Consider the following 45,994-nt stretch of genomic DNA (forward strand, 5'->3'; position numbering starts at 1 on the left):
CAATTAATACGCGAGGCTCAATGCCCTCCAGCATCGGATATTCATTTTCGTCCCGAATCAGCTTGCTCTTGCCAGCTAGGGTGCCGAAGAAGTAATACAAGCCGGGGATAATAATTACCCCGAACACGGTGCCGAACAGCATGCCGCCCAGGGCGGAGCTGCCGATGGTGCGGTTGCCAATAGCGCCGGCACCCGTGGCTACCACCAGCGGGATAAGGCCGGCGATGAAAGCAAAGGAGGTCATCAGAATGGGGCGGAAACGTACCCTGGCCCCTTCAATGGCCGCGTCGCGCACCGACATGCCTTCTTCGTGTTTTGAGGCCGCAAATTCGACGATCAGTACGGCGTTCTTACCCAGCAAACCTACCAGCATCACGAGGCCTACCTGCGCATAAATGTCGTTGGCCAAGCCAAAGATTTTGATGAACAGAAACGACCCGAACACTCCGGCTACCAGGGAGAATATCACCGCCAAGGGCAGCAGAAAGCTTTCGTACTGCGCGGCGAGTACCAGGTAAACGAACACCAGCACCACCAGGAAAATAACGGTCGATTCATTGCCGCGGCCCACCTCATCCTTCGACAGGCCGCCCCAGTCAATGTCGTAGCCGTGGGGCAGGTCTTTCGCTACTTCCTGCACGGCTTTGATGGCCTCGCCGCTGCTGAAGCCCTCGGCGGCACCCCCACGGATAGAGGCGGTAGTGTACATGTTGTAGCGGTTGATTTCGTTGGCGCCCTGCGTCTTCACGATTTTCATGAAGGCCGAGAACGGCACCATTTCGCCCTTGTCGTTTTTGGCCCACATGTTCAGGATGTCTTCGGGCAGCTTCCGGTACTCCGGCGAGGCCTGCACGAACACCTTGAAGAAGCGCTGATATTTGATGAAGCCCAGCTCGTAGGTAGAGCCCACCATAATGGAGAGCGTGTTCATGGCGTTGCCGATGCTCACGCCTTTCTGCATGGCCAGCTCGTTGTCAATCTTGAGCTCGTACTGCGGATAGTTAGCCGAGAAGAAGGTAAACAGGCCCGCCAGCTCCTTGCGCTTTTTCAGCTTGGCCATGAATTCCTCGTTTACCTTTTCCAGCGCTTTATAATCGCCGGAGTTGGTCTTGTCTAGCAATTGCAGCTGGAAGCCGCCCGCCGCGCCGTAGCCCGGTACTGCCGGCGGCTCAAAGAATTCGATGGTCGCGCCGGGAATTTCGTGTGCTTTTTTCTCCAGGTTGCCAATAATGTCAGCAATGGATTCTTTGCGCTCTGACCACGGCTTCAAGTCAATCAAACAAGTGCCGGCGTTGGAGCCGCGGCCTTCAGTGAGCACCTCGTAGCCCGCCAAAGTCGAAATGTTGGCGATGCCGGGCACGTCCTTGGCCAGACTGGCGAGGCGCTGTGATACAGCATTTGTCTGCTCGAGCGTGGTACCGGGTGGCGTCTGCACGATGGCGTAGATCAGGCCTTGGTCTTCGCTCGGAATAAAGCCGGCCGGTAGCTTGGCCGTGATGGCCCAGATGCCCAGTCCAAAGGCGATGAGCATGGCGAAGGTGATAATCCGGTTAGCCACAATACGCTCCAGCAGGCCGGTGTAGGCATTGGTCAGCTTCTCAAACCCGCGGTTGAACCAGTCAAAGAAGCGCTGTATGGGCGTTTTCTTCTTGGGCCGGCCGTGGTGGTTCTTCAGAATCATGGCGCAGAGCACCGGCGTCAGCGTGAGGGCCACGATGCCGGAAATCACAATGGCCGTGGCCATGGTAATGGAGAACTGGCGGTAGAAAATGCCCACCGGGCCACTCATGAACGAAACGGGGATGAACACTGCCGTCATCATGATGGTGATGGCGATAATTGCCCCGCTGATTTCGCCCACCACCTTGCGCACCGCGTTGTAGGGCGAGAGGTGTTCCTCTTCCATCTTGGCGTGCACGGCCTCAATCACCACAATGGCGTTATCGACCACAATACCAATGGAGAGCACCAGTGCAAACAGCGTAATCATGTTGATGGTCAGCCCAAAGGCCTGCATGGCCATGAACGAACCCACCAGCGACACCGGCACGGCCAGCGCGGGAATCAGCGTCGAGCGCCAGTCGCCCAGAAACAGGAACACCACTAAGGCCACCAGTATAAAGGCGTCGCGCAGGGTGTGAATCACGTTCTCAATCGAGGCGTCGAGGAAGTTCGACACGTCGTAGGTGATTTTGTAGTCCATGCCGGGCGGGAAGCTGATTTTCTTCAGCTCTTCCAGCTTGGCCTTCACTTCCTTAATGACGTCGCTGGCGTTCGAGCCGTAGGTCTGCTTCAGCACGATGGCCGCCGAAGGGTACTGGTTCAGGTTGGAGTAGATGTCGTAGTACTCGCTGCCCAGCTCCACGTTGGCCACGTCGCGCAGGTGCAGGCTTTCGCCGTTGGCGTTGGCCTTGAGAATGACGTTCTTGTACTGCTCCACGTCATTGAAGCGGCCTTGGTAGCTTAGTACATACTCCAGCGCCTGCGTCTGCTTGCCGTCGCTACGCCCGATGCGGCCCGGCGAGCCGATAACGCTCTGCTCGTCCAGCGCCTTCATCACGTCATCGACTGAGATGTTATAGGCTCGCATCCGGTCGGGCTTCAGCCAGACGCGCATGGCGTACTGCCGGCTGCCCAGGATGCTGGCGCGGCCAATGCCGTTTAGGCGCTGCAGCTCGGGCAGCATGTTCACCCCGGCGAAGTTGAACAGGTACTTCATGTCGGTGTTCTTGTCCTTGCTGTACAAGTTCACGTACATCAGCATGTTGGGCACCACGCGGTTCACAATCACGCCCTCGCGCTGCACCAGTAGGGGCAGGCGGTTCAGCACCTGCGCAATGCGGGTGTTCACGTTCACCACGGCCTGGTCGGGGTTGGTACCCAGATTGAAGACAATCTGGATGTTGGCTTCGCCGGCGCTCACAGCGTCGGAGGTCATGTATTTCATGCCCGGCACGCCGTTCACGGCCTGCTCCAGGGGAATGAGCACCGACTCGGTGAGCACCTTGGCACTAGCGCCGGGGTACGACGCGCTGACCATAACCAGGGGGGGCGAAATCTCGGGAAACTGCGAGGTGGGCAGCTGCATGATGGCCAGCCCGCCCATGAGCAGGATGACAATGGAAATAACAATGGCAAATACTGGCCTACGAATGAATTTACTAAACATATTCTGACTGGTTATTTATAGAAAGGGGACGGAAAAGGCCGTCATGCAGAGCGCAGCAAAGCATCTCGCTCGCTTCGTTTGATTAGTAATCCCACTAAACACGCGAGATACTTCGCTGCGCTCTGCATGACGGTCTTGCAGTCGTTTACCTTCTAAGTCCTACTCGCTGTACACTTTCAGGTGAGCGATGACGGCCTTCGGGTCTTTGTAGTCGAAGCTGATTTTGTCGCCATCCTTCACTTTCCGCAGGCCTTCCAGCAGAATCTTATCGTTGGCAGCTAAGCCGCTCTTGATGACGTACAGGTCCGGCATTTCAGACCCGATAGTGACCTCCTGCTGGTGCACCACGTTACTTTTATCGACCACGAAAACGTATTTCTTTTCCAGGTTCTCGAACGTGGCTTTCTGCGGGATCAGCAAGGCATTATTAAGCGGCACCGTCATGAGGACGCTGCCGGTTTCGCCGTTGCGCAAGAGCCCCTCAGGATTAGGGAAAGTGGCCCGGAAGGCGATGTTGCCGGTCTCGTTATTGAAGTCAGCTTCAATGGTCTGCACCAGGCCGGGCTGCTGAAACACCTCATTGTTGGCCATCCGCAACTTCACTTTCTCGGCCTTGTCGCTGGCTTTGGCATGCTGCTTATAATTCAGGTACTCCGCTTCCGGTACGTTATAGTAGACCCATATTTTGCTGTTGTCAGACAAGGTCGTCAGCAAATCCCCCTCATCAACCAAACTCCCCAGCCGGCCCTGGAAGTGGTCCATGTAACCACTAAAAGGGGCTTTGATGGTAGTGAATTGCAGATGCGTCTGGGCTAAGGCTACTTCCGCTTTGGCCTTGTCGAATTTGGCCTGAGCTAGCGCCAGTTCATTTTTTGATACAATATTGGTATCAGCCAATTTCTTGGTGTTCTGGTATTCCAGACCCACGTAATTAGCTTCTGCCTGCGACTTTTTCAGCTCAGCCTGGTAGATCAGGGGCATAATCTGAAACATGAGCTGCCCTTCTTTCACGAATTGGCCCTCGTCTACATAAATCTTTTGCAGGTAGCCTTTTTCTAAAGCCCGTAGCTCAATGTGTTGTACGGAATGGATCTGGGCTACATATTCTTTAGTTATCGTTGTGTCTTTAGCCAATGGACTGGTAACCAAAAGCTTGATCTGCTCTTCCTTTGCCTCTTTTGCTTCCGAGCAGCCCGCACAGTAGTACAAGGTGCACCAGCTCATGAGCATCAATATTCTTTTCATATGTATTTTAAGTAACCCGACGGGCGTTTTAGTAGTCCTAGCCAATAGTGGTTGGGAGAGTGGGCTGAGCGTAGAGACTTCCCCTGGTGGTGCGTTGGGGGCCTGCGCCAAACGGTATATTAGCCTGTCTAGCTGTTGATTGGCGCGTTGGTATTCCGACAGTGGGTGGCGCCAGACGACAAAACTCCTTAAGTAAGCGGAGTTGCCTAGCTTGTACTCGTTCATGCTTCGCGGTCAGCTTTACTTGTGAAGCAGGGGGGCAGCGAAAGTGCCAGCTTCGACCCGAATCTGGAGGGCAAAATCGCGGAAAAATGCAGACGCTGCATAGCTTGTTTCGTGTATTAAAGACACAAAGAAACTAGGGCAACATGAAGCTAAGGTGAATAAACAGGCGGAACCCTGCCTGATTTACGGCATCCAGAGGTGCTTTTTTGAACACCGCTCGTATTTATTGTATCAATTGTGCTTCTGTGAGCACTCAGAACAAACGAGCTTTTTTGATGCGCTTAGTTTGTCATTATATCCGGAATGTACTAGCCTGTGGTGCTAAATGCACGGCTTCGCGCGTCAATAGTGACTATAAGGATTCCGACAACTGTGGCCGCTTCGCTGCGTCAAAATCTGGTTCCGTTGCTGCTTAGCTGCGGGTTGGAGCTATGATAGATGCAGCATACTCCCCACTGGACGGCAGTTCTACAAAGAAATACTGCTGCAACCGGAAAATGGCCTGTGCGGTGTGAGTTCAACAGCTTAACCTACCTATGTGAACAAGCCTATACCTGGAAAACCGGGAAAGTAGCGTATCCACACCGTACCAAGCTCTGCTTTGAGACAGAAAAAAACGAAGCTGGCTGGTCGAGCTAATAAGCTTACGCTGGCCGCACCGCCCGCTTCTCCAGAATCAGCTGCATGCGGAAGTTGTTCAGGCTCTCTTCCAGCCCCACCGGGTACACATGCGGGTTGAGGAAGCGCCGAATGCTGGGGTCGAGGGCGGCTACTTCCTGTTGGGCTTTGGTGCGGCTTTCTTCCAGCGTTGGCAACTCGGCTACCAGCTTGCCGGCTCGAAAAACCGGCTCCAGCAGCTCCCGGAACTGGGTGGAGCGGATGGGGCGGCGGCGCGTGGGGTCCAGCGGGTCCACGATGGTGAGCTGCTCGGGCAGGGGCTCGGCCGTGTTGTAGAGCATATCGGCGCGGGGCTGGCCCTTTTCGGTTTCGTAGCGACGCACCTGCAGGATGCCGGGAATGCTGGTTTTGGCGAGCTGCTCGGAAAGCTTAATCGTGTAGTCCCAGTCGCTATCGGCGGATGGGCGCAGGGCGGCGAGCTTATAAACGCCCCCCAGCGCCGGCTGATCGTGGGCCGTGACGAGCTTAGTGCCAATGCCCCAGGTATCGATGCGGGCGCCTTGCTGCTTGAGACTGGTGATAAGGTGCTCGTCGAGGTCGTTGCTGGCCACGATGCGGGTTTTCTGGAAGCCAGCTTCGTTGAGCAGGGCGCGGGCCTCGCGGCTGAGGTAGGCCAGGTCGCCGGAATCAAGGCGAATGCCCCCCAGCTCATAGCCGTTGGCCCGCATCTGCCGGGCCACACTGATAGCGTGGCGCACGCCTTCCAGCGTGTCATAAGTATCAACCAGAAAGACAGAATCGTCGGGAAAAGCGTCGCCGTAGGCGGCGAAGGCTTGCTCCTCCTCCCCAAACGACTGTACCCAGCTGTGGGCGTGGGTGCCACGCACCGGAATACCAAAGCGTTGGCCAGCCATTAGATTGGATGTGCCATCGACCCCGCCCAAGTACGCGGCCCAGCTGGCGCTCAGACCCCCATCGAAGCCCTGAGCCCGGCGCAGGCCAAACTCAAATACCTGGTCAGAGCCAGCGGCCTCGCGGATGCGGGCGGCTTTGGTGGCAATCAGGGTTTGGAAGTTGATTAGCGTCAGCAAAGCCGTTTCCAGCAACTGTGCTTGCAGCAGGGGGCCTTTTATGCGCAGCAGCGGCTCGTTGGCAAACACTACCGTACCCTCTGGAATGGCATCCACATCGCAGGTGAGGCGCAGGGTGCGTAGATATTCCAAGAAAGCCGGCTCAAACAAAGCAGTGTCGCGGGTGCCGCGCAGACTGCCCAGGTAGGTTAAGTCATCCTCCGAGAAATGAAAACTCTCGATCCAATCGATGGCGTAAGCAAGGCCCGCGGCTACGGCGTAGCCACCATTGAAAGGCGGTTTGCGAAAGTACAGGTGAAAAACAGCTTCCTGGTTTTGCTTGCCCTGCTTCCAGTAGCCGTAGGCCATCGTGAGCTGATACAGATCGGTGAGCAGGCTGAGCGAGGGGCCATACAGGCCGGAGAGGGGCGCGGAGTTCATGGGCCCAAAGTACGAGGAACCCGGCAGTGAGTTGTGAACGGCAGGGCTTCCGAGCTACCATAAAAAAAGCCCCCCAGTGAGTTTTGCATAACAACTCACTGGGGACCTCAAGAATAGTATCCAACTATGGCAATACCGTATCATCTACGGCACACGCTCACACTCTATGACAGAGCAACACCCCAGCCAGCGGTGGTGGTGGAAGGCGATGGGCTGGTGGATTGGTGAGCGGCGTGACAATACAGCTCCGCATCGAGCAACGTAGGAACAATGGGAGGACAAGCTGCCTCCGGTGTATCTTTTAAACTGTCCTGCACTTCTTCGGCGAGGTGGCAGAGCACGAGTTGGGTGTTGCGCCGGCGTAGGCGCTGGCAATAGCTGGTCAGCAAAGCCAGCGCGCGACCAGAAATATGCCGCAACGAACTACAATCGACCCAAATGCTGGGCTTGCCGCTACGAGCAGCTTGTTGCAAGGCTCTGGCTAATCCGTATTCCTCGGGATGGGTGTGGTCTTCCGCTAAAATAAGCAGGTAGCTTTCGGGTAGGATCTCGCGATGAATCTCCATAAGGAGTAAACAGAATCATTCGTTTTCAGGTCGTGGCACGTCGTCCACGGTAGGCAGGGAGCAGGGAAGGGCCACAACACGATGCGGCAACTGGGAGCGAAAGGAGCCAGACTAGTTAGTGTGACACCACTTACTTACCTAATATAGTCCGCCAGCTTAGGTTAATGCATCTTCCCGTGGCCACTGAGGGGGGAGAATTGCACGGGGCGGAGAAAGAAAGAGCTTTGAGCCAAGGAGGCTGTTGGCCAATGACACACGATCAGCGGGGACAGCTGCGTATTCTTACAAAATTAAGAGTAGCAATTAACTTTATGTTCAGCCAATATACTGATTTTCAGTGTAGTTATCTATACCAAGTTCTAGGTATTTATAACGCTTGGTAAGTATGGTTATGTCTGATTTGAAAGTAGAAAAAGCGTGGCAGCATTCCTGCGCCACGCTTTGTACTACCGCTAGCCTCAAGTGGAAGCCAGGTCCTGATTGGCCGGACCAATAAGCAGCTTGCCCAGCGCATCAAACCGGGAGCCGTGGCAGGGACAATCCCAGCTGCTTTCCAGGCCATTCCAATGCACCACGCAACCCAGATGCGGGCAGATGGCGGAACACTCATGCGTTTGGCCTTTGGGGTCGCGGTACACGGCTACTTTCGTGAGGCCGCGCCGCAGTACGGCCCCGGAGCCAGGCTCAATTTCGTCGATGCTCGATACGTCGCCGCCGGTGAGTAGCTCGGTGTACTCAGTGACTACGTTCAGGTTTTCTTTGACAAACTCATAAGCCGAGGCTGGCCGCAGGGTCACGCGGCCGGGGTCGTAGAGGTCGGCCCACGGGTTGAAGCGGCCTTGGATAAGATCGGTGACCAAAATGCCCCCCAGCGTGCTGTGGGTCATGCCGTGACCCGAGTCGCCGGTGATAATGTACACGTTGTCCTTATCTAGGGGGTTGCGGCCGGCGTAGCCCAGGCTGTCGCTGGGCTCCTGCACCTGCCCCGACCAAGCGTAGTCGATCTGCTGCACCATGGGGAACCGCTGGCGGGTCCAGTCTTCGAGGCGCTGCAGGCTGAGCTCGGGGTCGCCCTGGCCTACTTTATGGTCTTCGCCACCCACCAGCAGCAGGTCGTAGCGCGGAGTGCCGCCGCTGGGGCCTTCGGTTACCTCCTGCAAGCGGATGTAGTGGTAAGGGTCGGGCGTATCCCAGTATAAAGCCTGTGTTACAGATCCCTTCGGAATGCGCGCCGCAATGGCGTAGGTGCGGTAAGATGACTGCTTGGTGTGCATCACCACCCGGTCGTTTACGGGCGTATTAGTCGCCATCACCACGGCTTTGGCGCGCACCGTATGGCCGTCGGCTGTTGTCACGCTGGCCTCGGAGCCGCTCTGCACCTCAGCTACGTGGGTATTGGTGAAAATTTGCCCCCCAGAGCCTTTAAAACGGCCAATAGCTTCGGCCAGGCCATAGAGGTATTTGAGAATGTGAAACTGCCCTTGATTAGGAAACACGAGGCACTCGCCGGTACGAAAGCCCTGGGTGGGCGAGTCAGAAAGGCGCTCGACGCCGGTAAGGCCGGCGCGGTGGGCGGCTTTCAACTCTTTGTCCAGCTCGCTGGGGTTGCCGTCTTCGGGCAGAAACAGATAGCCGTTGAGGCGTGTGAAGTCACAGTCGATCTTTTCTTCCCGCACAATCTGCTCAATCCGGTCGATGGCGGTGCCGTGACTTTCGGCGGCCAGCCGGGCTCCTTTCTCCCCAAACAACTGCTCCAGCCGGGTGTAGCGGTCATCGAGGGCGTTGGAGAGGTGGGCCGTGGTGCGGCCCGATTCGCCGCTGGCTAGCTGCCCGCTTTCCAGCACGATTACTTTCTTGCCCTCGCGCAGCAACAGGTAAGCGGTAGTAAGGCCGGCAATGCCCGCGCCCACTACTACCACATCGGCGGTCAGGTCCTGGGTGAGCGAAGGAAACTCGGGGGTGGGGGCGATGGTGCCAAACCACGAGGGTTGGGTAGCGGCAGAAGTTTGTTTCATAGTAGAGAGTGGGCGTGGAATACAGTGTTCATGTTGTACGCCAAGCTACTAGGTCGAGTTCAGGAAGGGTACGTCTCCAAAAACAATTGCCAAATAGCCGCGTGTTAGCGGGCTATAAATGCAACTCCGGTGGAATGGGTAACTGGTAGTTTTCTCCAGCACTCAGAAAATGCAGGCGCAGGTCGCGGATGGTGAAGGGCGTATCGGGGTTGATCTCGTAAATATTGTTTCTGGTGCATTCATCCGCTTCCAGAATGGTAACCAAACCACTGCCAATTACCTCCACATCATAGCCATTCCGCACCAGTATGGCTGTATCTTCTTCTAGGCCCAACCCTAGGCAACTTGGATTGGTAGCAATAATCTGCGCCATGCGGGCGATGCGGCCCCGCGCAATGAAGTGGGTGTCAATGGCTACATCGTGCATAAACTGTAGCCCGGTGGTAATGGATATTTCACCTTTGCGGAAGCCGGCATCGTTGAGGCCCTGATAAATCATTGGGGTGGATAAGGCTGACGCGCCGGCGCTAGTGCCACCGATAAGAATTTCATCATACGTATAGCGCTCCTTTAGGCGTATCAGCATCTTGGTGCCCCCAAGCAGGCCCGTAAGGCGCAACTGGTCGCCACCGGTAAAATAAAAGCCAGTGGCTTCATTAATCAAGTCGAGAGTAGCCTCACTACTAGCATCCTCTCGCTCACGCACATCCAAGACTTGAACCCGCTTGATGCCCAAACGGGGAAATACTTCGAGGTAATCTTCTGCCGCTTCCTTCGGCTCAGTAGAAGCGATGGGCAGCACCAACACCAGCGGATCATTGCCTTTTAGCTCCTCACAGAAGCGTCGGAGGATAGCTTCTGGCGCAAAATTCCGGTTTTTGTCTTGATTGGAGCCTCTTTCGGGGGTTTCCCCTTTGTTTTCGTGCCCTCCAACGGCTAGCAGCATGCCTTTGGGTGTGGGGCAGGTGTCTCTGTGGCCCTTTAGCGGGTCCTGTTTGGGCGCGGAATTCTTCTTTTTGGTGGGCATATAGGAAAGAGTAGGAGAGAGTAGATGGAACGCACCCTGCATGCGTAATTCTGCCCCTCTGAGTTGCCCACCTTTTCAGCCTACTTAACAGCTCCGCGCAAAACGCGGCTGGGGGGCTTTTTTAAGCGGGGTTATGATGGATAATTGATAATCAAATGATTGAATAAAATATAGGTCGTCATGCATATTAGAGTGAGCTCAGCAGTTGCTAGTAGTTTATCCAACTAAAAATCCGTACTACTACCAACTAAAATAGGTATGTATTCGGTGGCCTCGCCGAGCTTATTCCCGTTTATGCATCTACCACAAAAAGCCCCCCGCTACGTGCCAACGTGCGCGGGGAGCAGTACCATCCCTCGCTCCCGCAGACGTTTATTAATAGAAGCCTCTCTGCGCTATGAAAACAACCAGACTACCAAAAACAGGAGCGGCCGCCAGATATCTGGCGGCCACTCCTGTTTTACGGGGCTCTATGTACGCTTTATTCGATTAGTCCTTCGCTGACGGCGAACTTGATGAGGGCGGCGGTGTTTTTGGCCTGGGTTTTCTCGATGATGTTCTGGCGGTGGGTCTCGATGGTGCGCTTGCTGGTGAAGAGCTTGTCGGCAATCTCGGCGTTGGTCAGGCCCTCGGCAATGAGCGTGAGCACCTCCAGCTCCCGCTTCGATAAGTCGTTCGTTTTGCGGGTCGTGGCCTCTGATAGCGAGTTGCCCGCAGTTATCTGCTGAAGCAGATTCATTCCTATCTCGGTGCCTAGGTACTGCCGGCCGGCCGCCACCATGCGGATGGCATGAGAAATTTCGGCTATGTCGGCGTTTTTGAGCACATACCCCGAAGCGCCCGCGTTCAGCATGCGCGCCACGTAGTTGGGGTGATCGAGCATGGAAAGAACGAGTACTTTCACCTCCGGGAAATCCTGCCGCAGGTGTGGCATGGCTCCGAAGCCATCCAGAACGGGCATATTCACGTCCATCAGCACTACGTCGCAAGGGGTAAGTGTCAGCTTATCAAGCAATTCCTGACCATTGCCGGCCTCCGCCGTGATTTCCAACCCGGCATCCTCGGTAAGCAGGGCGCGAATGCCATCACGGATGATGGCATGGTCGTCGGCTAAAATTAGTCGAATCATAAGGCAAGAGTAGAGGTGGCCAATAAAGGAGGAACCGTGCGGGAATAACACCAATTATGGTAAAATCAGTTCTTTGAGCTGTGAACACGCATGAGTATAAGTTAGTTAAATGCAGCGTTCGTGCTCCAAAACAAGGAGCAACTCCAACCATCTATACCGGCATACAGCACCGCGACAACGGGTTCCGGCAGCTTCCAGCGCTCTAGGTAGCTGCTTACTCACTACTCGGCTTCAACGTTGTGTTTACGGGTGATTTTTAGGCTTATTAAAGTCGCTTGACAAAGCAAAGGTTTGTCGCAAAACCTGATCCGCTGGGATACGAACCCGAAAATCACCCAGCTACGGACAAACTTATTTGGACGACCGGTATGAAAAGAACAGTCCGGAATAATACGTATATATTACGTACTTATAACAAGCGGATAAGCTGAAACTGGTTGTTTAGCTCGTGGTAAGTATGGGTTTTGGCAACTGAAAATGATAGCTCAAATCGCAGCTTTTATCTTGTGAAAGTCTGCTGCGAAAACCTGGACCTCTAATTAAAACATCAGCCCCTTCCTCCGGTTACCCTTTCCCTGTTCAGCTACCATACCTACTAATCATGATTCGCATCATTTTAATAGATGATCACGCTATCATCCGCGACGGCATCCGCTCCCTACTCCGCGAAGAACCCGGACTGGAGGTAGTGGGGGAAGCCAGCAGCGGTCAGGAACTGCTGAACACCCTGGCAACCACGCCCTGCGACGTAGTAGTGCTCGACCTGAATATGCCTGGCACTGATGGCTTTACTACCATCCCGCTGCTGCGCGAGCGCCACCCGGAGGTGCGGATTCTGGTGCTGTCGATGCTGGATAATGAGCGCTACGTGGTGCAGGCCATCGGTTTGGGCGCTTCAGGCTATGCCCTCAAGAGCACGAGCCGGGCCGAGCTGGTATATGCCATCAATACCGTGGCGGCGGGGCAGCCGTACTTGTGCACCGTAATTGGGCTGGCCCTGCTGCAAAAGTTGCACTCGCTGAAATCGCCCGGCAGCGCTACTGCCAAAGCGGCCAGTGGCTTATCGAAGCGGGAGCTGGAGGTGCTCACGCTCATTGCCGAGGGCCTGACCAACGCCGAGATTGCCGACAAGCTCTTCACCAGCAAGCGCACCATCGAGACCCACCGCCAGAACATCATCGAGAAAACCCAGGCCAAAAACACCGCCGCCCTCATCAAGTTCGCCGTCAGCCAGGGCATGCTGGCCGACTAAAAAGCCCCCGGCGGCAGAAAACTTATTTACGGGTCTGACAACTGCTCTGGCTCAAGGTAGCCCCGGAATTCCACGTTAAAAGCGTAGCAGTGCCATTTCCGAGCAACCCTCACAGCTTATCTTTATCCTGCCGGATAAGGATCCGATATAGCTGCCGCAGCTGCCACTGCGGCAGCGTAAGGAGTGAAAACACGGTCTGGAGCCGAAAAACGCCGTTGCGTAGGTACTTGCGGGCGGAGGTGGTAACGGTGCTGGGCAGCACCCGAAACGGGCACAGCTTACGGGAATCAGCGTTGAAATTTGCCCCCCGCATGGTTACGGTAAACATAAGAACCCGCTTCCTGCATCAGGAAGCGGGCTCTTGGTGGCCCCGGCGAGAATCGAACTCACATCTAAAGTTTAGGAAACCCTTGTTCTATCCGTTGAACTACGGGGCCGGATGCGCGGGTGGGGTAAAGGTAGCCCCAAACCATCGGCTCAGCCAAACCCGGCGCTGGGGTGCCTGCGTATAGGCGGCAGGCGCGGCGACTGTCGCGCGGCTCGTTTCAAGAATTTCTGTTTTCGCATGGGCTTACTGGAGGATTTGCACGCGTCGCGCCGGGCAGCAGGGAGCGGGCGCGAAGTGCCCGCCGGTGCCGACGACGATGGGTTGCAGCCGGCTCTGCTGTTCATTCCCGATATCAGCGGCTTCACGCGGTTTATTGAAGCCTCGGACAGCCCCCTGGCTCCCTTCCTGATTGCCGACCTGCTCGAAATCCTGATTGAGGCGAACACGCTGGATATGCAGGTGTCGGAGATTCAGGGTGATGCGATTCTGTTTTATCGGTTGGGACCGCCGCCGCCGGTGCAGGAGTTGGTGGAGCAATGCCGCCGCATCTTCCTCGATTTTCAGAATTACCTCCGCCTGGTGGAGCGCGACAATGCTTCAGCGCTGGGCGCGGCATTGCGGGCCCACGATCTGACTCTGAAGATAGTAGTGCACTACGGCCGGGTGAACGTGGCCCAGATCAGGGAGTTTACCAAGCTAATGGGCCGCGACGTGATTGTGGTGCATCGCCTGCTCAAAAATAACATCAGCGGTGGCGAATACCTGCTGCTCTCGGAGGGCTACCTCAAAACGCAGACGCTTACCGATTTGAAGCGCAGCTTTTCCTGGACGCGCCTGCTGGGGGGCAAAACCACCTACGAATACCTCGGCGACATCAACTACCGCTACGCCCACCTCACGCCCCTGCGCCTGCTGCTCAACGGGCATCACGCGCCCGATGGGATGCCCAGTGGCCGCGGCAATTCGCTGAAGGTGCGCCACACCGTGCGTGTTCCCGCAGCCTACGCCTTGCGGCTGGTGCGTAATCTGCGCTTGCGCTACCGGTGGCTGGAGGGCGGCACCGCCGTACACTACGACCTCAGCAAATCCGACCGCTTGGGCACCAGCTACAAAGTAGATGTCAACCAGGGGCAGATTGACTTCCAGACGGTGCAGAGCTTTCAGGGGGAAGAGCGCATCGAGTACGTGGAGAAAATCTCACACTTCCGGCTGTTTCCTAACTCCCTGCTGTTCTTTTTCATCGAGGCCGTAGACGAGCAATCCTGCCTTATTACCCTCGATTTTCGCTACGGCTACGTCGCCAGCCCTCACCCCCTGATTCGCTTTGGGCAGTTGCGCCGCGTACACCGCTTCTGGGGTCGTTCCCTTCGTAGTCTGGTCGCTTTGGGCGAGCGGATGGCGAAGGTGTAGGAGTTGAGGCTAATTGTTGGGATGCCGCCACTTATTTAATTTAACTAAAAAAGCCCCCCGGATTATCCGGAGGGCTTTTTGATTGGTAGATAGAACGCCAGACTTACGCCTTATATAGCAGCACAATGCCGAAAGACAAGGCCGTCAGAATCAGGCCGACCATGAAGATGGTATAGCTGATGCGCAGCAGCCGGTACTTGCGGCTCAGCACCTCGCCCAGATAATAAATGTCGGTTATCATGTTGGTGTACATCAGATCCTTGTCGCGCATCAGCTCGTTCATGCCGCCCTGAAAATCGTCGAGGCTGAGCTTGGTGAAGTTGCCGAAGAACAGGATATTGATGCGGCGGTTGGTGGCAATGGCCGGGCTTTTCTTGAGCCACTTAAAGGTCGTCACGTCGGGCTGGGCCGAGAGAATAGCCGATACCACCGAGCCCAGCGCCGTGGCTACCAGCAGGCCCATGGGCACCGTCAGGATAGGATTGCGGGTGAAGGCCGGCCCAATCGACGAGGTTTTGGCCCCCAAGTAGGTAATAAGGATGGACAGAATAACCGCGTTCAGGCTGATCATCATATTAGCCTTATTGTCAGCCATCTGCGAGAGCGATACGTGGTTGTCGTACGTCGTTCGAAACATGGTTTCGACGCCACGCTTGCCCTCGGCAAAGTTGCCCTGTACTTCCTCTTTCTTTTTCTTCTCTTTTTTCTCAATCTTCTTCAGGCGCTTTTTCTGCTCTTTCACATTCGCCTTGTACTGCTCACCGTAGCGCTCCTTGGCCGCGTGCGAACGAAACTTGGACGAGAGCAGGAAGGTGAATTGAATTTCGGCCCATTCCGTGTTCGAGTAGCTACGGCCTAGTACAGCCTCCCACTCGGCGCGCAGCAGCTCACCGGAAGCGCAAAAATCTTCCCGCCCCAGGCTGCACAAGTCCGCATCGACGAGGATCTGCTGAAGCTCCGTTTCGCGGGGCTCATCGCGGTGCGTCGCCCTTATCATCTCCCGAACTACCGCAATCCGGTCAGTGGGGTAGCCCTGCTCCTGCAGCCACTCGCCGGCCCGCTCCATGCTGCGGTACTCGTGGCCGTCGTACGTATCGAGGTAGCCCGTATCATGAAACCAGGCGGCCAGCTCCAGTGCTTCCTGGTTGCTGGCATCCAGCTCGGCGGCCTCCCCCAGCGCCCGCACTTCTTTCACCGTGAGGGTAGTATGTTTGAGGGAATGATAAACGAGCTGCTTAGGCAACTTTTCCTCGAAAAGTGTCGTGATATAAGTCTTCGCCTGCCGCAGTATTTCTGCTTTAGCCTTTTTAATAACAGGGGTTGTCTCCATGAGGGAAGTTAAGATGCCGGGCTGATGGGATGTACCCAATGCTTCTAATTGGCTTAAAACGCGAATTGGTTCCTGAGGTTTTTAGCAATAGCTCAACCGTACGGCGTCTGCCTGCGTAGGGCAGGCCATTGCGGATGGCTAATACGACTCAATACTGGGTCGTAAAGGTCATGTTTTAAGTTTACCAATTTTTAATTAAACTTTTACGGGTTTTTTAACTTCGGTACCACTCAGAATGTACGCTGATTTCGTCTTCTACTATTTACAATTGCTAGTTTTTACTTCCTTATGAGAAGGTTTTTTCTGTCTTGCTGCCTGCTGCTCGTTGGCTCTTTGGGCATACCGGTGGCCGTAGCGCAGACGACCCAAGCTCCCCACCCCGAGCGCCCCAATTACAACCACGGCGGGGAGAACTGGAAAACAAAAACGCCCCCCGATAGCAGCTCCATGCGCTATTCTGTGTTTCTGATCGGCGACGTGGGTGCCCCCGAGCTAAAGGAGCCCGGCGAGCCTTCGCTCAACTTTATGCGCCGCCAGATGCTGGCCGCCGGCGCGAAAAGCACCGCCATCTATCTCGGCGACAACATCTACGAGTACGGCCTGCCCGAAGTAGGCGCTTACGATCGTAAAGTGTCGGAGCAGCGCATCACGGCTCAGCTTGATATTCTGCGCAACTACGCGGGTGAAAAATATATGATTCCCGGCAACCACGACTGGAAGCAGGGTCGCCCCGGCAGCCTGGAGCAGGTAAATCGGCAGCAGCGCTTCGTGGAGGACTATATGACGCGCGACTCCACGGCCTTTTCCTATACTGGCGACTTCTTTATCCCGCGCGATGGCTGCCCCGGTCCTTTCGAGGTGCGCCTGCAGGATGAGCTGGTGATGATTGCCATCAACTCGCAGTGGTTTTTGCAAACCGCCGAGCGCCCCTACGGCTCCAATAGCGGTTGCGGCGTAGCCAACGAGACCGACTTTTATACCCAGCTCGAAGACATTATTCAGCGCCACAAGGATAAGAACATCATGGTGATTGCCCACCATCCGCTGTTCTCCGATGGTATCCACGGGGGGTATTTTACCCTCGCCGACCATATTTTTCCGCTGTCTATTGTGTATAAATATGCGTTTGTTCCTTTCCCCATTATTGGCTCCGTTTATCCCTTTGCCCGCAAGTACGGTGGCATCAGCCAAGATATTCCGCACCCGCTGTATCAGGCCTACAAGAAGGGCCTGATGGATATCTTTCAGAAGTATCCGAACGTGGTGTATGCCAACGGCCACGAGCATAACCTCCAGTACTTTAAGGTAGATGCCACGCACTTTATTACGAGCGGCTCGGGCTGCAAAACCCAGCACGTACGCACGGGCCGCGATGCCGGAGCCATGTTCTCCGACAAAGAGAAAGGGTTTGCCCGCGTCAATTACTATAACAACGGCGAGGTCTGGACCGAGTTCTGGATACCCAACGGCAATGGCGAGAATGGCCGGTTGGTGTTTCGCGCCCCGCTCTACGCCAAGCAGTCGCTGCAAGCGCTGGCGCAGGCCCAGACCGATTCGACAAACGCCTCCAATGCGCTGGGGCCGCGCCGCGACTTCCGCGACAGCACGGTAACGCTGGCCGTAAACCCACGCTACGCGCAGCGCAGCAAGTTTTTCCGCACCTTCTTCGGCGACCACTACCGCGCCGAGTGGGCCACGCCCGTGCGCTTCCCCATGCTCGACCTGGCGACGGAAAAAGGTGGCCTGACACCCTACCAGATTGGCGGCGGCAAGCAAACTGCGTCGCTGAAGGTGCGCAACGAAGAAGGCCGCAACTACACCCTGCGCGGCATCAATAAGGATCCTTCAGCTGTATTGCCCGAGTCGCTGCGCGATGGTGCCGCTAAGGATATTTTGCAGGATCAGATTTCGGCCCAGCATCCCTATGCATCCTTCGTGCTGCCGCCGCTGGCCTCGGCGGCCGGTATTCTGCATACCAACCCGGAGATGCGCTATATCCCGCAGGACCCGCTGCTAGGGCAGTATTACGAGCGATTCTCCAACACGCCCGCTGCTTTGGAGGAAGACCCCAAGGACGACCAAAGCAATGTGGCCTCGTTGGGCAACGCTACCAACCTGGTGGGCAGCGACCGGGTGCTGGAGCGTTTAATTGAGGATAATGATAACCAGGTAAAGGAGAAAGCCTTCGCCCGCTCCCGCCTCTTTGATATGTGGGTAGGCGACTGGGACCGCCACGAGGACCAGTGGCGCTGGGCCGAGAAGAAAGATGAGGACGGCGACCGAACCTTTACCGCCGTGCCCGAAGACCGCGACGTGGCGTTTTTTAAGGGCGATGGTCTCTTCCCATACTTGGCCAGCCGCAAGTGGGCCATTCGCAACTTCCAGAACTTCGGCAAAGACTACGCCGACTACAAGGGGCTGAACCTAACGGCTTTGGCCAACGACCGGGTGTTTCTGGCTTCGGTGACCAAAGAGGACTGGGTGAAGCACGCCGAAGAAATGAAAGCTGCTCTCACCGATGAGGTAATTGAAAAAGCCTTCCGCGAGCGGTGGCCCGAGCAGATTTATAAGCTGCACGGCCCCGAAATCATTGCCAAGCTCAAAAGCCGCCGTGATTTGCTGCCCGAGTTGGCGGCCAACTACTACGAGGTCGTTTCCAAGATTACGGAGGTAAAAGGCAGCAGCAAGCGCGAAAAGTTCGTGGTCGACCGCCTTCCCGACAACAAGACCCGCGTGACGGTGCAGAAAATAAACAAGGACGGGGAGTTTACTAAAATTCTCTACGACCGCACCTTCGACAACAAAGTAACCCAGGAAGTGCGCCTCTACGGCTTCGCCGGCAACGATATCTATAACATCAATGGTGATGTGAAGGATGGCCTGAAAGTGCGCATTATCGCTGGCACCGACCGCGACTCCATCGTGGATCGCTCCAACGTGCGCGGCCTGGGGCATCAACTGCACATTTATGATGCCGACACGGGCAACGTCATCATTGCGGGCCGCGACGCCCGCCTGCGCCTGGAGCCTGGTATTGATGTGAGTCGCTACGATAACCCCAACCGTGCCGACCGCAAAGACTACCGCCTCGATTATCTGGGGCCGGCGCTGTATTTCGGCTATAACGTAGACGACCGCTTGTTTTTTGGCGGGGGCGTCACCTACCGCACCTACGCTTTCCGCAAGGAGCCTTTCGCGTCGGATCAGTCGTTGGTGGCCAATTATTCGCCCTCGCAAAAGGCGTATAACGTGCGCTATCGGGGCCAGTTTACGGATATGTTTGGCAAGTACGATCTGAACGTGACCAGCCAGCTCTATGGTCCGCAGCTGCTCTACAACTATTTCGGCCTGGGCAACGACACCAAGAACCAAGCGCCCGGCGAGGGTGGCCGTGTCCGCAACCGCGACATCAACGAAACCTATCGCATCCGCTTCTCGCGCTTTTACTTCTCGCCGGTGCTGGAAAAGGATGTATTCAGCTTCCTCAAAATCGGATTTGGTCCCCAGTACGACCAGTTCCGCGTAGAGCGCGACCCCATCGGCAGTCAGATCGCGGCGGGCCTGAATGAAGATAATAACGGCGTGAGCGGCGCGGGGCTGGGCATTCGCTCCTCCGATTTTGGCCTGAATCGCTACGCTGGGGGGCGTTTTTACCTGAATATCGATGCGGCCAGCTCGCCCAAGAATCCGCGTATCGGCCTGCGCTGGTACAACTCGGCGGAATACAACTATCAGCTCAATGGCGAGAAGCTCAACTTCGGCCGTCTGGCTTCGGAGTTCCGCTTCTACCTCACGCCCAACTTCCCCTTTCAGGTTACCTGGGCCGGCCGCATCGGCGGCGCGCGCAACCTGGGCGACTACCGCTTTTATCAGGCGAATACGCTGGGGGGCACCACCAACCTGCGCGGCTACCGGCGCACGCGGTTCGCGGGCCGCAGCTCCGTATTTGCCAACGCCGAAGTGCGCCTTCAGCTCTTTACCGTAAACGCCTACCTTTTCCCGGCCAAGTTTGGCGTGATGGGCCTCGCCGACGCCGCCCGCGTATTTACGCGCTACGACCAGCGCGACGGCCTACGCGCCTACCACACGGCTGTGGGCGGAGGCGTGTGGGCCGATATTCTGAAGCAGGTGGTCGTGAATGCTACCTACTCGGTGGGCGAGGAGGACCTGGTTTTTGTCGGCTTCGACTTTCTGTTCTAAAGAAAAAGCCCCCCGGAAGATGGTCAGGTGGCAGAGGATTCGACACCCCGCCCCCTGACCATTTTTTTTGCTTAATAGCTTGCCCTGTTGGCCGTTTTCCGGTAAAAGACGTTAAGCCCAAAACTGAGCACTCATGCGTTTTTGAGGAAGATTTTTTCATCTTATTATGACAGCCATTTCTGCCTTTTTGCGCCGTGGGGGGCAAATTTTAGGCGTAGCAGCTTTCCTCTCATCCGCCATCGGCGCGCAGGCCCAGATCACGCCGCCCCGCACGCCCGTGTACCCGCGCGCCGCGCCCCCCCTCACCGATTCGCTTCAGCAGAATCAGGTAGGGGAGGCCAAGGAATTTGCCAACCCTTCCGTGTTGGGGCAGGGACCCAGCAAAGGCCTTATCTTTCACTATGAGCGCACCACCGGCTTCGGCATCACCTCCGACTCGAAAAGCGATGATTTTACGGATCAGAAGGGGACGGTGAGCAACAATGACCGTTTTGTGGTAAAAGGCTACATTCCAGTCTGGAACCGGCCCCACCTCAAAATGGTAGTGGGCGTGAACTATGAGCGGGAGGAGTTTGAGTTTAAAAACCGTCCCACCGGCTACTCGCTCTATGATGAGCTGGAGGAGAAAGGCCTCAAAACGCTGGGTACGCAGCTGGTGGTGTTGCGCCCCATCAATGAGCGCAACTTCGTGCTGGGCCGGGTGAAAGGCGAGCTGAACGGCGACTATACCTCCTCGGAGCTACAACTTAAGGACTATCTGCGCATGTCCTACGAGCTGGTGTACGGCTGGAAGAAGTCGCCCACCTTTGCCTGGGGCATTGGCGCGCAGCTGGGCTACACCTTTGGCCGGCGCAGCATCTATCCGGCCATCATGTACAACCGCACTTGGAGCGACCATTGGGGCGTGGAGGCGCTGTTTCCGGCGCGCGTACTGGTGCGGCATAACGCCTCGGCCAAATCGCTGCTGTTTGCCGGCTACGACGTGAACGGCCTGAGCTATATCCTCAAGCTCCGGGAGCCCCTGCCCAACGACCCCACCCTCCGAACCGTGGAGCTGCGCGAAACCGAGCTGAAGCTGCGTGGCCGCTGGGAGCGCGAAATCTATGACTTCCTGTGGTTTGGGGCTGAAGGCGGCTACCGCTACAATAACTCCTTCGACGTGTTTGACCGCCGCAACGGCCGCACCAAGGTCATCGACAACAAGCTGGCTGGCACTCCCTATTTCAGCGTCGAGCTATTCGTTGTGCCCCCGCGCCGCTTCCTGAAAAAGTAGTAGCGTAGGGTCTCTATAAAAAGCCCCCCAACTAATGGCTGGGGGGCTTTTTGCTGTGTTACTGCCGTTGCTTTATCAAAGTATCAGAAGCAGAAAGGGGCCTGGACTGCCCATTTGGTCCCAAAGAAGTGCAGGTAAGCAGGCCGGACATAGCGGCTCGCGAGTAGCCCGACGCAGCGCTATTGATCTACTTCCTGCCCATCGGCCGAAAATAGAACGTCGCGGCTTTTGCCCCCCCGGCTGACTTCCGCTTCGTAGGTTATCGCGCCGGTGCCAGCCGTCACTATTTTGGCCGCTTCCGTCACTTTGTAGCCTTTGTACTGTGTCGCCAGTTTGGTTTTTACCGGCGCGGGCAGCAGGCCTGGGGCCATATCCGTTTCTGTTTCGAGTAGCTCGCCGGTGGCGCTGAGTAGCACCGACATCTTGATTTTATTCTGCGTGAAGCCAGCCTCAAACTGGTTTTTCTCCTTTTCCCACCGCACGTCTTTTACCTGCGGATAGGCTTTGCGAAAAGCAGCCACGGCAGCGGCGGGCACCTGGGCAGCCGGTAGATTCTGTGCGTGTAGGGCAGAGCCCGTCAGGAGGAGCGCAGCGACCAGCGCCAGGGAAGTTTTCATGGGTAAATGATTTTGACTGGGTGAGATGACGGGCTAAACTTACCGGCCGATTCTGTGGATAACCTGTCGCGGAAAGCGCACAGGCCAGTCTTCTCTTTACCACGAAATTCAGGAGCCGAATAAAAGAGAAGCAGCTCGTAAAGTGGTTTCACGGTCAGGGTGCACTTACTCTTGCGTAAGTACTTAAAACGCTACGCGCAGCGTGTGGCGGGCCCCAACGGCGGCAAACGCATACGTGACCGTGAAGCCGTAGTAGCGGCAGATCTGCTGCACGATGGACAAGCCCAGACCCGGCGAGTCGGAGGTGGGCTGCTGCTTGCGGAACCGCTCGAAGAAGCGGGCTGGGTCGCCGGTCAGGGCAGGGCCGGTGTTGCTGATTTCCAAGGCTTGGGCCGAGAGCCGCACCTCGATACTGCCGCCGCGGTGGTTGTGCTTCACGGCGTTTTGCAGCAGATTATGCACCAGCGAGTCGGCCAGGCCGGGGTGCATTCGCAGGGCCGGCACGCCGGTTACGTGGGTACTCAGCGCCAGCTGGCGCGTTTCCGTCAAGGACTCCAGCTGCCGGACCTTCTCCTCCAGCACCTGATCCAGCCGCAGGGCTTGCACGTCAATAAACTGGCGGTTTTCAATCTTGCTGAGCAGGGTCAGGGCCTGATGCAGGCGCGAGAGGCGCAGCGTGGCTCCGTACAGACCCGTTACCAGTCCGGCTACCTGCGGATCTTCCAGGGCGGGCAGTTGCAGAAGCTGCTCCAGCTGGGCCTGCATGATGGCCAGCGGGGTTTGCGTTTCGTGGGCCGCGTTTTCCGTGAATTCGCGCAGCGCCTCGTAGTCGGCTACCAGGCGCTGGCTCATCTGAGTCAGGGCCTGGTTTAGCTCCGCGAACTCGTCGATGTCGGTGGGCGCTAACTGCAACACCTCGTGCTGGTGCAGCTTGTAGCCGCGCAGGGCGTGCAGCGTGGCCCGAAATGGCCCCCAGAGCCAGTCGGCCAGCCAGCGGTTGATAAGGATAACACCCAGCAGCAGCAGTCCCAGCACGCTCACCATCACGCCCAGCACCACGGCCAGCACGTCCTCGGTTTCCACCAGCGACTTGCGCAGCGTCACCCACCGCCGCTGCCCAGCCACGCGCAGCGGAAACGTGAGCTGGCGGTGGGGCACCATTTCCTGCTCCTGCGGGTCCAGCAGCAGCGTATCGCCGTAGCCGGGGCGCTGGTGCCGGTCGCTGACGTCCATCTGGTACTCAAAGGGGGAAATGGGCAGCGTCTGCTTCCGCCGAATGCGGTTTTCCAGATACAGGCGCCGGTTCGACAGCTGCTCATCGACCTCCTGCGTCAGCGCCCGAAACAGCCCGTAGTAGAGCACCACGCTGGCCAGCGCAAACAGCACCGTAGTCAGCAGCAGGTAGTAGCGGTTGGTTTTGGCCAGCAGCTTCATTCGGTGCTGAGCTTGTAGCCCACGCCGTACATGGTGCGGATGTAGTTATCGGCTCCTTTCTCCTGAAGCTTCTTACGCAGGTTTTTCAGGTGGGTATAAATAAAGTCGAAGGAGTCGGTCGCGTCCACAGCGTCGCCGCACAGGTGCTCGGCAATGGCTTCCTTGGTGAGCACGCGGTTGGGGTTGGCCAGCAGAAACAAGAGCAGATCGTACTCCTTGCGCGTGAGCGTGAGCGGCTGCTCGCCCACGAACACCTCGGCCTGCTCGGGCCACACCAGCAGGTCGCGAAAGGCAATGTGGTGGCTGCCCTGAAACTGCCGCCGCCGAATGATGGCCCGCAGCCGCGAGTTCAGCTCGGCCAGATGAAACGGCTTGGTCAGGTAGTCGTCGGCCCCCAGGTCGAGGCCCGCGAGCCGATCATCGAGAGCGGCACGGGCCGAGATAATCAGCACCCCGGCCCAAGACTGATCGGCCTTGAGCGCCCGCACGATGTCCAGGCCGTTGCCGTCGGGCAGGGTCAGATCCAGCACCACGCAGTCGTACTGGTAGAGCTTGATTTTTTCGTAAGCCTGCTGAAAACTGGCCGCCACCTCGCACACGTAGCCGCTCTGGCGCAGGTACTCGACCAGCGTGGTACGGAGAGCCAGCTCATCTTCAACGAGAAGAAGTTTCATAAGTCAACGAAAAAGCCCCCCGGAGCAGATAAGGCCGGCGGCGAAGAAAGGTGGTAATTCTGAAGCGAATCTGTCGAAAGTAAATCAATGCCGCGCTCGTCCATACCTGCCTTTAAGTAAGCCTGACCTGGAAAACGCTTCAGGACGTCAGATTTACTTCAGAATTGGGTGCCAGCTTTGCTTTCTCCTTTCCGTCATCCCTTGCTTTTTCTCGTGTCCATTCGTTTGTCTGCCTGGCCAGCAAGACTCTGCTGGCTGCTGGTTGGGCTGCTTCTAATCGGCGGTGGGGGGCGGTTCGCGCTGGCCCAAACGCCATCCTCGGCCAGTCCTCAACAGTTGGAGGAGTTTCTGCGGGCCGCCCGGCAGAATAGCCCCCTGCTGGCCGACTTGCGCGGCCAGGTGGCGCAGAATCGCTTGGATAGTCTGCGCCGCGTCGCCCAGAACCGGCCCCTCGTAGTGGGCAGCGCGGTGGCCGTCGCCGCGCCCGCGCTCGGCTCTTTTGGCTACGATCAGGCCATTACCAACGGCGGCAACTACGGGGCCGTGGTCAGTGCTACCCAGCCACTTTTCAACCGGACAGTGTTACGAAATGACTACCAGACCCTGGCCAACCAGGGCCAAGCGCTGCGCAACACAGGCCGGCTATCGGTCCTGGATCTGCGCCGCACCGTCACCGACCAGTTTCTGACCGCTTACGCCGCCGGGCAGCAGCTGAGCTATAATCAGGAATTGCTGGCCCAGCTAAACCAACAGGACGTGCTGCTGCGTCGGCTGGTGAATGGGGGGCTTTTTAAACAAACCCAGTACCTGTCCTACTATTTGTCGGTGCGCAGCCAGGAGGTGGCCGTGCAGCAGGCCCGGCAGGCTTACCGCCGCGAGCTGGGTGCGCTGCGCTACCTCTGCGGCCTCACCGACACGACGCTGCGGCCCGTGGCGGCTCCCGCGCCGCCCAGACCGCAGGCACTGGCTGGGCTCGGCTCCATTACCCAGCGTCAATATACGCTCGACAGTCTGAGGCTTGTGCTGGACCGTCGCACGGTAGATCTGGGCTACCGGCCGCGGGTGAATGCCGTGCTGGACGCGGGCCTGCAGTCGGCCTCGCTGCTGGCGGTGGGCCGACGGCTGGGGGTGAGCGGGGGCTTGCAGCTGGTAGTGCCCATTTTTGATGGACATCAGCGCCAGCTGGCGTACCAGCGGCTGGCCGTGGCCGAGCAGATCCGCCGCGGCTACCGCACGTTTCTCAGTGCCCAGCGTCAGCAGCAGTACCAACAGCTGCAAAGCCAGGCCCGCGCCAACGAGGCATTGCTGGCCAGCCTGCGCGCGCAGCTGCGCGTGGCCAATGCGCTGGTCGCGGCCGGCCGTCAGCAGCTGGCCACCGGCGACATTGCCATCCTGGATTATCTCCAGCTCATCAGTAGCACCCGCGCCTTTCAGTTTGGGCTTACTCAGGTTGAAACCGAACGCCTGCGCACGCTCTACGCCCTTGACTATCTGAGCGAATGACTCGTTTTCCAACCTCTGCCCTAAATGCCGCGGCCGGCGGGCTGCTCCTGAGCGCGGCGCTGCTGAGCAGCTGCGGAAGCGCCTCAGCCCCCACCGATCTGGCCCCGGCAGCAGCGGCTCCGCGCGCAGCCGTCACCGTGGGGCAGATACGGCTGGATACCATCCGGGAGGTGCTGCACCTGCGCGCCATATCGGCCTATCCGGCCAAGGATGTGCTGCGGGCTACCACTACGGGCTACCTGCTGGCTCCCGTGCCAGTACCGGGCCAGGTGGTGCGGGCCGGCCAAACGGTGTTTACGCTGCAAACCAAAGAGTCGCGCACCCTGCGTCTGGACCAGCTTACCGGCGACCCGAAGCTGCGGTTTAGTGGCATCATTCGCATCCCGAGTGCGCGCGGCGGCGTGCTGGCGACCGTCGATAGGCTCGCGGGCGACTACGTGCAGGATGGCGAGCAGCTGGGCCTGGTGTACGATCAGACCCGCTTCGGCTTTATTCTGGACGTGCCCCTGACCGAGCTGCGCTACGTGCGGCAGGGGCAGGCCTGCCGCCTGACCCTGCCCGATGGCCGGGTGCTGCCGGGCCGGGTGGCCGAGCTGCTGCCCGCCGCCGACCTGGCCGCGCAAACCCAGCGCTATACCGTGCGGCCGGTCGGGCGCTTTCCGCAGCTACCCGAAAACGTGGCCGTGAGCGTGGAGCTAAACAAAACCGCGCCCTACCTGGCCCGGACCCTGCCCCGCGAGGCCGTGCTCACCGACGAAACCCAGACCAGCTTCTGGGTGATGCGCCTGCTCAACGACAGCACCGCCGTGAAGGTGCCCGTTCGGCCGGGCCTGGAGCAGCAGGGGCGGGTGGTGATAAACACCCCCGAATTTGCCCCCCACGACCGCCTCGTGCTGACCGGAGGCTACGGCCTCGACGATACGGCCGCCGTGCACCTGACCAACTAATCGTCCGCTGCTATGCGCCCTTCTGTCTTTCAAACTTATAAAGCCCCGATTGCGGTAGTGCTGGCTTTGGTGCTGGCCCTGGGCACGCTGGCTTACCGGCGCATCAACGTGGCGCTGTTTCCGGAGGTCACGTTTCCGAAGGTGAAGGTGATTGCCGATAACGGCCTACAACCTGTGGACCGCATGATGGTGACCGTGACCAAGCCCCTGGAAAACGCCATGAAGCAGGTGCCCGGCCTGCGGCTGCTGCGCTCCACCACCAGCCGCGGGGCTTGCGAAATTTCCGCGTTTTTCGACTGGAGCGTGGATATAGTGCGCAGCCAGCAAACCATTGAGTCGCGTCTGAATCAGATTCGGGCCGATTTGCCCCCCGGCACCCAAATCACGGTGGAGCGCATGAACCCAGCCATTCTGCCGGTGATGGGCTACACGCTGGAAGGGCCTGGCCGGAGCGCGCTGGCGCTGCGCCGCCTGGCCTTATACACCATTAAGCCCTTTCTGTCGCAGGTCGAAGGCGTCTCGTCGGTGCAGGTGCAGGGTGGGCGCACCAAGGAGTTTCAGGTGGAGCTGCTGCCCGACCAGCTGGCTGCCCTGGGCCTGACGCCGGCCGTGGTCAGCTCTATGCTTGGCCAGACTAATTTCGTGCAGAGCAACGGCTACCTGGCCGACTACCGTCGCCTTTACCTGACGGTCACCGACGCCACCATCAGTACCAGACAGGACCTGGAAAACGTGGTGCTGCGCCACGATGGCCGCCGCGTCGTGCGCCTCGCCGACGTAGCCACAGTGCGCCTGGGCGAGCAGCCCGAGTACACCCGCGTTAACGCCAACGGCCACGATGCGGTGCTGATTTCGGTGCTGCGCCAGCCCGAGGCCAACGTGGTGGAGGTGTCGCGGGGGGTACTGGCTCAGGTGGCGGCCCTGCAAGCGGGCCTGCCCCGCGGCATCACCCTGAAGCCCTACTACGACCAAGCTGATTTCGTGACGGAAGTGGTGCGCTCAGTGCAGGACTCGCTTTGGATCGGGTTGGCCCTGGCTCTGGTGGTCACGGCCCTGTTTCTGCGCTCCTGGCGGGCCTCGCTCACCATTCTGCTCACTATTCCGCTGGCCCTGGCCCTGACCATCGTGGTACTCTACTTCGGGCTGGGCTACTCCTTTAATATCATGACCCTGGGCGCGCTGGCCGCCGCCATCGGCCTGATGATCGACGACGCGGTTATTATGGTGGAACAGCTGCACCGGGTAGGTGAAGAGCACCCCGAGGCTTCCACGGCCGACGTAGTAACCCGCTCGGTGCGCCACCTGCTGCCCGCGCTGGTGGGCTCCTCCCTGAGCACCATCGTGATTTTTCTGCCCTTCGCCCTGCTGGGCGGGGTGGCTGGAGCCTACTTTAAAGTGCTGGCCACGACTATGGTCGTGGCGTTGCTGTGCTCGTTTTTCGTGGCTTGGCTGGGGCTGCCGGTTATTTATCTGCTTTTATCAAAAGCTATTAGCCTAAAGTCCTTAGCTGTCAGTTCTGACCCCGATGATAAAGTCAGCAGTCAGCAGCTAGAGGCTAACGGCTCAGAAAATCACCACGAAATTCCGTGGGTGCGGGCCGTCATTCGCCAGCCATGGTACAGCTTGGGGGGCATTTTGCTGCTAATTGGGGTGATGGCCGTAGTGGTGCCCCGCCTGGCCACGGGCTTTTTGCCCGAAATGGATGAAGGAGCCATCGTGCTCGACTATAATTCGCCCCCCGGCACCAGTATCGAGGAAACCGACCGCATGCTGCGTCAGGCCGAGAAGCTCATTAGTAAAGTGCCCGAAGTAGCCAGCTACTCGCGGCGCACGGGCACCCAGATGGGCTTTTTTATCACCGAACCTAACCGTGGCGACTACCTTATTCGCCTCAAAACGGCCCGCCAGCGTACCACCGATGAGGTTATCGACGACATCCGCCAGCGCATCGAAGCCACCCAGCCGGCGCTCACCATCGACTTCGGGCAGGTCATCGGTGATATGCTGGGTGATCTGATGAGCACGGTGCAGCCCATCGAGGTCAAGGTGTTTGGGCCCGACCCGACGACGCGCTACGCGCTGGCCGGGCAGGTGGCGGCCCTCGTGGCGCAGACCAGCGGCACGGCCGACGTTTTCGACGGCATCGTACGCATGGGCCCTTCGGTGGAGGTGCGGCCCGACGCGCACCGCCTGGCCCAGTTCGGCCTCACGGGCACCGATTTTCAAAGCCAGCTACAAACCCAGCTGGCCGGGGTGGTGGCCGGCAACGTGCTGGAGGGCGAGCAGTTACTGAATATTCGTCTGCGCTACCCCGGCGCGCTGCACGCCAGCCTGGCGCAGGTGCGGCAGCAGCCGGTGTTCCTGCCCGACGGGCAGCGCCGCCGCCTGGATGAGCTGGCTCAGGTGCGCGTGCGGGCCGGCGATGCCGAGCTGGAGCGCGAGAACCTGCAAGCCATGACGGCCGTAACGGCCCGCCTCAATGGCCGCGACCTGGGCACGGCCATGCGGGAGATCCGGCAGCAGCTGGACCGCCACCTGGCCCTGCCGCCCGGCTACTTCATCCAGTTTGGCGGCTCCTATGCCGAGCAGCAGCAGTCGTTTCAGGAGCTGCTCACGATTCTGCTCGCGGCCTGCCTGCTGGTGTTTGCCGTGGGGCTTTTCCTGTTTAAGGAGCTGAAAGCCGCCGCCCTCATCCTGTTGGTGGCCGTGTTGGGCCCCGCCGGCGGCACTCTGGCCCTGTACCTAACCCATACGCCCCTGAACGTAGGCTCCTACACCGGCCTTATCATGGTGGTAGGCATTATCGGGGAAAATGCCATCTTCACCTTCCAGCAGTTCAATGATGCCCGCCGCGCCGCGCCCGTGGCCCAGGCCATCGGCTATGCCATTGCCGCCCGCCTGCGCCCCAAGCTCATGACGGCCCTTTCGGCCATCGCGGCGCTGCTGCCGCTGGCATTAGGCATCGGGGCCGGAGCGCAGCTGCACCAGCCCTTGGCCATTGCCGTGATTGGCGGTTTGCTGCTGGCTTTGCCCTTGCTGGTGGTGGTGATGCCGAGCCTGTTGCGGCTGGCCTACGAGCCGAAAGCATCCGCGCCTGCTCCGGCCGTGGCGGCGTAGGTGTTTTTCTAATGATATTCGCCCATGCGTCGTTTCTCCTACCTCACCCGCGCCGTTTGGCTGCTCTCGCTCATCAGCCTGTTCACGGACCTGGCCAGCGAGATGCTGTACCCGGTAATGCCCCTTTATTTGCAGTCTATTGGGTTTTCCGTCTTCTACATCGGCTTGCTGGAGGGCGTAGCCGAGGCCGTGGCGGGCCTGAGCAAAGGCTACTTCGGACAATGGTCCGACAGGCTGGGCCGGCGCGTGCCCTTCGTGCAGTGGGGCTACGGGTTGAGCGCCCTCTCCAAGCCGCTGCTGGCCGTGCTGGTAACGCCCGTGGGCGTGCTGCTGGTGCGCACCCTCGACCGCCTGGGCAAGGGCCTGCGCACCGGGGCCCGCGACGCGCTGCTCTCCGACGAAACCACGCCCGCCAACAAGGGCAAGGTGTTCGGCTTTCATCGCTCCATGGATACGCTCGGGGCGGTGCTGGGGCCCGCGGCGGCTCTGATGTGGCTGGGCAGCCATCCGGGAGAGTTTCGGCCTCTGTTTCTGCTGGCCTTCGGGCCCGGCGTGTTGGCCGTGGGCGTGGCCCTGCTGCTGCACGAGCGGCGGCGCGCGCCCTCGCCCCGGCGGGTGCAGCCGTTCTGGGCGGTCTTCGCTTATTGGCGGGTAGCGCCGCCGGCTTACCGGCGGGTAGCGGGCGCACTGCTGGTATTCGCTTTATTCAACAGTTCCGACGCCTTTCTGCTGCTGCTGGCCCGGCAGCGCGGCCTATCCGACACCACCGTTATCGGGCTGTATGTTTTCTATAATATGGTGTACGTGCTCAGCGCCTGGCCCGCTGGCTACCTGGCCGACCGCTGGGGCCCGCGCCGCCTGCTGATAGCGGGGCTGGTGCTGTTCGCCGTCGTGTACGGGGGCGCGAGCGTGGCCCACACCGGGGGACTTTTCGGGCTGATTTTCGGGCTGTACGGCCTGTACGCGGCGGCCACCGAGGGCATCAGCAAGGCTTGGCTCAGCAACCTGAGCGCCCCCGCCGACACGGGCGCGGCCCTGGGCACCTTCGCCGGGCTCGGCAGCCTGGCGGCGCTGGTCGCCAGCACCCTGGCCGGCCTGCTGTGGCAGTGGCGCGGCCCCGGCTTGCCCTTCGCGCTGGCCGCTGGTGCCGCCCTGAGCGTGGCCGTCTACCTGGGCACGATGCGCCTAGCCGCGCGCCCGGCCTGATTATTCTGTATTCTGTCGGAGCGAACCAGTGCAGGTTGGCTTCAGCGGGGCCGCCAGGTAAAGCTCAGGCCGGGCGCGCCGCCGTAGTACGTGGGCGAAAAGCTCATGCCCGCGGGCAGGCGCGGCTGCCGGCCCCAGCGGTTGCGGTGGGAGAGGTAAGCCAGGTGGGCCGAAAGAATGCCCACGCCGGCCCCGGCAAATACGTCGCTCTGCCAGTGCTTATTATTCAGCATTCGCAAAGCGCCCACCCCGGTAGCAATGGTGTAGGCCCCGATGCCGTACCACTGGCTTTTATCCCGAAACTCGGTGTGTACGATGCTGGCCGCCAGAAAGGCCTGCGCCGTGTGGCCCGAGGGAAAGGCATACTGCTTGCCGTTGGGCCGGTCGATGTTGGTGGCGTACTTGAGCGCGTACACGCTGGCCAGCATAACGGCCTCCGCTTTGCCAATGATGAGCAGGGTATTAAGCCGGTCGTCGCGCGACTCGATGCCGGCCAGGGCCACGGCCCCCAGCTCCAAGTAGGGGGCAAAAATCAGCGCGTCGTCTACGCGGGTATGGAAGGTGGGAAAGGCCCGTTGCAGGTCGCGCCGGGCGTCGTAGCTGCTGTACAGCCCATGGCCGTTGATGGTGCTGATGCCGTAGCCGATCAGTAGCGCGGGCACGATGCTGGCCCGCACCAGCTTGCCCCGATACCAGGCCTTTTTGGTCGGAGTCGGAGCTAGGGTGGAGTTTTCAAACTTATGCAGGGTATCAGCGGCCGGGGGCGCGGCGGGCAGCACCTGGGCATACGTCGGCATTGATGCGCCGACTAGCAGCAGGAGCGCAGTGACGCGGGTAAGGAGAAAGGAACGCATGAAGAAGCTAGAATAGAAAAACGAGGCAAATAACGCAGCTGCTGGCAGTAGCAGACAACAATAAGAGGTCTTTTTGAGGAAAACCTGTAGCTGGGCGAGCCGCTAACTAGTCTGGCCACCTCCTATGAGCGCTCTGGGGGGCTTTTTCGGCGCAGCTTTGTTGCTGTCATATTCAAATAGTCCCCTGGCTCCATGTTGAATTCATTATAGTAGAACGTACACATTTGGAGTCGCGAAACCGCTTTCACGACAGCTGGGGTGTTTTTAAGCCAGCACTTTTCTTTGGTAACAGCTTGACATACAGGATATTCAACGCCAGCCGCGTAAGGCCTGAATAGCATGCTACTCCTCGAAAACACTCGCGCCCGGCCACACTACACCCCAAATCGGCAAGTATAACGAGAGATTCTAAAGACAATCTGTTGGTGAAAACCAGGTTTTGGTAGTAGCGGCAAGGCCGGGCGCAACTGTCGAATTTGCCCTACATTAGCCCTCCCAAGCTCTTCGCACGAGCCTTTTCTTTCTGCTTACCCTTATTAACTATATGGCATCAGTGCTGGTGACGGGTTGCGCCGGGTTTATTGGCTCTCACCTCTGCGAGCGGCTTTTAGCCGACGGCCACCAGGTAGTAGGCCTGGACAATTTTGACCCCTTTTATGCCCGCTCGCTGAAGGAAGCCAACCTGGGGGGCTTTTTTCAGCATCCGAACTTTCGCTTTCACGCCCTGGACCTGCGAGATGGCACCGCCGCCCTGACGCAAACCCTGGGCGATACCGCCATCGACGTAGTGGTGCACCTGGCCGCCAAAGCCGGTGTCGGGCCTTCGGTGCGCGAGCCGGCGGCTTACCTGGACAATAACGTACTAGGTACCACCCACTTACTGGAATGGATCCGGCTCCAGGGTATCGGTAAATTATTCTTTGCTTCCTCTTCCTCGGTGTACGGCAACACGCCCCAGCGGCCTTTCCGCGAAGACCAGGCCCTGCTGCAAGCCTGCATTTCTCCGTACGCGGCCTCGAAGCTGGCCGGCGAGCAGCTGACCTATACCTATCATCACCTCTACGGTCTGAGTGTGCTGAACGCGCGCTTTTTCACCGTTTATGGCCCCCGACAGCGCCCCGATCTGGCGATTCATAAGTTCGTGCGCCTGCTGCGGGCGGGCCAGCCGATTCCTGTTTTCGGCGATGGTACCACGGCCCGCGACTACACCTTCGTACTGGATACGGTGGAGGGCATCGCGCGCGGCGTGCGGTATTTGCTGACTCAGCCCAGCGGCTACGAAACCATTAATTTGGGTAACAGTCACCCCGTACCGCTCCTGGAACTCATTGCAGCCGTGGGCGAAGCGGTCGGAATTACCCCCCAGCTGATCTTTCAGCCCATGCAGGCCGGCGACGTGGACGTGACCTACGCCGACAGCCGCAAGGCGCACGCCCTGCTGGGCTACGCGCCCCAAACGCCGCTGGCGGACGGTCTCCGGCAATTTGTGACTTGGTTGAACGAAGGGCCGGTTGATAGCTCCCATCACGTACACCCCGTCAGCTAGTCGCCCGCACTCTCCTTCGCCTTGATGAAAACTACTCCTGTTTTCGACTCGCCGGCTCGTTGGCTGCGGCTGCCTCTGCTGCTGCTGGTTTGTCTGTTTAGCTGCTTCGTGCACCTGAGTGCGCCCGAAGTCAGCCTGATGGAAGCGCGCAACTTCACGGCCGCCCGCGAAATGGCCGAGGGTGGCTCCTGGCTGCTGCCCACCATGAACGGCGAGCTGCGTCTGGCCAAGCCCCCGCTGCCCACCTGGGCCGTGGCCGGGGTGCTGCGCCTGACCGGCCCGACCGACAATCTGACTCTCCTGCGCCTTCCGGCCGCCCTCATGGCGACGCTGCTGGTAGTGTTTTTCTGGAAACTAGCCGAAGAGCTGACCGCCGACCTTACCGGTGAGGAGGCCGCGCCGGGGCGTACGGCCTGGCTGGCGGCACTGGTGCTGGCCAGTAGTCTGCTGCTCATCACCGTGGGCCGCGACGGGCAATGGGATATTTTCTCCAATAGCTTCATGGTGGGGGCTTTGTGGCTGCTGGTTCGAGGCTGGCTGCGGTCCGGCGCGGGCTACGGGTGGTTTGCCGCGGGGGGCTTTTTGGTTGGGCTAAGCATCCTGAGCAAAGGCCCGGTGGCACCTTATAGCATTCTGCTGCCTTTTGTGGGCTGCTTCGTGTCGCCGCTGTGGGCGCGGCGCGGCGCCGTGCGCGGGCACTGGCGCGGCGGCCTAGTGGCGGCCGGCGTGGCTCTGCTGATCGGGGTAGCCTGGCCCTTATATGTGCTCTATCACGTAGCCCCGGCTGCCCTCGCCGTGGCCCAGACTGAGATAGCGGCGTGGGCCGACCGCCATGTGCAGCCGTTCTGGTACTACTGGAAACTGCCCGTGTTTACGGGTCTGTGGGTAATCGTGGCATTAGCGGCCCTGGCCGTGCCCTACGCCCGCCCCCGCCTGACGCGCTACCTGCCTTACGTCTTCGTGGTGGGCTGGCTGGCCGCCTCCTTTGTTCTGCTCAGCTTGGTGCCCGAGAAGAAGGAACGCTACATGCTGCCGATGCTTTTGCCCCTGGCGCTGCTCATGGGCGGGCTGCTGCGCTACTGGGAAGTAGTGTTTCGTGCGCCCCTCGTGCCGCGCGCCGACCGGCTGTGGCTGCGGACCTGGGCGGGCTTGCTGGCGCTGGTGTGCGTGCTGTTGCCGGCAGCAATGATCTTCTTCCAGCTGCCTGGCTTCGACCTGCGCAGCGTCCGGTTCGCGGTGGCCGTGCCCACTTTGGGGTTGCTGGGTACGGCCGCCTTCTTCTATGGCTTTCGCCGCCCTGCCCCGGCTGGTCTGAGTGGTGTTTCCGTGACGCTGCTGGCAGTGGTGCTTACGCTGCTGCTGCCCGTCTACCCGGTGTGGGAGCGGCGAACTAACGATCCTGGCATGCGCCGTTTGCAGCAGGTACGTCTGAACCCAGGCCTGCGAGGGCTGCCGTGGTATAGCCAAACCGAAATGCATATCAAGCAGGTCTGGCAGGCCGGACATGCGGTGCCCCTACTGCAAGCGCCGCTTTCTGTTCCGCGCCGCCCGCTGGTTATTTTCTCTCTGGCCCCCGAAGCAGTGCATCTGCCGCCCGCCTGGCTAAACCGCACGCAGATAGTCCAGATAGATAGTTTCTATACCGATCATACGCGGGCCGGCGGCCACTGGCGCGTCTGGATTGTCCGGGCAAAAGCCGCCCGGACGAACTAAGCCGCCGGTAGCTTGGCTCCGTCCACGGGAAAGAATACAGAGAAAGGCCCAAACCATAGTGCCGTGCCTGGTAGCCTGAGATTCAGAAAGTGGCTGCAAGCCGCGCTCAGGCAGTGGGCTTCTTCCGGGGGGCTTTTTTGCTCGCCGGTTTAGTCGGTGCTTTCTCAGCCGTCCGTGCTTTGCTTAGCTTTTTCAAATACTCATACGTAGCTAGCTGCGCCCGCACTTGGGGGGCTTTTTTGTCGTCCTGACCAATGAAGTTGTTGTAAAAGTCTCTGGACTTCACGTTGTCCTGGCGCTGGAGGTCGAGCAGGTGGCGTACTTCGGCACGTATCTTCGGGTCGAGGATGGGGAAACCGACCTCCACTCGCCGGTCCAGGTTGCGGGCCATCCAGTCAGACGACGCCACAAACACTTTCTCATCACCATCGTTGCCAAACACATATACGCGGGCGTGCTCCAGGTAGCGGTCCACGAGGCCGCGCTGCTCGATGTTCTCGCTCTGGCCCGCCACCTGCGGAATAAGGCACGAAATGCCGCGTACCAGTAGCTCCACGCGTACGCCGGCCGCACTGGCTTCGTAGAGCTTATGAATCATGCGATCATCCTGTAGAGCGTTTACCTTCAGAATAATGTATGCTTCCTTGCCGGCTTTCGCCAGCTTTATCTCCCGGTCTACCAACTCGTTGAGCCGGTCGCGCAGTTCGAAGGGCGCTACCAGCAAGTACTCGAAATCCTCTTTGGGCTGACGGTCCAGGAAATAGTCGAACACGCGGCTTACTTCGCCGGTCAACCGCTCATCGGCGGTGAAAAGCCCGTGGTCAGCGTAAATCTGGCTGGTTACCTCATTGAAATTGCCGGTACTCAGGTAAGCATATTGCTTGGCCTGCTCATTCTCCGTGCGCGTCACCAAAGCCAGCTTACTGTGTACTTTCAAATCAGGAATACCGAAGATGACGTTGGCACCGGCCTTTTGCAGTTTCTCGGCCCAATACATATTCGATTCTTCGTCGAAGCGGGCCTTCAGCTCTACTACCACTGTTACCTGCTTGCCTTGCTTGGCTGCCTTTACCAAAGCTTTGGCCACCTCGCTTTTGGCCGACACCCGATATAAAGTCGCGCCAATGCTGGTAACGGCCGGATCGAGGGCGGCTTCCGTGAGGAAGCGCGTGACGTACTCAAAGGACTGGTAGGGAAGGTGCAGCAGATGGTCACGCTCTGCAATAGCGGCCAGCATGCTGCCCGCACCGCGCGGCAACGTAGGGTGAGGAAGCGGTGGCTGCGCCGGATACGTAAGGTCGGGGCGGCCGACGTCGGGGAAGCCAAAGAAGTCGCGGAAGTTGTGGTAGCGGCTGCCTGCTACCAGCTCGCTCTTGCCGATGCCCGTTTTCTGCATCACGGTCCGCAGCACTTCGTGTGGCATGGCAGGGTCGTAGAGCAGGCGGGCCGGATAGCCTGTTTCGCGTTTTTGCAGGCTGCTCTTGATCTTGGCCATTAGGTTGCCAGACACTTCCTCCTGAATATCCAGCTCCGCGTCGCGCGAAATCTTAATGGCATGCACCTGCACGCGCTGGTACTGCGGAAATAGCTCGGTTGCGCAGCACCGAATCACGTCGTCCAGAAACAAAACGTAGCGGTCCTCGCCCTCCGCAGGCAGCTGCACAAAACGCCCCCCATGACGTTTGGTGGGGAGTTCAATGACCAATACTCGCTCGTCAGGCTGGTGCTTTTTTTCCTTCACCGGCTCGGTGAGCAGAAAGGTGAGGTACACGCTCTGGTCTTTGAGAAACAGGTGATGCAGGTTATCATCCAGAATGACGGGTGAGAGCAAGTCGCGCACATTTTCGCGGAAATACTCACCAACCCACTCCAGCTGCGTCTCGCTCAAATCATGGTCGGAGAGCAGATGAATGTGCTGGCGATGCAACTCCGGCAGGATGCTGCCCCGAAACGTGTCGCCGAAAGCTTCCTGCTGCTTATTCACCTCGGCCAGCAGGTTTTTGAGCTGTTCAGCTGGTTCTTCGCCCAACTCCTCGCCCAGCTTGGCGCGGGTTTTTTTCTTGAGCTTCACCAGGCGGCGCAGCGTGGCCACGCGCACCTTGAAGTATTCGTCTAGATTCGACGAAAAGATGGCCATAAACTTCAGCCGCTCCAGCAACGGCACTTCCGGGCTCTGGGCTTCCTGCAGCACGCGGGCATTGAATGCCAGCCAGCTCAACTCCCGGTTCAGCAAAGTGGGGTGGGTCTTGGGGGGCATTTCCATGCGTTTTTAAGGGTAGATAAGTAGTGATCAGGGCAAAACGATACGTCGGCCGCCTCCCTTATACGGCCAGCCGCCGCAACATGAGGCTTTCGTGGGTTATTTACTGACGAGGGAGGTCTATTCCTTGTCCCGTGGGTGGTCGTAGAAATAATACTCAGCATTCGTGCGGTCAGCGTGAGCCCAGTGGTCGGTAGCGAAGCGCAGGCACGCGATAGCCGCCGTGGTCATCTCCGGTATTTGTTTGGGAGAGAGTAAGTTGGCGAAATCAGTAATGGTGTTGTTATGGCCCACCAGCAACACGGAGCTGGCCTCATTGGGTAGCTCATGCACCACCCGCATCAGGTCGTTTACGTCGGCCTGATATATTTTCTCCACTACCTGAATCTGGTCGTGCGGGTATTTCAGTACACTTGCCACCAGCGCCGCCGTACTGAGCGCGCGCACCGCTGGCGAGCTAACCAGCAAATCGAGCCGGAGGTGGCGCCGCGCCAACGCCTCGCCCATCGCCGGAGCATCCGTACGTCCCCGGCCGTTCAGGGGCCGCTCCCGGTCGCTCAGGTCGTCAAAGTTCCAGCTCGACTTCGCATGACGCATCAGATACAGTGTTTTCATAAACGAGAGGGTAGAATGAGAATTCGATACTACAAACGTTACGCGAGTTTTGACAAAATGCCAACCTTGGCCCACGAATTTAACCGATTCAGGCTTTGAGACTGGAGCATAGTTATTTGAGAGCAGTTGTAGAGACGCGTATTCGCGTCTAATCGTTGAACAACTGGAACCGCGCCTACTTAACAACGACCGCGACGATTAGACGCGAATACGCGTCTCTACAAGCGGTATAGCGCTGAATTTGCACCACCAAAAAAGCCCCCCAGAACTAATCTGGGGGGCTTTTCATAGCTATTAAACGCAGTTTATTCCTCCTCCACTACGGGTTGCTGATTGGGGTAGCGCTGGTAATGCAGCTTGGCTACATGGCGGGCCAGCAGGCTCCGTAGCTCATCGATGTTGGTGCGTTCCTGCGCCGAAATAAAGATAACTGGGTCATGCATTTTGGCCATGTACGTGGCCTTCAGCTGCTCCAGCGAAGGCCGTTCGGGAGCGTCTTCGTCGGCATTCATACCTTCGAACTGCTGCTCGGCGGCGTTGGACGTATCGGTGCTGTATTGATCTATCTTGTTGAAGACCAGTAGCATCGGCTTATCGGCGGCGTTGATGTCCTTGAGCGTATCGTTCACAACCGCAATTTGCTCCTCAAACGACGGGTGCGAAATATCGACGACGTGTACCAGCAAATCGGCCTCGCGAATCTCATCCAGCGTCGATTTAAAGCTCTCAATGAGGCGCGTGGGCAGCTTGCGGATAAACCCTACCGTGTCGGAAAGCAAAAACGGCATGTTCTCCAGCACCACTTTCCGTACCGTCGAGTCGACGGTGGCGAAGAGCTTGTTTTCGGCAAACACATCGGAGCGCGACAGCATGTTCATGATGGTGCTTTTGCCCACGTTGGTGTAGCCTACCAGCGCCACGCGCACCACGCCCGTCCGCGACTTGCGCTGGGTGTTGCTTTGCTTGTCGAAAGTCTCCAGCTTTTCCTTCAGAAAGTCGATCCGGTCGCGCACCACGCGCCGGTCAGTTTCAATCTCGGTCTCACCCGGTCCGCGCTGCGACACGCCCCCACCCCGCTGCTTGTCCAAGTGAGTCCAGAGACCAGTCAACCGCGGCAGTAAGTATTGATACTGAGCCAGTTCGACCTGCGTACGCGCCGTCGCCGACTTCGCCCGACGAGCAAAAATGTCGATAATCAGCAGGGAGCGGTCCACGATTTTCACCTTCAGCTCCGCCTCCAGGTTGCGCAGCTGAGAAGGTGACAGCTCATCGTCGAAGATGACCATGCTGGCCTTGGTATGATTGACGTAGGCCTTAATTTCGGCCAGCTTGCCCTCGCCCACGAAGGTGCGGGTATCCGGCTTCTCAAGGCGCTGCACAAAGCGCTTGGTAACCTGCGCCCCGGCCGTTTCGGCCAGAAAAGAGAGCTCGTCCAGATATTCCTGGGTAGTGGTGTCGGGCTGGCGTTTGTCGGGCACGGCTACCAGAACGGCCGTTTCGGCCATTACGGTTGTGTTATAGGTGCCCGTGGCGGGGTCGCGGGTGGGCTGGTTTCCGTTGGCGCTATCAGTGGTATTGTGTCGGTTGCTGGTGGTAGGGTTCCAGCTATGGGAGTTTGTTTTTTTCGCCATGTCAGTTTAGAGTAATTTTTCAGTGGCCACGACGGTCGCTAAAGCGCGGTGTCAGGTGAGTAGCGGCTAGCGTAAGGTTAAGGAATACGCGGCTACCTGCTCAATTTCCTGTTCGGTGAGCTGATCTTTGAACGCCGGCATTTTGCCCATGCCCTTGGTAACGATGTACACGCGCCCATTGATGTTTAGGTTGCTTTTGGTAAGGTTGCGGGCACCATTATTCCCCAACTGACCATCGGGGCCGTGGCACACCACGCAGCGCTGAGTGAAAATAGCTTCGCCCGCGGCCAGCGCATCGGTTTCCAAAGTGCCCAGAATAGCGGCCGGCGCGGCCGGATCGGGCTCGGGCAGCGCCGTGGGGGCCGACTGTACCGGATCAGCGGATTGGCAGGCCGCTACACTCAAAAAAAAGCCCCCCAGCGCCAATTGACGCCCTAAATAAGCAGCAGATAGTTTCATTTCCTGACTTATAACACGCAAACGCCGCGCAAAGTACCATCAGTAACGTCCGTTGTCACAATCTTTTCGGGCAAGGCCATCTACCTTTGCCTTACATTCTGCCTGCCTGATGCGCGTTGCTATCGTTATTAATACCTCCTGGAATATCTGGAATTTTCGCCGCAGCCTGGTGAAAGCGCTGCAGGCCGCCGGCCACGAAGTGCTGGCCGTAGCGCCCCCCGATGAGTATTCGGCCCGCCTCGAAACGGAATTAGGCTGCCGGTTTGTGCCCATTCGCATGGAAAACAAGGGCACCAATCCGGTCAAGGACGCTCAGCTCACGCGTCGCTTTTACCAGCTATATCGCCGTGAGCGGCCCGATATAGTGCTGCATTACACCATCAAGCCCAACATCTACGGCACTTTGGCCGCCAGGCTGGCCGGTATTCCAAGCGTTAATAATGTATCGGGTCTGGGCACAGTGTTCATTATTCGCAATATGGTGAGCCGGGTGGCGCTGGGCTTGTATCAGTTTGCGTTTCGGTTTCCGCGGCGGATATTCTTTCAAAACGACGATGACCGCCAGCTTTTTTTGCAGCACGGCCTTGTGCAGCCCCACATAACGGATCTGCTGCCCGGCTCCGGCGTGGATATTCAGCGCTTCCGGCCAGCCGCCGAGTTTAGCCGTCAGCAGCCGTTTACCTTTTTGATGGTGGCGCGGGTGCTGTATGAGAAGGGCGTGGAAGAGTATTTTGAGGCCGCGCGTCTGGTGCGAACTGCCGTGCCCGGTACCCGCGTGCAGCTGCTCGGCGGCGTGGATGAGTCGGGAAATATTGGGGTGAAGCGCACAGTACTGGACGAATGGCTCCGCGCCGGCCACATCGAGTACTTGGGCACTTCCGACAACGTGGCCGAACACCTGGACCAGGCCGACGCGGTCGTGCTGCCCTCGTACCGCGAAGGCACTCCCAAAACCCTGCTAGAAGCCGCGGCCATGGCCAAGCCCATTGTCACTACCGACGTGCCAGGCTGCCGCGAAACCGTAGAAAACGGCGTGAATGGCCTGCTTTGCCAGGTCCGCGATGCTCCTGACCTGGCGGCCAAGATGCTTCAAATTCTGCGGCTCAGCGACGCCGAATTGGCTACCATGGGCCGTGCCAGCCGTCAGCTTGCCGAGCAGAAGTTTGATGAGCAGCTAGTATTGGATAAATACTTGCGGGTAGTTGCGGAGATAGATAAAAAGCGCAAGTAAGCTGCAGAGCGTGCCTAACTTGCCTCTGCATAGCCTTTAGATTTAGGATTGAATTAACTACAACAAATGGAAATTAAGGAGCACTCCATCAGCGGAGTATTTGAGTTCACGCCGCGCGTATTCACCGATGCCCGAGGCGTATTTTTTGAGTCGTTTAGCGGCCGGGAGTTAGCCAAAATTGGTATTACTGATGAGTGGGTACAGGACAATCAGTCTTCGTCGGCGCGGGGCGTGCTGCGAGGCCTGCATTTTCAGAAGCCGCCGTATGCTCAGGCTAAGATGGTGCGCGTCGCCGCTGGCCGTGCCCTCGATATTATCGTGGATATCCGGCCCGAATCGGCCACGTATGGTCAGTATCTGAGTGTGGAGCTGGACGACCAGCGCTGCAATGTGCTGTACGTTCCTATTGGCTTCGCCCACGGCTTCGTGGCGCTCGAAGACGATACGCTGTTTCTTTATAAGTGCTCTAACTACTACCACCCCGGCTCCGAGGGTGGCCTGCACTGGAACGACCCAACGCTCAATATCAACTGGCAGGTAACTGACCCGAACGTGTCGGATAAGGACCAGGTGCTGCCGTTTTTTGCTGATTTCAAGAGCCCGTTTTAGAAGTAAGAATTCCAAGACGGCTATTCTGTCAGAGGACTTACAACAACTCCACCAGCGTTTCCAAACCCATTCCTCTGGACCCTTTTACCAGAATCTGGAAGCCGACCGGGGGGCTTTTTTGCAGCCACGCGGCCGCTTCCGCTTTGGTCGGGAAATAGTGGAAGGCTGCACTAGCATCGGCGGCATGGCGCATATCGAGGCCACAGAGCACGATGGTACCCAGATTTTGTTTGCTGAGTAATTCGCCTAAAGCTCGATGCTCGGCCTCGCTTTCCGGGCCCAACTCAAACATATCACCCAGGATAGCCATTTTTTGCCCCCCACCAGGGCGGGCGGCAAAGCTGCTGATAGCCGCCGCCATCGACGATGGGTTGGCATTATATGCGTCCAGAATAATTTCGTTGTGCGCCGTGCGTACCAGCTGCGAGCGGTTGTTGGTAGGGGCGTAGCCGGCCAGCGCGTCGGCTATGTCGGGGGCGGGTACGCCAAAAAAGCCCCCCACGGCCGCCGCCGCCGCCAAATTAGGGAAGTTGTAGCCGCCCGTAATTTGGGCTTCCACCGTGGTGCCATCAGATAGCCGAATAACCACCTGCGGGTCAGGGCTCACCAGTTCAGCCGGGTAGCTGTCGGTGGGGCCGGGGTAGGTAACGACATGACTGATGTTTGCTGCCAACGCCGGCAGCTTGGGGTCAGCGGTATTGAGGAAAGCCGTGCCGCCGGTCGCCGCCAGAAACGCGAATAGCTCGCCTTTGCCTTTCGCCACGCCCGCCTCGCCCCCAAACCCTTCCAGGTGCGCTTTGCCGATGTTGGTGATCAGGCCGTGCGTGGGCTCGGCCAACTGACTCAGTAAGGCAATTTCGCCCTGATGGTTAGCTCCCATTTCCACGATGGCCAACTCATGCTCAGCGGGCCGGATGCTGAGCAATGTAAGCGGCACGCCGATGTGATTATTCAGGTTGCCCCGCGTGTACTGCACCCGGTAGCGCTTGCTCAACACACTATTTATAAGTTCCTTGGTAGTGGTCTTGCCATTGGAGCCCGTAATAGCCAGCACCGGAATGCTGAGATGGCGCCGATGGTGCCGCGCCAATTCCTGCAAAGCCCCTAGCGGATCGGGGGCATACGTGTAGCGGTCAGGATCGGTGGCAGCTAGGTTGGCATCGTCCACGACGGCGTAGCGGGCACCTTTGGCCAGGGCCTGGGGGGCAAAATCGCGGCCGCGGAAGCTGGGGCCATTCAGGGCAAAAAACAGCGTGTCCTCCTGAGCCTGCCGCGAATCGGTGCTGACGGCCGCGCACTGCTGAAACCGGGCATAAAGGGCCGCTATATTTTCCATGGGGCTGTCAGGAATTTGGGGACTAAATCTAGGTTCTTACTCGTTACTTATCTTGTATGCTGCTACCTGTCCGCTCCCGCTGGTTTATCGTGCTGTTTTTATTACTCCCGACACTGCGGGCAGCGGCACAATCGGGGGCACCGTTTGGGTTCGAGCCGCGGACGGTGGCAAAAGTAACGCACGGCTCCCAGACGCTGTCCAACCCGTGGGCTGGGGGCTAAATTCGCCTCAGTTCTCGGCTATCGACCTTAATAACAATGGTCAATCAGACCTGTACATCTTTGATCGGCAAACTAGCCGCTCGCTTACCTATCTCAACGTGGCGGTAGCGGGCGGTGGGCGCACCTGGCAGTACGCGCTCGAGTACGAGGCCTTATTCCCGACGGACCTGCTCAATTGGGTGCTGCTGCGCGACTACGACTGCGACAACCGCCCCGGCCCGTTCGCCTGACCATCTTCGACCTCACGGGTCGCCGTATCCGCACCATTGCCGCGCCCGCTCGCCGCCATACCCTCGACCTCACCGACCTGGCAGCCGGTGTGTACCTGGTGCGCGCCGAAAGTGTAAACGGCGGAATGACTGCCGTAAAGCGTCTGTTAGTGCGTTAAAAATGCTGCCTCGATGTTGATTGAAGTGTCGGGGGGCTTTTTCGGCTTACTCTTACTTGACCGCTACCGGCTGACCAACCATAAAATCATCGGCATCGAGCAGGGCTGGGAAACGCTCCCGGAAATCCTCCAGATCTTTTCGGCGTAGCGTGCGGGTGATGCCGGTTTCCTGGTTGCCTACCTCTACCAGATACTCGCCGCACATGTCAAGCAGGACCGAGTCGCCGGCGTAGGCGTGGTTGTTGCCATCGGTGCCTACCCGGTTTACGCCCATCGTGTACGCCACGTTTTCGATGGCGCGGGCGCGCAACAAAGTAGACCAGGCCATGCGGCGCACGGCAGGCCAGTTGGCTACATAGAGCAGCAAATCGTAGGGCGCAGCGGCTGGGTTCCGGCTCCAGACGGGGAAGCGCAAATCGTAGCACACCAGGGGGCAAATTCGCCAGCCGCGCCACTCCTCTACCAGTCGCGTGGTGCCGGCCGCATACACATTGTGCTCACCCGCCATCCGAAACAAATGACGCTTGTCGTAGTGGCTGAGCGTGCCGTCGGGCCGCGCCCAGATCAGGCGGTTATAATACTGGCCATCTTCGCGGACAATAAGGCTGCCCGTCACCACGGCATTTCGACTTTCGGCGGCGGCCAAAAGCCACGCGACGCTGGGCCCATCCATGGTTTCAGCCAGTTCGGGTGCTTTCATAGAGAAGCCCGTAGTGAACATCTCCGGCAGCACAATCAGGTCAGTAGCTACCGGCAAATCCTGAATATAGCGCAGCAGCCCGCTTCTATTCGCCTCAGGGTCATGCCATTGCAGGCTGGCTTGTATAAAGGAAACCGTCAGATCAGCCACGGGCAGAGCAGTATAAATTGGTGTTCATAATAACGTAAAACCGACGCTATGGTACACGCCAATATCGTGCCTTTTAGAATAATGTATATATATTTTTTAATTATTTAATGACACTCACCATTTATGCAATCGTTGAGCTGCCGCCGTTAAGGTGTCGGGCTGTTTAGCAAAGCAAAACCGGACAAGTCCATGATCGGTGCCGTCGTGGTAGAAGGCGGAAACGGGCACTACCGCCACGCCCGCCTCGCGGGTAAGCCGACGGGCAAAGCGGACATCGTCTTCACCGGGTGCAATGGTAGCGTAGCGTGCTAGTTGGAAGTAGGCGCCCTGCACTGGCAACAGCTCAAAACGGGTGGGGGCCATCAGCTCCGCAAACAGATCACGCTTTTGCTGATAGAAATCCGGCAGCGCTTCGTAATGAGCAGCCTCAGCCAGCACATCGGCCAGCGCATGTTGCGTCGGCGTACTCACACTAAACGTCACAAACTGATGCACCCGCCGTAATTCCGCCGTAAGTATGGCTGGCGCTACGCAATACCCCACTTTCCAGCCCGTGGCATGATAAGTCTTGCCGAATGATGACAGCACAAAGCTGCGCTCGGCCAGCGCCGGATACTGCAACGCGCTACGGTGCGGCTGCCCATCAAAGGTCATGTGCTCGTACACTTCATCGCTGAGCAGCAGCGTGGGCGTATCGGCGAGCAGCGTGGCCAGCTGCTGCCAGTCGGCATCGGTAAGTACGGCACCGCTCGGGTTATGGGGCGTATTGACGAGTATGAGGCGGGTGCGCGGCGTAAGGGCAGCCGCTATCCGTTCCCAATCGGGCCGAAAATCGGGAAGTAGCAGCGGCACGTACACCGGCACACCGCCCTGCAAGCGAATGGCCGGACCATACAGATCATAGGCTGGCTCCAGCACCAGCACCTCATCGCCGGGCCGCACTACGGCAGCCAGCACACCATACAGCGCCTCCGTGGCACCACTCGTAATCGTGATGTCGGTATCGGGGTTGGGGGGCAAAATCCCGTACAGCTGTGCGGTTTTCCGGCTGATTTCTTCGCGCAGGCGTAGCAGGCCCGGCATCGGGGCATATTGGTGGTGCCCACTGGTGCGCGCATGGCGGGCCAGCGCCTCCGTAAGCACCTGCGGCGGATCATAATCGGGGAAACCCTGGGCCAGATTGATAGCGCCACATTCGGCGGCCAGCTGCGACATGACAGTGAAAATACTGGTGCCTACATCGGGCAGCTTGGACGCAAAGGCAGGTAAAGGCATATAAGCAGTAGGAGGTCTTTTATAAGAAGGTGCCAGAATACTTCAGCTAAAGCAGCGCTAGTGCGGTTTCGTCGTCCGTGTACACGGACGACGAAACCGCACTAAGCGTAGGAAAGACGGCAGCAAACAGGCCTTAAGTTTACGCAGTAGAGTCCAGATTATAAGAAGCAAGCTGATGCTGGTAAGGTCTCCTTCAATAGCTAAAAAGCC

Annotated in this window: 35 protein-coding genes and 1 tRNA gene (1 of these 36 running past the window's edge); 15 read left to right on the top strand and 21 right to left on the bottom strand. The window is 58.5% G+C overall.

Annotated features, from left to right (window positions below; genetic code table 11):
• The 7 genes from B9A24_RS10620 to B9A24_RS10650 all read right to left on the bottom strand — a co-directional run.
• Positions 1-3,169: the 5' portion of an efflux RND transporter permease subunit gene (locus B9A24_RS10620; protein WP_084445421.1), read on the bottom strand. It extends 23 nt beyond the left edge of the window; only the first 3,169 of its 3,192 coding nucleotides appear in the window; its start codon is at positions 3,167-3,169; its stop codon lies off the left edge, out of view.
• Between the two features lie 159 nt (positions 3,170-3,328).
• The gene (locus tag B9A24_RS10625; protein WP_084445423.1) at positions 3,329-4,414 is read right to left on the bottom strand and encodes an efflux RND transporter periplasmic adaptor subunit; all 1,086 of its coding nucleotides are present in this window, start codon (positions 4,412-4,414) and stop codon (positions 3,329-3,331) included.
• 869 nt (positions 4,415-5,283) lie between these two features.
• On the bottom strand, positions 5,284-6,768 hold the full coding sequence (locus tag B9A24_RS10630; RefSeq protein ID WP_084445425.1) for a nicotinate phosphoribosyltransferase: 1,485 nt from the start codon (positions 6,766-6,768) through the stop codon (positions 5,284-5,286).
• Positions 6,769-6,932: 164 nt separating this feature from the next.
• A complete protein-coding gene (locus tag B9A24_RS10635; protein WP_084445427.1) occupies positions 6,933-7,334 on the bottom strand; it encodes an STAS domain-containing protein in 402 nt (133 codons plus the stop codon).
• A 458-nt stretch (positions 7,335-7,792) separates the two neighbouring features.
• Entirely contained in the window at positions 7,793-9,349 is a 1,557-nt protein-coding gene (locus tag B9A24_RS10640; RefSeq protein WP_084445429.1) for an FAD-dependent oxidoreductase, read from the bottom strand.
• A 112-nt stretch (positions 9,350-9,461) separates the two neighbouring features.
• The gene (locus B9A24_RS10645) at positions 9,462-10,376 is read right to left on the bottom strand and encodes a cyanophycinase (protein ID WP_084445431.1); all 915 of its coding nucleotides are present in this window, start codon (positions 10,374-10,376) and stop codon (positions 9,462-9,464) included.
• A gap of 481 nt (positions 10,377-10,857) precedes the next feature.
• Positions 10,858-11,505 (bottom strand): response regulator transcription factor, encoded by a 648-nt coding sequence (locus tag B9A24_RS10650; protein ID WP_084445434.1) that lies wholly within the window; start codon positions 11,503-11,505, stop codon positions 10,858-10,860.
• Positions 11,506-12,106: 601 nt separating this feature from the next.
• Between B9A24_RS10650 and B9A24_RS10655 the strand changes: the two genes are divergently transcribed.
• Entirely contained in the window at positions 12,107-12,757 is a 651-nt protein-coding gene (locus B9A24_RS10655; RefSeq protein WP_084445436.1) for a response regulator, read from the top strand.
• Positions 12,758-12,866: 109 nt separating this feature from the next.
• On the opposite strand, the gene B9A24_RS10660 is transcribed toward B9A24_RS10655, so the two are convergent.
• Entirely contained in the window at positions 12,867-13,085 is a 219-nt protein-coding gene (locus tag B9A24_RS10660) for a glycosyltransferase family protein (RefSeq protein WP_084445438.1), read from the bottom strand.
• 34 nt (positions 13,086-13,119) lie between these two features.
• Positions 13,120-13,194: transfer RNA gene (locus tag B9A24_RS10665), tRNA-Arg, on the bottom strand.
• A 128-nt stretch (positions 13,195-13,322) separates the two neighbouring features.
• On the opposite strand from B9A24_RS10665, the gene B9A24_RS10670 reads away from it, so the two are divergent.
• A complete protein-coding gene (locus tag B9A24_RS10670) occupies positions 13,323-14,495 on the top strand; it encodes a DUF2652 domain-containing protein (protein WP_159452024.1) in 1,173 nt (390 codons plus the stop codon).
• Between the two features lie 103 nt (positions 14,496-14,598).
• Here B9A24_RS10670 and B9A24_RS10675 read toward each other — a convergent pair whose 3' ends face one another.
• Positions 14,599-15,825, bottom strand: a complete 1,227-nt coding sequence (locus B9A24_RS10675) for a Pycsar system effector family protein (protein ID WP_084445449.1) — start codon at positions 15,823-15,825, stop codon at positions 14,599-14,601.
• Between the two features lie 288 nt (positions 15,826-16,113).
• Between B9A24_RS10675 and B9A24_RS10680 the strand changes: the two genes are divergently transcribed.
• Entirely contained in the window at positions 16,114-20,025 is a 3,912-nt protein-coding gene (locus B9A24_RS10680; protein WP_143434898.1) for a bifunctional metallophosphoesterase/BamA family protein, read from the top strand.
• 166 nt (positions 20,026-20,191) lie between these two features.
• Complete coding sequence (locus B9A24_RS10685; protein WP_084445451.1) at positions 20,192-21,298, top strand: DUF6268 family outer membrane beta-barrel protein; 1,107 nt, start codon at positions 20,192-20,194, stop codon at positions 21,296-21,298.
• 179 nt (positions 21,299-21,477) lie between these two features.
• On the opposite strand, the gene B9A24_RS10690 is transcribed toward B9A24_RS10685, so the two are convergent.
• From B9A24_RS10690 to B9A24_RS10700, 3 genes are all read right to left on the bottom strand, one after another.
• Positions 21,478-21,915, bottom strand: a complete 438-nt coding sequence (locus tag B9A24_RS10690; RefSeq protein ID WP_084445452.1) for a hypothetical protein — start codon at positions 21,913-21,915, stop codon at positions 21,478-21,480.
• A 183-nt stretch (positions 21,916-22,098) separates the two neighbouring features.
• On the bottom strand, positions 22,099-23,349 hold the full coding sequence (locus B9A24_RS10695) for a sensor histidine kinase (RefSeq protein WP_084445454.1): 1,251 nt from the start codon (positions 23,347-23,349) through the stop codon (positions 22,099-22,101).
• Positions 23,346-24,023, bottom strand: a complete 678-nt coding sequence (locus B9A24_RS10700) for a response regulator transcription factor (RefSeq protein ID WP_084445456.1) — start codon at positions 24,021-24,023, stop codon at positions 23,346-23,348. Before B9A24_RS10700 ends, B9A24_RS10695 begins: the two co-directional genes overlap by 4 nt.
• 213 nt (positions 24,024-24,236) lie before the next feature.
• On the opposite strand from B9A24_RS10700, the gene B9A24_RS10705 reads away from it, so the two are divergent.
• The 4 genes from B9A24_RS10705 to B9A24_RS10720 are packed head-to-tail and all read left to right on the top strand — an operon-like array spanning position 24,237 to position 30,796.
• The gene (locus tag B9A24_RS10705; protein WP_143434899.1) at positions 24,237-25,526 is read left to right on the top strand and encodes a TolC family protein; all 1,290 of its coding nucleotides are present in this window, start codon (positions 24,237-24,239) and stop codon (positions 25,524-25,526) included.
• Positions 25,523-26,473, top strand: coding sequence for an efflux RND transporter periplasmic adaptor subunit (locus B9A24_RS10710; RefSeq protein ID WP_084445460.1), 951 nt, complete (start codon positions 25,523-25,525; stop codon positions 26,471-26,473). The genes B9A24_RS10705 and B9A24_RS10710 overlap by 4 nt, the downstream gene beginning before the upstream one ends.
• A 12-nt stretch (positions 26,474-26,485) precedes the next feature.
• Positions 26,486-29,590 carry an efflux RND transporter permease subunit gene (locus B9A24_RS10715; RefSeq protein WP_084445462.1) on the top strand — a complete coding sequence of 1,035 codons (3,105 nt, stop codon included), beginning with the start codon at positions 26,486-26,488 and terminating at the stop codon, positions 29,588-29,590.
• Positions 29,591-29,614: 24 nt separating this feature from the next.
• On the top strand, positions 29,615-30,796 hold the full coding sequence (locus B9A24_RS10720) for an MFS transporter (RefSeq protein ID WP_084445464.1): 1,182 nt from the start codon (positions 29,615-29,617) through the stop codon (positions 30,794-30,796).
• A gap of 41 nt (positions 30,797-30,837) precedes the next feature.
• On the opposite strand, the gene B9A24_RS10725 is transcribed toward B9A24_RS10720, so the two are convergent.
• Positions 30,838-31,650, bottom strand: coding sequence for a phosphatase PAP2 family protein (locus B9A24_RS10725; RefSeq protein ID WP_084445466.1), 813 nt, complete (start codon positions 31,648-31,650; stop codon positions 30,838-30,840).
• Positions 31,651-32,194: 544 nt separating this feature from the next.
• Here B9A24_RS10725 and B9A24_RS10730 point away from each other — a divergent pair.
• Together B9A24_RS10730 and B9A24_RS10735 are read left to right on the top strand one after the other, a co-directional pair.
• Positions 32,195-33,196 (top strand): GDP-mannose 4,6-dehydratase, encoded by a 1,002-nt coding sequence (locus B9A24_RS10730; protein WP_084445468.1) that lies wholly within the window; start codon positions 32,195-32,197, stop codon positions 33,194-33,196.
• Positions 33,197-33,220: 24 nt separating this feature from the next.
• A complete protein-coding gene (locus B9A24_RS10735; RefSeq protein WP_084445470.1) occupies positions 33,221-34,909 on the top strand; it encodes an ArnT family glycosyltransferase in 1,689 nt (562 codons plus the stop codon).
• Between the two features lie 106 nt (positions 34,910-35,015).
• Here the strand turns inward: B9A24_RS10735 and ppk1 are convergent, their stop codons facing one another.
• The 4 genes from ppk1 to B9A24_RS10755 all read right to left on the bottom strand — a co-directional run bounded on the left by ppk1 (position 35,016) and on the right by B9A24_RS10755 (position 39,874).
• Entirely contained in the window at positions 35,016-37,172 is a 2,157-nt protein-coding gene (gene ppk1, locus B9A24_RS10740) for a polyphosphate kinase 1 (RefSeq protein ID WP_234997192.1), read from the bottom strand.
• A 117-nt stretch (positions 37,173-37,289) separates the two neighbouring features.
• Positions 37,290-37,784 (bottom strand): SixA phosphatase family protein, encoded by a 495-nt coding sequence (locus B9A24_RS10745; protein ID WP_084445471.1) that lies wholly within the window; start codon positions 37,782-37,784, stop codon positions 37,290-37,292.
• Positions 37,785-38,089: 305 nt separating this feature from the next.
• Entirely contained in the window at positions 38,090-39,289 is a 1,200-nt protein-coding gene (hflX, locus tag B9A24_RS10750; RefSeq protein ID WP_143434901.1) for a GTPase HflX, read from the bottom strand.
• Positions 39,290-39,481: 192 nt separating this feature from the next.
• Positions 39,482-39,874, bottom strand: coding sequence for a c-type cytochrome (locus B9A24_RS10755; RefSeq protein WP_084445473.1), 393 nt, complete (start codon positions 39,872-39,874; stop codon positions 39,482-39,484).
• 109 nt (positions 39,875-39,983) lie between these two features.
• Between B9A24_RS10755 and B9A24_RS10760 the strand changes: the two genes are divergently transcribed.
• Entirely contained in the window at positions 39,984-41,105 is a 1,122-nt protein-coding gene (locus B9A24_RS10760; RefSeq protein WP_084445474.1) for a glycosyltransferase family 4 protein, read from the top strand.
• Between the two features lie 66 nt (positions 41,106-41,171).
• Positions 41,172-41,714: a dTDP-4-dehydrorhamnose 3,5-epimerase gene (gene rfbC / locus B9A24_RS10765; protein WP_084445475.1), complete on the top strand. Its 543-nt coding sequence runs from the start codon at positions 41,172-41,174 to the stop codon at positions 41,712-41,714.
• Between the two features lie 37 nt (positions 41,715-41,751).
• Here the strand turns inward: rfbC and B9A24_RS10770 are convergent, their stop codons facing one another.
• Positions 41,752-43,050: a UDP-N-acetylmuramoyl-tripeptide--D-alanyl-D-alanine ligase gene (locus B9A24_RS10770; protein WP_084445476.1), complete on the bottom strand. Its 1,299-nt coding sequence runs from the start codon at positions 43,048-43,050 to the stop codon at positions 41,752-41,754.
• A 56-nt stretch (positions 43,051-43,106) separates the two neighbouring features.
• Here B9A24_RS10770 and B9A24_RS22080 point away from each other — a divergent pair, with 56 nt between their 5' ends.
• The 3 genes from B9A24_RS22080 to B9A24_RS10780 are packed head-to-tail and all read left to right on the top strand — an operon-like array spanning position 43,107 to position 43,659.
• The gene (locus B9A24_RS22080) at positions 43,107-43,271 is read left to right on the top strand and encodes a hypothetical protein (RefSeq protein ID WP_159452025.1); all 165 of its coding nucleotides are present in this window, start codon (positions 43,107-43,109) and stop codon (positions 43,269-43,271) included.
• Positions 43,256-43,501 carry a hypothetical protein gene (locus B9A24_RS10775; RefSeq protein ID WP_084445477.1) on the top strand — a complete coding sequence of 82 codons (246 nt, stop codon included), beginning with the start codon at positions 43,256-43,258 and terminating at the stop codon, positions 43,499-43,501. The genes B9A24_RS22080 and B9A24_RS10775 overlap by 16 nt, the downstream gene beginning before the upstream one ends.
• Positions 43,447-43,659 carry a T9SS type A sorting domain-containing protein gene (locus B9A24_RS10780; RefSeq protein WP_159452026.1) on the top strand — a complete coding sequence of 71 codons (213 nt, stop codon included), beginning with the start codon at positions 43,447-43,449 and terminating at the stop codon, positions 43,657-43,659. The genes B9A24_RS10775 and B9A24_RS10780 overlap by 55 nt, the downstream gene beginning before the upstream one ends.
• Before the next feature lie 52 nt (positions 43,660-43,711).
• Here the strand turns inward: B9A24_RS10780 and B9A24_RS10785 are convergent, their stop codons facing one another.
• Both B9A24_RS10785 and B9A24_RS10790 read right to left on the bottom strand, forming a co-directional pair.
• Positions 43,712-44,500 carry an amidohydrolase gene (locus tag B9A24_RS10785; RefSeq protein WP_200813908.1) on the bottom strand — a complete coding sequence of 263 codons (789 nt, stop codon included), beginning with the start codon at positions 44,498-44,500 and terminating at the stop codon, positions 43,712-43,714.
• A gap of 123 nt (positions 44,501-44,623) precedes the next feature.
• Positions 44,624-45,784, bottom strand: a complete 1,161-nt coding sequence (locus tag B9A24_RS10790; RefSeq protein WP_084445482.1) for a methionine aminotransferase — start codon at positions 45,782-45,784, stop codon at positions 44,624-44,626.
• Positions 45,785-45,994: the final 210 nt, after the last annotated feature.

This window comes from Hymenobacter roseosalivarius DSM 11622 (assembly GCF_900176135.1).
In the GTDB taxonomy this organism is placed as follows: Bacteria; Bacteroidota; Bacteroidia; order Cytophagales; family Hymenobacteraceae; genus Hymenobacter; species Hymenobacter roseosalivarius.

Excerpts from the sequence above, each read along its gene's own strand:
- B9A24_RS10735 (WP_084445470.1), top strand. The coding sequence starts at position 33,221 with ATGAAAACTACTCCTGTTTTCGACTCGCCGGCTCGTTGGCTGCGGCTG.
- B9A24_RS10700 (WP_084445456.1), bottom strand. The coding sequence starts at position 24,023 with ATGAAACTTCTTCTCGTTGAAGATGAGCTGGCTCTCCGTACCACGCTG.
- ppk1 (WP_234997192.1), bottom strand. The coding sequence starts at position 37,172 with ATGGAAATGCCCCCCAAGACCCACCCCACTTTGCTGAACCGGGAGTTG.
- B9A24_RS10755 (WP_084445473.1), bottom strand. The coding sequence starts at position 39,874 with ATGAAACTATCTGCTGCTTATTTAGGGCGTCAATTGGCGCTGGGGGGC.
- B9A24_RS10645 (WP_084445431.1), bottom strand. The coding sequence starts at position 10,376 with ATGCCCACCAAAAAGAAGAATTCCGCGCCCAAACAGGACCCGCTAAAG.
- B9A24_RS10715 (WP_084445462.1), top strand. The coding sequence starts at position 26,486 with ATGCGCCCTTCTGTCTTTCAAACTTATAAAGCCCCGATTGCGGTAGTG.
- B9A24_RS10690 (WP_084445452.1), bottom strand. The coding sequence starts at position 21,915 with ATGAAAACTTCCCTGGCGCTGGTCGCTGCGCTCCTCCTGACGGGCTCT.
- B9A24_RS10730 (WP_084445468.1), top strand. The coding sequence starts at position 32,195 with ATGGCATCAGTGCTGGTGACGGGTTGCGCCGGGTTTATTGGCTCTCAC.
- rfbC (WP_084445475.1), top strand. The coding sequence starts at position 41,172 with ATGGAAATTAAGGAGCACTCCATCAGCGGAGTATTTGAGTTCACGCCG.
- B9A24_RS10745 (WP_084445471.1), bottom strand. The coding sequence starts at position 37,784 with ATGAAAACACTGTATCTGATGCGTCATGCGAAGTCGAGCTGGAACTTT.
- B9A24_RS10685 (WP_084445451.1), top strand. The coding sequence starts at position 20,192 with ATGACAGCCATTTCTGCCTTTTTGCGCCGTGGGGGGCAAATTTTAGGC.
- B9A24_RS10725 (WP_084445466.1), bottom strand. The coding sequence starts at position 31,650 with ATGCGTTCCTTTCTCCTTACCCGCGTCACTGCGCTCCTGCTGCTAGTC.
- B9A24_RS22080 (WP_159452025.1), top strand. The coding sequence starts at position 43,107 with ATGCTGCTACCTGTCCGCTCCCGCTGGTTTATCGTGCTGTTTTTATTA.
- B9A24_RS10670 (WP_159452024.1), top strand. The coding sequence starts at position 13,323 with ATGGGCTTACTGGAGGATTTGCACGCGTCGCGCCGGGCAGCAGGGAGC.
- B9A24_RS10720 (WP_084445464.1), top strand. The coding sequence starts at position 29,615 with ATGCGTCGTTTCTCCTACCTCACCCGCGCCGTTTGGCTGCTCTCGCTC.
- B9A24_RS10790 (WP_084445482.1), bottom strand. The coding sequence starts at position 45,784 with ATGCCTTTACCTGCCTTTGCGTCCAAGCTGCCCGATGTAGGCACCAGT.
- B9A24_RS10630 (WP_084445425.1), bottom strand. The coding sequence starts at position 6,768 with ATGAACTCCGCGCCCCTCTCCGGCCTGTATGGCCCCTCGCTCAGCCTG.
- B9A24_RS10770 (WP_084445476.1), bottom strand. The coding sequence starts at position 43,050 with ATGGAAAATATAGCGGCCCTTTATGCCCGGTTTCAGCAGTGCGCGGCC.
- B9A24_RS10710 (WP_084445460.1), top strand. The coding sequence starts at position 25,523 with ATGACTCGTTTTCCAACCTCTGCCCTAAATGCCGCGGCCGGCGGGCTG.
- B9A24_RS10640 (WP_084445429.1), bottom strand. The coding sequence starts at position 9,349 with ATGAAACAAACTTCTGCCGCTACCCAACCCTCGTGGTTTGGCACCATC.
- B9A24_RS10675 (WP_084445449.1), bottom strand. The coding sequence starts at position 15,825 with ATGGAGACAACCCCTGTTATTAAAAAGGCTAAAGCAGAAATACTGCGG.
- B9A24_RS10695 (WP_084445454.1), bottom strand. The coding sequence starts at position 23,349 with ATGAAGCTGCTGGCCAAAACCAACCGCTACTACCTGCTGCTGACTACG.
- hflX (WP_143434901.1), bottom strand. The coding sequence starts at position 39,289 with ATGGCCGAAACGGCCGTTCTGGTAGCCGTGCCCGACAAACGCCAGCCC.
- B9A24_RS10635 (WP_084445427.1), bottom strand. The coding sequence starts at position 7,334 with ATGGAGATTCATCGCGAGATCCTACCCGAAAGCTACCTGCTTATTTTA.
- B9A24_RS10660 (WP_084445438.1), bottom strand. The coding sequence starts at position 13,085 with ATGTTTACCGTAACCATGCGGGGGGCAAATTTCAACGCTGATTCCCGT.
- B9A24_RS10625 (WP_084445423.1), bottom strand. The coding sequence starts at position 4,414 with ATGAAAAGAATATTGATGCTCATGAGCTGGTGCACCTTGTACTACTGT.
- B9A24_RS10655 (WP_084445436.1), top strand. The coding sequence starts at position 12,107 with ATGATTCGCATCATTTTAATAGATGATCACGCTATCATCCGCGACGGC.
- B9A24_RS10760 (WP_084445474.1), top strand. The coding sequence starts at position 39,984 with ATGCGCGTTGCTATCGTTATTAATACCTCCTGGAATATCTGGAATTTT.
- B9A24_RS10680 (WP_143434898.1), top strand. The coding sequence starts at position 16,114 with ATGAGAAGGTTTTTTCTGTCTTGCTGCCTGCTGCTCGTTGGCTCTTTG.
- B9A24_RS10650 (WP_084445434.1), bottom strand. The coding sequence starts at position 11,505 with ATGATTCGACTAATTTTAGCCGACGACCATGCCATCATCCGTGATGGC.